57 protein-coding genes, 1 pseudogene and 1 riboswitch (1 of these 59 only partly in view) are annotated in these 57671 nt (G+C 54.8%); of the genes and pseudogenes, 46 read left to right on the plus strand and 12 right to left on the minus strand.

Annotated elements, in window-relative coordinates:
* The 9 genes from D7024_RS06160 to D7024_RS06195 all read left to right on the plus strand — a co-directional run.
* On the plus strand, positions 1-474 hold a 474-nt coding region (locus D7024_RS06160), incomplete at its 5' end, for a transposase (RefSeq protein WP_243113712.1).
* Positions 471-701: a hypothetical protein gene (locus D7024_RS15125; protein ID WP_243113713.1), complete on the plus strand. Its 231-nt coding sequence runs from the start codon at positions 471-473 to the stop codon at positions 699-701. The genes D7024_RS06160 and D7024_RS15125, both read left to right, overlap by 4 nt.
* Positions 702-1171: 470 nt before the next feature.
* Positions 1172-1447, plus strand: coding sequence for a hypothetical protein (locus tag D7024_RS06165; protein ID WP_121451005.1), 276 nt, complete (start codon positions 1172-1174; stop codon positions 1445-1447).
* Between the two features lie 53 nt (positions 1448-1500).
* Entirely contained in the window at positions 1501-2682 is a 1182-nt protein-coding gene (locus D7024_RS06170; protein ID WP_165859400.1) for an ABC transporter substrate-binding protein, read from the plus strand.
* 72 nt (positions 2683-2754) lie between these two features.
* Entirely contained in the window at positions 2755-5130 is a 2376-nt protein-coding gene (locus D7024_RS06175; protein ID WP_121451006.1) for a copper amine oxidase N-terminal domain-containing protein, read from the plus strand.
* Between the two features lie 82 nt (positions 5131-5212).
* A complete protein-coding gene (locus D7024_RS06180; protein WP_121451007.1) occupies positions 5213-6034 on the plus strand; it encodes an ABC transporter ATP-binding protein in 822 nt (273 codons plus the stop codon).
* A gap of 54 nt (positions 6035-6088) precedes the next feature.
* Entirely contained in the window at positions 6089-6988 is a 900-nt protein-coding gene (locus D7024_RS06185) for an ABC transporter ATP-binding protein (RefSeq protein ID WP_353961289.1), read from the plus strand.
* On the plus strand, positions 6960-7796 hold the full coding sequence (locus D7024_RS06190) for an ABC transporter permease (protein ID WP_121451008.1): 837 nt from the start codon (positions 6960-6962) through the stop codon (positions 7794-7796). Before D7024_RS06185 ends, D7024_RS06190 begins: the two co-directional genes overlap by 29 nt.
* A gap of 241 nt (positions 7797-8037) precedes the next feature.
* A complete protein-coding gene (locus D7024_RS06195; protein WP_243113715.1) occupies positions 8038-8751 on the plus strand; it encodes an ABC transporter permease in 714 nt (237 codons plus the stop codon).
* A gap of 2 nt (positions 8752-8753) precedes the next feature.
* Here the strand turns inward: D7024_RS06195 and D7024_RS15345 are convergent, their stop codons facing one another.
* The 4 genes from D7024_RS15345 to D7024_RS06210 are packed head-to-tail and all read right to left on the minus strand — an operon-like array spanning position 8754 to position 10788.
* Positions 8754-8981, minus strand: a complete 228-nt coding sequence (locus tag D7024_RS15345; RefSeq protein WP_207666896.1) for an ABC transporter permease — start codon at positions 8979-8981, stop codon at positions 8754-8756.
* 5 nt (positions 8982-8986) lie between these two features.
* Positions 8987-9586, minus strand: coding sequence for an ABC transporter permease (locus tag D7024_RS15350; protein ID WP_207666897.1), 600 nt, complete (start codon positions 9584-9586; stop codon positions 8987-8989).
* Positions 9543-10343, minus strand: a complete 801-nt coding sequence (locus D7024_RS06205; protein WP_121451010.1) for an ATP-binding cassette domain-containing protein — start codon at positions 10341-10343, stop codon at positions 9543-9545. Before D7024_RS06205 ends, D7024_RS15350 begins: the two co-directional genes overlap by 44 nt.
* Complete coding sequence (locus D7024_RS06210; RefSeq protein WP_121451011.1) at positions 10321-10788, minus strand: MarR family winged helix-turn-helix transcriptional regulator; 468 nt, start codon at positions 10786-10788, stop codon at positions 10321-10323. Before D7024_RS06210 ends, D7024_RS06205 begins: the two co-directional genes overlap by 23 nt.
* A gap of 194 nt (positions 10789-10982) precedes the next feature.
* Between D7024_RS06210 and D7024_RS06215 the strand changes: the two genes are divergently transcribed.
* The 18 genes from D7024_RS06215 to D7024_RS06300 all read left to right on the plus strand — a co-directional run bounded on the left by D7024_RS06215 (position 10983) and on the right by D7024_RS06300 (position 35041).
* A complete protein-coding gene (locus tag D7024_RS06215) occupies positions 10983-11561 on the plus strand; it encodes an FmdE family protein (RefSeq protein ID WP_121451012.1) in 579 nt (192 codons plus the stop codon).
* A 21-nt stretch (positions 11562-11582) separates the two neighbouring features.
* Positions 11583-11864, plus strand: a complete 282-nt coding sequence (locus tag D7024_RS06220) for a hypothetical protein (protein WP_121451013.1) — start codon at positions 11583-11585, stop codon at positions 11862-11864.
* 589 nt (positions 11865-12453) lie between these two features.
* Positions 12454-12731: riboswitch (cobalamin riboswitch) on the plus strand.
* Positions 12732-12930: 199 nt separating this feature from the next.
* Positions 12931-14031 (plus strand): ABC transporter substrate-binding protein, encoded by a 1101-nt coding sequence (locus tag D7024_RS06225; RefSeq protein ID WP_243113716.1) that lies wholly within the window; start codon positions 12931-12933, stop codon positions 14029-14031.
* 58 nt (positions 14032-14089) lie between these two features.
* Complete coding sequence (locus D7024_RS06230) at positions 14090-15112, plus strand: FecCD family ABC transporter permease (RefSeq protein WP_121451015.1); 1023 nt, start codon at positions 14090-14092, stop codon at positions 15110-15112.
* Positions 15109-16317, plus strand: a complete 1209-nt coding sequence (locus D7024_RS06235) for an ABC transporter ATP-binding protein (RefSeq protein ID WP_121451016.1) — start codon at positions 15109-15111, stop codon at positions 16315-16317. Before D7024_RS06230 ends, D7024_RS06235 begins: the two co-directional genes overlap by 4 nt.
* 59 nt (positions 16318-16376) lie before the next feature.
* Positions 16377-17468: an adenosylcobinamide amidohydrolase gene (locus D7024_RS06240; protein ID WP_121451017.1), complete on the plus strand. Its 1092-nt coding sequence runs from the start codon at positions 16377-16379 to the stop codon at positions 17466-17468.
* Between the two features lie 38 nt (positions 17469-17506).
* Positions 17507-17761: a nitrilase-related carbon-nitrogen hydrolase gene (locus D7024_RS06245; RefSeq protein ID WP_121451018.1), complete on the plus strand. Its 255-nt coding sequence runs from the start codon at positions 17507-17509 to the stop codon at positions 17759-17761.
* Positions 17751-21509: a cobaltochelatase subunit CobN gene (gene cobN / locus D7024_RS06250; protein ID WP_121451019.1), complete on the plus strand. Its 3759-nt coding sequence runs from the start codon at positions 17751-17753 to the stop codon at positions 21507-21509. The genes D7024_RS06245 and cobN (D7024_RS06250) overlap by 11 nt, the downstream gene beginning before the upstream one ends.
* Before the next feature lie 34 nt (positions 21510-21543).
* Complete coding sequence (locus D7024_RS06255; protein ID WP_121451020.1) at positions 21544-22623, plus strand: radical SAM/SPASM domain-containing protein; 1080 nt, start codon at positions 21544-21546, stop codon at positions 22621-22623.
* Positions 22624-22915: 292 nt separating this feature from the next.
* Positions 22916-23854 (plus strand): nickel ABC transporter permease, encoded by a 939-nt coding sequence (gene nikB, locus D7024_RS06260; RefSeq protein ID WP_121451021.1) that lies wholly within the window; start codon positions 22916-22918, stop codon positions 23852-23854.
* Between the two features lie 3 nt (positions 23855-23857).
* A complete protein-coding gene (gene nikC, locus D7024_RS06265) occupies positions 23858-24787 on the plus strand; it encodes a nickel ABC transporter permease subunit NikC (protein ID WP_121451022.1) in 930 nt (309 codons plus the stop codon).
* 44 nt (positions 24788-24831) lie between these two features.
* Positions 24832-25806: an ABC transporter ATP-binding protein gene (locus tag D7024_RS06270; RefSeq protein WP_121451023.1), complete on the plus strand. Its 975-nt coding sequence runs from the start codon at positions 24832-24834 to the stop codon at positions 25804-25806.
* Between the two features lie 16 nt (positions 25807-25822).
* Positions 25823-26782: an ABC transporter ATP-binding protein gene (locus tag D7024_RS06275; protein ID WP_435374057.1), complete on the plus strand. Its 960-nt coding sequence runs from the start codon at positions 25823-25825 to the stop codon at positions 26780-26782.
* 156 nt (positions 26783-26938) lie between these two features.
* Entirely contained in the window at positions 26939-27790 is an 852-nt protein-coding gene (locus D7024_RS06280; protein WP_121451025.1) for an ABC transporter substrate-binding protein, read from the plus strand.
* Positions 27791-27803: 13 nt separating this feature from the next.
* Positions 27804-31697 carry a cobaltochelatase subunit CobN gene (cobN, locus tag D7024_RS06285; RefSeq protein WP_121451026.1) on the plus strand — a complete coding sequence of 1298 codons (3894 nt, stop codon included), beginning with the start codon at positions 27804-27806 and terminating at the stop codon, positions 31695-31697.
* Positions 31694-33256: an ABC transporter substrate-binding protein gene (locus tag D7024_RS06290; RefSeq protein ID WP_165859296.1), complete on the plus strand. Its 1563-nt coding sequence runs from the start codon at positions 31694-31696 to the stop codon at positions 33254-33256. Before cobN (D7024_RS06285) ends, D7024_RS06290 begins: the two co-directional genes overlap by 4 nt.
* A gap of 597 nt (positions 33257-33853) precedes the next feature.
* Positions 33854-34600, plus strand: coding sequence for a DUF4198 domain-containing protein (locus tag D7024_RS06295; protein WP_121451028.1), 747 nt, complete (start codon positions 33854-33856; stop codon positions 34598-34600).
* Between the two features lie 99 nt (positions 34601-34699).
* Positions 34700-35041 (plus strand): CGGC domain-containing protein, encoded by a 342-nt coding sequence (locus tag D7024_RS06300; RefSeq protein ID WP_121452487.1) that lies wholly within the window; start codon positions 34700-34702, stop codon positions 35039-35041.
* Between the two features lie 30 nt (positions 35042-35071).
* On the opposite strand, the gene D7024_RS06305 is transcribed toward D7024_RS06300, so the two are convergent.
* On the minus strand, positions 35072-35347 hold the full coding sequence (locus D7024_RS06305; RefSeq protein ID WP_207666898.1) for a hypothetical protein: 276 nt from the start codon (positions 35345-35347) through the stop codon (positions 35072-35074).
* Between the two features lie 188 nt (positions 35348-35535).
* Here D7024_RS06305 and D7024_RS06310 point away from each other — a divergent pair, with 188 nt between their 5' ends.
* The 8 genes from D7024_RS06310 (at position 35536) to D7024_RS06340 (ending at position 40103) form a co-directional block, all read left to right on the plus strand.
* Positions 35536-35820 carry a nucleoside recognition domain-containing protein gene (locus D7024_RS06310; protein WP_121451029.1) on the plus strand — a complete coding sequence of 95 codons (285 nt, stop codon included), beginning with the start codon at positions 35536-35538 and terminating at the stop codon, positions 35818-35820.
* A 121-nt stretch (positions 35821-35941) separates the two neighbouring features.
* The gene (locus tag D7024_RS15575; protein ID WP_121452488.1) at positions 35942-36049 is read left to right on the plus strand and encodes an S-layer homology domain-containing protein; all 108 of its coding nucleotides are present in this window, start codon (positions 35942-35944) and stop codon (positions 36047-36049) included.
* Between the two features lie 26 nt (positions 36050-36075).
* Positions 36076-36237, plus strand: coding sequence for a hypothetical protein (locus tag D7024_RS14765; RefSeq protein ID WP_157833017.1), 162 nt, complete (start codon positions 36076-36078; stop codon positions 36235-36237).
* Between the two features lie 16 nt (positions 36238-36253).
* Positions 36254-36616, plus strand: a complete 363-nt coding sequence (locus tag D7024_RS06320; protein ID WP_121451030.1) for a DUF2325 domain-containing protein — start codon at positions 36254-36256, stop codon at positions 36614-36616.
* Between the two features lie 381 nt (positions 36617-36997).
* On the plus strand, positions 36998-37606 hold the full coding sequence (locus tag D7024_RS06325; RefSeq protein ID WP_121451031.1) for a class I SAM-dependent methyltransferase: 609 nt from the start codon (positions 36998-37000) through the stop codon (positions 37604-37606).
* Between the two features lie 31 nt (positions 37607-37637).
* Positions 37638-38486 carry a metal ABC transporter substrate-binding protein gene (locus D7024_RS06330; RefSeq protein ID WP_121451032.1) on the plus strand — a complete coding sequence of 283 codons (849 nt, stop codon included), beginning with the start codon at positions 37638-37640 and terminating at the stop codon, positions 38484-38486.
* Positions 38487-38556: 70 nt separating this feature from the next.
* Positions 38557-39300, plus strand: a complete 744-nt coding sequence (locus D7024_RS06335; protein WP_279221017.1) for a metal ABC transporter ATP-binding protein — start codon at positions 38557-38559, stop codon at positions 39298-39300.
* Between the two features lie 74 nt (positions 39301-39374).
* Positions 39375-40103, plus strand: a complete 729-nt coding sequence (locus D7024_RS06340; RefSeq protein ID WP_207666899.1) for a metal ABC transporter permease — start codon at positions 39375-39377, stop codon at positions 40101-40103.
* Positions 40104-40294: 191 nt separating this feature from the next.
* On the opposite strand, the gene spoIIP is transcribed toward D7024_RS06340, so the two are convergent.
* The gene (spoIIP, locus tag D7024_RS06345; protein WP_121451034.1) at positions 40295-41515 is read right to left on the minus strand and encodes a stage II sporulation protein P; all 1221 of its coding nucleotides are present in this window, start codon (positions 41513-41515) and stop codon (positions 40295-40297) included.
* A 245-nt stretch (positions 41516-41760) separates the two neighbouring features.
* Here spoIIP and D7024_RS06350 point away from each other — a divergent pair, with 245 nt between their 5' ends.
* Positions 41761-42369, plus strand: a complete 609-nt coding sequence (locus D7024_RS06350; protein ID WP_121451035.1) for an FmdE family protein — start codon at positions 41761-41763, stop codon at positions 42367-42369.
* A gap of 6 nt (positions 42370-42375) precedes the next feature.
* A complete protein-coding gene (locus tag D7024_RS06355; RefSeq protein ID WP_121451036.1) occupies positions 42376-43152 on the plus strand; it encodes an enoyl-CoA hydratase in 777 nt (258 codons plus the stop codon).
* A 30-nt stretch (positions 43153-43182) separates the two neighbouring features.
* Here the strand turns inward: D7024_RS06355 and D7024_RS06360 are convergent, their stop codons facing one another.
* On the minus strand, positions 43183-44088 hold the full coding sequence (locus tag D7024_RS06360; protein ID WP_121451037.1) for a heme o synthase: 906 nt from the start codon (positions 44086-44088) through the stop codon (positions 43183-43185).
* Positions 44089-44205: 117 nt separating this feature from the next.
* On the opposite strand from D7024_RS06360, the pseudogene D7024_RS06365 reads away from it, so the two are divergent.
* Positions 44206-44553 (plus strand): annotated as a pseudogene (locus D7024_RS06365) (DUF1848 family protein); the annotation flags it as partial.
* A 56-nt stretch (positions 44554-44609) separates the two neighbouring features.
* Here the strand turns inward: D7024_RS06365 and D7024_RS06370 are convergent.
* The 3 genes from D7024_RS06370 to D7024_RS06380 are packed head-to-tail and all read right to left on the minus strand — an operon-like array spanning position 44610 to position 45970.
* Positions 44610-44876, minus strand: coding sequence for a hypothetical protein (locus tag D7024_RS06370; RefSeq protein WP_121451038.1), 267 nt, complete (start codon positions 44874-44876; stop codon positions 44610-44612).
* A gap of 3 nt (positions 44877-44879) precedes the next feature.
* Entirely contained in the window at positions 44880-45125 is a 246-nt protein-coding gene (locus tag D7024_RS06375; RefSeq protein WP_121451039.1) for a helix-turn-helix domain-containing protein, read from the minus strand.
* Positions 45122-45970 carry an MBL fold metallo-hydrolase gene (locus D7024_RS06380; protein WP_121451040.1) on the minus strand — a complete coding sequence of 283 codons (849 nt, stop codon included), beginning with the start codon at positions 45968-45970 and terminating at the stop codon, positions 45122-45124. The genes D7024_RS06375 and D7024_RS06380 overlap by 4 nt, the downstream gene beginning before the upstream one ends.
* Positions 45971-46418: 448 nt before the next feature.
* Here D7024_RS06380 and D7024_RS06385 point away from each other — a divergent pair, with 448 nt between their 5' ends.
* The 8 genes from D7024_RS06385 (at position 46419) to acsB (ending at position 56192) form a co-directional block, all read left to right on the plus strand.
* Positions 46419-47663 carry a (Fe-S)-binding protein gene (locus D7024_RS06385; RefSeq protein WP_121451041.1) on the plus strand — a complete coding sequence of 415 codons (1245 nt, stop codon included), beginning with the start codon at positions 46419-46421 and terminating at the stop codon, positions 47661-47663.
* Positions 47664-48015: 352 nt separating this feature from the next.
* On the plus strand, positions 48016-49374 hold the full coding sequence (locus D7024_RS06390) for a sigma-54 interaction domain-containing protein (protein WP_121451042.1): 1359 nt from the start codon (positions 48016-48018) through the stop codon (positions 49372-49374).
* Between the two features lie 550 nt (positions 49375-49924).
* On the plus strand, positions 49925-50299 hold the full coding sequence (locus D7024_RS06395) for a NifB/NifX family molybdenum-iron cluster-binding protein (protein ID WP_121451043.1): 375 nt from the start codon (positions 49925-49927) through the stop codon (positions 50297-50299).
* 6 nt (positions 50300-50305) lie between these two features.
* Positions 50306-50512, plus strand: a complete 207-nt coding sequence (locus tag D7024_RS15580) for a DUF5320 domain-containing protein (RefSeq protein WP_121451044.1) — start codon at positions 50306-50308, stop codon at positions 50510-50512.
* A 14-nt stretch (positions 50513-50526) separates the two neighbouring features.
* Positions 50527-50874, plus strand: coding sequence for a DUF5320 domain-containing protein (locus D7024_RS06405; RefSeq protein WP_121451045.1), 348 nt, complete (start codon positions 50527-50529; stop codon positions 50872-50874).
* A gap of 163 nt (positions 50875-51037) precedes the next feature.
* Positions 51038-51541, plus strand: coding sequence for a Fur family transcriptional regulator (locus tag D7024_RS06410; protein WP_165859297.1), 504 nt, complete (start codon positions 51038-51040; stop codon positions 51539-51541).
* A 406-nt stretch (positions 51542-51947) separates the two neighbouring features.
* Positions 51948-53969 (plus strand): anaerobic carbon-monoxide dehydrogenase catalytic subunit, encoded by a 2022-nt coding sequence (gene cooS / locus D7024_RS06415; protein ID WP_121451047.1) that lies wholly within the window; start codon positions 51948-51950, stop codon positions 53967-53969.
* A gap of 24 nt (positions 53970-53993) precedes the next feature.
* Positions 53994-56192 (plus strand): acetyl-CoA decarbonylase/synthase complex subunit alpha/beta, encoded by a 2199-nt coding sequence (gene acsB / locus D7024_RS06420; protein ID WP_121451048.1) that lies wholly within the window; start codon positions 53994-53996, stop codon positions 56190-56192.
* Positions 56193-56255: 63 nt separating this feature from the next.
* Here the strand turns inward: acsB and D7024_RS14770 are convergent, their stop codons facing one another.
* Positions 56256-56402 (minus strand): hypothetical protein, encoded by a 147-nt coding sequence (locus D7024_RS14770; protein WP_165859298.1) that lies wholly within the window; start codon positions 56400-56402, stop codon positions 56256-56258.
* 110 nt (positions 56403-56512) lie between these two features.
* Positions 56513-57671, minus strand: partial view of an aspartate aminotransferase family protein gene (locus D7024_RS06425; RefSeq protein WP_121451049.1) — the 3' portion only. 260 nt of this gene lie beyond the right edge of the window; the window shows 1159 of its 1419 coding nt (coding positions 261-1419); the start codon falls outside the window, past its right edge; it ends in the stop codon at positions 56513-56515.

A 57671-nucleotide genomic window follows, 5' to 3' on the forward strand; every position in this document is an offset into this window, starting at 1 on the left:
GGGTGGCGGGAAATTGACGAACTGGGTGATTTGGAACGCCTGGTCCTGGTTCTCGAATATCTACCCGACGAGGAACTGATACAAAAGCTGGAGCGAGAACGCGGGCACGGCCGCAACGATTACCCGGTACGAGCGGTCTGGAACTCAATCCTGGCCGGGGTCGTATTTCAGCACACGTCTGTTGAGAGCCTGCGGCGGGAACTGAAGCGGAATGCCCAGTTGCGGGAACTATGTGGGTTTGATCCAGCTCGGGGCGAGGATGCCGTTCCACCATCTTATGTATACAGCCGCATGTTAGTAAAGCTGATGCAGCACGCCGATGAAGTGGAAAAAATATTTACGCGGCTGGTGGATGAAATAAGTACCCTGTTACCGGATTTCGGGCGGGTGCTGGCCCTGGACAGCAAAGCTATTAACAGTCTGGCCCGGGGTAAAAAGCGGGATGAAGAAGAAAAGGGGAGACGCGGCTGGTGACCGGTAAGGAGAACATCGTTTACGACTACTGTGGTACGGTTTATTGCCACTGTCCCGAGACAAACAAGCGTCGCGAGATGGCTTTCGGGGGATTTGAAAAAGACCGGGAAACCTTGAAATATCGCTGTCCTGCCCGGCACTACGGGGTGAAGTGCCGGGGAATGGAGCAGTGTTCCGCAACGGATGGAGTGCGTATAAGCTTGATATACCCGTGCCGTACAGGTTGACCACGGATAGTGACCTGCTGGGCAGACCACTTAGATGCTTTTTACAATGAAGACTGCAATCCAGATGTAGCAAATATTTTTAGAGCCAATTGCGCTGTCCGGAAACAAACATAATAGAAAGAATATACCCGAGCTTAAGCATTTTCATGAATGGGTACAAAAACAAGCTCCAGGTATTGCTTAAGACCCCATTAATCGGAAGGTAAGTTTCCAGTTCGCATCATGACATATGTGGGTTGATACTATACTTATCTTGGTATTCATGATTCAGGGTTAATTTACCACAAATGCCCCTTAGTTGTTATTTGCTACCAGCCGAAAACGTGAATTTCGTAGATGGCTCTACCTACAAATAAAAGTGTGTGACAAAAAATTTTTGTTCCGGAAGAAGGAAATTTCGGCTAACTGGCGAATGTAGTATATTGCTTAAGTTAAGTTAAGACAGTATAGGTGGCCGAAGCCACCCTGAAGTGCTTCACGGTTACGTGCAGGCAACGCTAAACTTCATAAAAGCCCTGGAGGATCAGGTAACCATGGAGGTTGCTTCCTTTCTAGTAAAGAAGGCTCCATGGTTTTTTATTTGGCTTCTCGTAGATAAATTAAGCTTTGAGGAGGCGAGGATAGTGCTGAAAAGGGTTCTGGAGAAAGGTTTGGAAGAGGCAATAACGAAAGAAGAAGCGCTGTATCTCTTTAGGGAGGTGCAAAGGTCTGAAGAGTTTTTAGAGCTCGCAAAAGTTGCTTCGTAAGCGTAAAATAAACCCCACCTTGCAATCAGGTGGGGACATAATCTGGCTTATTTATTAACCCTGCACACAGGGCCGTTGAGCTGGTCATTGGGCGGTATACGGCTCATGTAAACGGTAAACCGGTGGCCCTGGACATGCCGGGGAAGATAATAGACGGCCGCACCCTGGTCCCCCTGCGCTTTATCGGCGAGTCGCTGGGCGCCAAGGTGGACTGGAACGAGACGAATCGCACAGTGATTATTGTTACCGGTAGCGGTAGTGCCGGTAGCGGGAGCGCTCCTGCGCCGCCAAAGCGGATCAGCATTAAAGATTCCCAGGGCCGCACGGTCCGCGTTCCCTGCCCGCCGCAGCGGATCGTCTCGGTGAACTCCGACGTTACCGAACTCATCTGTGCCCTCGGGGAGGAAAAAAGAATTGTTGGCGTCGCGGATACCGCCGGCTTTCCGCCCGTGGTAAAAGGCAAAGCGAAGGTGGGCAAGGCATTCACTCCGAGCGTGGAGAAGATACTGGCGCTGAAACCAGATGTGGTCTTCGGCTACGGGAAGTTCTTGAAGCCGGAGATTATTGCCCAGATTGAGCGGGCGGGTGTACCCGTGGTGCTCCTCGACTGCTACAAGATCGAAACCATGGCGCGGGACATCCGCACCCTGGGGACTATCCTCAACCGCCAGAAAGATGCAGCAGCGTACATTGCTTACTTTGAAAAATACCAGAAACTTTTTAGTGAGAGGACGAAAAACATCCCGCTTAACAAGCGGCCGCGGGTCTACCTCGAGGGCTATACGGATTATTCCGGCACTGGGCCTGGCTCCGGCGGCGCCCAGATGCTGGACTGCGTTGGGGGGAGGAACATCTGCGCGGCGCTGCGGCTGCCCTACCCGAAGGTGAACTCGGAGTGGGTGGTGGCCCAGAACCCGCAGGTAATCATTAAGGCCTGTGCCAGCTCGATCCCCTCCGGTTACGGCGAAAAGCCGGACGCGATGGCCAAAAAACGCACCGAAATGATGCGCCGCCCCGGCTGGGGCAAGATCGACGCCGTGCGTCAGGGGAAAGTTTATATGCTTTCCAGCGAGATTTATACCGGTCCGCGGGCGATCGTCGGCCTGGCCTACTTCGCCAAATGGATTTACCCGGACCTCTTCCGGGACATCGACCCGGAGGCGATTCACAAAGAGATGCTCAAGAAATTTCACGGCATAGAGCTTAAAGGGGCTTATGCTTATCCGGAAAAATAATGCATCGCTGCTTCAGGTGTAATTACAATGCTTAATTAAATCTATTTAGCTGGAGGAGGGTTTTTCTTAACAATGAAGCGGTCTCGTTTGATCCTGCTGATTTTTGCCGTGGCGTGCGTCCTGGTTTTAGCCTCAGCCGGTACCGCTTCTGCAGCCACCACAAACTCAGCACTCTGGTGCCCGAACGTGGTCGCGGACGGCACCGCTCAGCAGCTCGGCGGCCTTTACATCAGCGAGAGCAACGCCATGTCCATCAAGCCAGGCGACTGGGTGAGCATCACCCTGCCTTCCTTCACGGAACTCCAGAAAATTACCTTTAATTTCGTTAGCAGCAGTTCCTACTTCCCACAAAAAAAGGATGCGGTTAGCGTAACGTTTTCTGAAAACACCTACAGTGTAAGCTCGGCTGTTTACTCTTACGGTGAGGAGGCCGCATTAATCGAAGACACATTAGGGAGCAAGATCTTGCTTCAGGCCGTAAGCAGGCAGAGCATTATCTTGAAAGTGAGTTCCGTGCCTTCTGAACGGCCTTCGACGAGAACCTTCAGAACCTACATCTACTTCGACGAGGTGGTTATCAAGCCGGTGGCGCCGGAGGAACTGGAATCCTCCGACATTAAAGTCACCCTCGATGCGCCCTCGACCGCCGGCTTCTCTTCCGGTTCGGTGACCATTGGCAAGATCCTCACGGGGGGCGGGAGCACGATTACCGCGGCCTCCCCGACGAACATCACCGAGGACGGCGGGGAGATCGCCCAGATCACCTTGAAGGAGGACTCGCCCGGGGCGCTGAAAGCGAATGAAGATGGCTTCCCCGGCGAAAATACGGTAAAGCTTGTCTTGAGCCCCGGCTTCACCTGGGACACCGTGACCCTCATCCCGCAGGGGGGCTTTGCACGCGGAAGTGTGGATAAAGATTTCTTTACCGAGAGGGACGGCCGCAGCGCCCTCTACCTCAAGATCAGCAAGGAAAGTAGCGGCAGCCCCGGGCAGATTATCATCAAGGCTTCGGTTAAAGCTGACGAGTCCTTCACCACCGCCCGTGACGTGAAGGTCACCTACGGCGGCACCAACCCCGGTGTGGGCGGCGAGAGGATCGCCGAGGTGACGGTGGCGAAGTACCTGGTTTCCGGTTCGAGCGTGGCCGCCAAAAGCACCCTGGACGTGGTGGCCGGCCGGGCCAACCAGCAGATCGGGAACTTCACCATCGCCGAAGGGATGCCGGGGGACCTGCCCAAAGGGAGACTGATCAGCCTTACTCTCCCCGAGGGGGCGAAGTGGAACCGGCCGCCCACCGTCACCCGCGAGGCGGGGAACGGTACTCTCAATGATACTCCCAGCATCCGCGATGACGGGCGGACGCTTGTTTACACCGTTAAAGATACTTCCACTTCGCGCACGACCTTCTGCTTCAAGAACGCCACCGTCGATCTGGCGCTCGGTGCGCCTGAGGAACTGACCGTGACCGTGAAAGGCCCCGGCACCAGCGGTACCGTAACCGTGGCCCACGTCCAGGCGCCGGTTGCGGTTTCTGCCGCGGGCGGGACGGTCAGCATCGGGGTGCAGGAGCAGGCGGTAGGCGCGCTCACCATCCAGGAGAACGTGGTGGGGGCGCTGCGGGCCCGGGATGCAGCCGGCAACCGGGCGGTTGTGAAGCTCACCCTGCCTTCGGGAGTGCGTTTTGCCCGGACACCCGCCGTAAAGGTGACCGCGGGGGACCTGGAACTCGATGCTGCCGGAATCAAGCTGGAGGATAACGACCGGACGCTCGTTATCCCGGTGAAGCTTTCCAGCGCCACACCCGTCGAAAAACAGCTGCCGGCCGGTGAGCAAGGTGAAGGGAGTTCCGGGGAGAGCGAGAGCACCGGTGAGGCGGTTGCCGAACAGGTGGGAAGTACAGTTACTGTGCAGGACATTTTCCTGACCCTGGACCGCACGGTACCGGCAGGCGATATCACCCTTGAAGTAAGTGGCAGCGCCCTTTCCGAAACCGGGGACCTGTTTTCTTCATCACTCAACAAATTGACCTGTTTGCTGGCGCATTGCCTTACACCGGCACCGGTAGCGACAAAGGCAGAAGCGGTCTTCACCATTGGCAGCAAGAAGTACCGCATCGGCAGTGAGGAAAAGGAAATGGACGTGGAGCCTTACGTTAAGAACGGCCGCACCTATGCCCCGGTGAGATACCTTGCCCTGGCTGCCGGGCTGAATGACGAAAACATCCTGTGGGACGGTTCAAATCAGACCGTAACCCTTCTGGCCGACAAGCGGGTGGTCCAGTTCAAGGTGGGGCAAAAGGCCTATCTCATCCAGGGTGTGCCCATCTCTATTGATGCAGCGCCGGAAATAGTCAACGGGCGGACAATGCTACCCTACCGCTTTGTGGCCCAGGCGCTGGGACTGCAGGCAGAGTGGAATGCAGATGCCCGGCAGGTAATTATTCGTTAGTTCATTAAGTAAAGGTAGTACCGGGGGTGCTCCGTAAACCAGCGTACCCCCGGTACTGTATCCGGGAGAGGAGGAAACCGGGGTGCGGCTTCAAGTTAAGGGCGTGTGTTTTTCCTACGGAAGCGTATCAGTTCTGGAAGATGTGACCTTTAAAGTACAGGCCGGCGAGACATTGGGCATTATAGGGCCCAATGGTTCCGGCAAGAGTACCCTTTTGCGCTGCCTGGCCAGGGTGTTGAAGCCGCGTATGGGGACGGTTTTCCTGGACGGGAAAAACCTGGCCGCTCTTCGCGGCCGGGAGGTGGGCCGCTATTTGGGGTACGTGCCCCCACCGGGTACGGGGCAGGCTTTTCCGTGCACCGTACTGGAAACGGTGCTGCAGGGACGCCGTCCCCACCTCACCTGGGGAGTTAGCCATGGCGACCTTGCTGCGGTAACCAGAGCGCTGGCATATTTGGGTTTAACCGACCTGGGGGAGAGGCAGCTCGGTGAACTTTCCAGCGGCCAGCGGCAGAAAGTGCTTATTGCCCGGGCTCTGGCCCAGGAACCCGAGGTTTTTCTGCTGGACGAACCCACGGCGACCCTGGATATACGTTACCAGCTTGAGGTTCTGGCGCGGATGCGGGAACTTGCCACGGAACAGGGGCGGGTGGTGGTAATGGTACTTCACGACCTCAATCTGGCCAGCCGCTTTAGCGATCGTATGTTGTTGCTGCATAACGGGCGTATTGTTGCCGCCGGTACTCCCAAAACGGTGCTTACGCCGGAGAACATTCGTGTTGTATATGGGGTCGAAGCAGTGGTAACAGAGTCCAGGTGGGGCCTGCAGGTGACGCCGGTGGCGCCGCTGGATATGACCGGAACAAAGGGAACGGCAAAGGTAGTTCTGGCTGCTCAGGGATGACGGTTGGTAAATTACTTTGAGAGGGGCGGAAGGGCGTGGAAGGAGCGGGAGAGGTTGAAAGGTGCCGGAGCCGATACCCGTGTACAGGAACAGCCGGCGGTAATGATCGAACTGAAGGACGTGGTCAAAAACTACGGCCGTATAACGGCCGTAGCCGGCGTGAGTTTTCAGGTTTTGCAGGGGGAAATCTTTGGCCTTTTAGGCCCCAACGGGGCCGGCAAAACCACCACCATCCGCATGCTCACGACCCTGACCAGGCCTACCGCCGGAGAGCTATATGTGGCCGGTTACCCCGTGGCTACCTGCCCGGTGGAGGTTAAGAAGCGCATCGGCGTGGTGCCCCAGCAAAATAACCTGGAGCGGGAATTAACCGGGCGGGAAAACCTTTTGCTCCATGCCCTGCTGCACAGGATGCCCCGGGTTGAGCGGGAGCGGCGCATTGAGGAGTTGCTGGATTATGTAGGCCTCTCTTCCCGGGCTGATGAACGGGTACAGCATTACTCGGGCGGTATGGCCCGCCGCCTGCTCATTGCCCGGGCCCTGCTGCATTGCCCGCCCATTCTCTTTCTGGATGAGCCGACCATTGGCCTGGACCCCCAGACCCGCCGCAAGATTTGGGATTTAATCCAGTTGATGAACCGGGACGGGATGACCGTACTATTGACAACACATTATATCGAAGAGGCGGACAGCCTGTGTCACCGGGTGGGCATCATTGACCACGGCCGGCTTATCGCCCTGGGGACGCCGGCGGAATTAAAGGAGAGGCTGGGGAATTACTGCGTGGAATTCTTGAACGAACAGGGTACCGAGCGGCATTTCTTCGCCACCCGGAGCGAAGCAAAGGCGTATGCCCAGAGCAAAGATTTTGATACGGTAGTCCGGCGTACCAACCTGGAGGATGTTTTTGTGGAGCTGACCGGCCGTGAAGCAAGGGAACTGGCTTCAGTCTAAAAAGTTATCTACCGGTGAGGGTGCCCCCCTGGCCGGGGGCTCTTTCAGAGTCTGGTCGCCTTTAGCCCGTCTGGACTGGCTGCCCATTGTGCTGGCCATGGGGATGGTCTGGCGGCGGCGCTGGTGGCGCTTTCTCATCGGGGGATTGAACAGGCCGCTGATCATTCTGGTTATTTTTGCCTGGAACCTGGGCGATAAGACGGCTACCGCCACCGGCAGTTATCTGGGTTTTCTGGTGCCCGGCCTGGTGGTCATGGCTGCAGTTTCGGCCAGCTATGCCGACCTGGTGAACTGGTTTACCCTGAGGCGTACTTTTTACCGGGTGCTGGACGAGTACCTGCTAGCTCCCATTTCCAGAAGTTCGCTTTTAATCGGGCACGTGCTGGGTGCAGGGATCAAGGGATTTCTTACTTCCCTGGTGGTGTTCCTGACCGCGTCCCTGCTGATCAGGGGTTTCCAGTTTTCCATTCTCTGCTTTATTCAATTATTGATTATCTGCCTCACCTTTGCCTGCCTGGCGGTGGCTGTGGCCATGGTCGCCGGGGGTGATAAAGATACACTGATGTTTACCAACCTGATCGTGTTTCCGATGACCTTTTTCTGCGGCACCTTTTTTCCGGTGGAGCAACTGCCCGGCCCGCTGGAGTGCTTGAGCTGGGGCCTGCCCCTGACGACGGCAACATATAACCTGCGCGCTCTTGTCCTGACCGGTACCGGTAAGCCGGGGTGGTTTTTCCAGAGCCTGGGCTGGCTGGCTGGTCTGTACCTGGTTGCTTACCTCTTAATGAAGTGGCGGCTGGAAGATTAAATAGGGCAGCGGCTTTTACGGCCTGCTCGAATGCTGCTCTTTGAAGCTGCCCCGGCGGGTCCCTAAGGCGCGTGGTCGAGCGTGAGCCGGGGCAGGCTTAAGCTGGGGTAACCAGAACCCGGGGATATTCAAGCGCCGGTTTCTGTAGAGGATGTGATGTTGTTTGCGTGTTCCGGCAACCACGGGCGGGGTAAAGGCTCGCTGCTTTTTAACCCCATGGTACCCAATTATCTGGGAGGAAATGATCTACTGGCGGAGCAAGTTCTGGCTCTACCTGGCCACCTACATGCTCTCCCCCATGCTCTTTTTGCTCTCCTTTGGATTCGGGGTGGGGCGTCGGCTGCAGATGATCATGCCCGGAGGGATGAGCTATTTGGACTTTTTAGTGCCGGGCGTGGTGGCCCTGGCTTTGTTCAATAACGGGGTGACATCGGTAACGGTGCGCATGTTCTATACGCGCCTTTACTTCCAGAGTTTTGAAGCCTACCGTTTGGCCCCGGTGAGCAATTTTTCCATTTGCCTGGGCTACACCCTGGCCGGCGCCATGCGTGGCCTTTTAGCCGGTCTGATTGTTCTGATAATGGTGTTCCTGCTTGTCCCTGGTTTAAAGCTAAACTGGCCTTTTTTCGGGGCGATGCTGCTGGCTTCCCTTTGCTTCGGGACTTTTGGCGTGCTCATCGGCCTGTGCCTGCGCTCCTTTGACGACCAGGCCCTGGTCAGTGAATTTATCCTGGTCCCCGTCACCTTTTTAAGTGGTACCCTGATCCCCGTGGAGCGCCTGCCCGGATTCTTACAGCACGTGGTATGGTTTTTCCCCCTTACCCCGGCGGCAGAACTGTTGCGCACCACCCTGACCGGGAACGGATTCAACTGGTGGCTGGCGGCGGTGCTGGGAGGATGGAGTGTTGTTTTGTTTACCCTGGGCTGGCTCAGGCTGAAAATGCTGGATGGCTAAGATCAAGCAACTATCCTGGGATAAAGGTATGTGCCCACTGCTGTAGCCAGAATGCAGGCTACCAGCAAAACTCCTACGTCAACCTGCCAGCTGGTCAATTGGCCGGTAACAAGGGCGCCACGCAAGAAGTCCACCATATAGCTTAGCGGGTTGACCGATGCCACCACGCGCAGCCAGTCGGGCATGATGGAGATGGGATACAGCGCGTTGGAAGCAAAAAACAAGGGCATGGTGATTAACTGGCCGATACCCATGAACGTTCACGGGTTTTAACAATGGCGGCGATAATCATGGACAGGGTGGCAAAAAATACGGCTCCCAGTATGACCACACCGGCGGCTGCTAACAGGAGGGCCGGGTGCCAGTGCAGGGGTATGCCGGTTATGGCCGCAAGCAGAAAAATAATGGTTACCTGGCTTAAGGCACGTACTCCGGCTGCCAGAGCCTTGCCCAGTACCAGCGCCAACCGGGGTAGGGGCATGGCCAGAAACTTTTGCAATATCCCCATATCTCTTTCCCAGATAGTCGAAAGACCAAAGAAGATGGCTGTAAACATCACCGACTGCGAGAGAATGCCGGGGGTCATATAAGTCTGGTAAGTTACCCCGCCTGTGTCAAATGCGCGTACCTTGCTGAAAGCCTGGCCGAAAATCAGCAGCCAGAGCACAGGCTGCACGGCCCGGGTGAACAGCTCGGTCGGTTCGTGGCGCAGCTTGCGCAGTTCCATTTCAATAATGACCAGCATGTCTGTTAGTGCCTGCAGCACTGTGCCGCCTGATTTTGCCGCCGGTTCAACCGAGGCGGCGACTGATGTGGCGAACCTGTCTGATTCCACGAAAATCTCCCCCCGCATCCAAAAAATTACCGGTAAAATAAGTAAATACATCATCCATGGAAGCATCGGGGTTACCCACCAGTGCCTTTAATTCCCCCGGCGTGCCGGTAACCACCATTTCGCCGCGATTAAGTATGCCCACCCGGGTACAGACTGTATCGGCCTCTTCCATATAGTGAGTGGTGAGCAGGATGGCCATACGGGAAGTCCGGCGTAGCTTCGCGAGTATTTCCCAGACTCCCCTGCGGGCCACCGGGTCCAGCCCCACCGTGGGCTCATCCAGGAAAAGTACCCGGGGATAATGAAGGACGGCCTGGGCAATTTCCAGTCGTCGCACCATACCGCCGGAATAGGTGCGCACCAGCCGGCCGGCGGCATCTTCCAGTTGCATGAAATGCAGCAGGTCGGCAATACGCCTTTCTCTTTCTCTTCCTTTTAAACCAAGCAGTTTGGCAAAAATCATCATGTTTTCATAACCGGTGAGTGCCCCATCCACCGACAGGGCCTGGGGCACATAACCGATACATTGCCGTACCCGGGCCGCCTGCCGGCGCACATCGTAACCGCACACCGTTGCCCGGCCGCCATCAGGTAGTAACAGGGTGGTCAGCATGCGTACAATGGTTGTCTTACCCGCTCCGTTTGGCCCCAGCAGGCCAAAAACCTCCCCGGCTGCAATGTTAAAAGAAACACCTTTTACCGCGGTGTGTTTGCCGAAGGATTTTTTCAGTTGTTCAACTTCGACAATTACCTCCACCGGACACCGCTCCTTCTTTCATCTGCCCCAGTACTTTCTCCAGCAGGCTATAAAGCTGGCGTCTTTCCTCCCCGTCGAGCGGTTCAAAAAGGGCTGATAAAACCCGGTGCCTTTCCTGCCGCCAGGCGTGAAATACTGCCTGCCCGTGTTCGGTGAGATACACAGTTACCACCCGTTCGTCTTCCGTTCCTCGTTTTCTGCATACCAGACCATCCCGCTCCAGTCTCTTGACAGCGATGGTCACCGCGCTTGAGCCGGTACCCATGCGAACGGCGATATCTTTGATCCGCTGTGGTCCAAACCGGTGCAGGATGTGCAAAACCCAGTACTGCTCAAGTGTAATCTTACCCTGTTTTACCGGGTGGGACGTCAAACGCCAGCAACGCCAGATTTGCCAGAGCGCATCGGCAATTTTTTCAGTGAGCAACTGCTCGTTATTATTCATCACATCACCTGTCTTTCCAAGTAAAACATACCATCAAAAAATTTGATAGTCAACATATTTCATGTTTAAAATTGTTTACCCGGTCGCCCGGTCCGGCCGTTCTTAAAGTCCAGGAAGGAGGGAGATTATAATCCCGCCCAGTATCAATTACTTTGTGTACCGAATCCATATATTAAGGGAAGGAGTGTTTTCTGATGACCGATTGGGAAAAAGTAATTGCCTTTCACGGGCACCCCTGTTGTTTGCTGGCCATCGGGTACCGGGCAACAAAGGTTGCCTTGGAGAAACTGGGTGCTGGTGTTCCCGGGCACGATCTGGTGGCCGTGGTGGAAAACCGTACCTGTGCCGCCGACGCGGTGCAGGTGGTCTCGGGTTGCACCTTTGGGAAAAGAAATTTTGTCTACAGGGACAACGGCAAATACGTATTTACCTTTGCCTGCATGGGAGAGAGGCAGGCTTTGCGGGTAAGCTTAAGGGCAGGTGTGCTGAGCAAAGAAGGGGATGATTTTGTAGCCCTCATGGAAAAGGTGGCCAACGGAGTAGCCACAGAAGGGGAGCGGGAGGAGTTTTACCGCCGCCAGGAGCCCCTGATGAAGTACATTCTGGAAGGGCCGGTTGAAGAAATTTTTGAAATGCAGATTGTAAATTTGGAAAAATCTCTTCCTGAACTCTGTTTGCAGATGATTACCTGCAGCCGCTGCGGCGAAGAAATGATGAAAGATCATGCCTTTTTTCAGAATGGACGTCCGGTCTGTAAGGATTGTCTGGTATAAAGAGCTAAAGCCGGCCTGGTCATGGCCCCCGGTGCCTACCGGGTGGGCGACGAGGTGATCCTGGAAGTTCTTTACCGGGACGGCCTTTGCCGGGAGCGGAGTTTAAAAGCCACCTGGAGCCTGCGGGAAGAAGAGGACTGGGGGCTGAGTGCAACAACCGATGACGCGGGGCGGGTGAAATTTTTCCTGGGCAATCCCGGGCACTGGCTTTTTTACACCCGGTATGCCGATGAAACTCTGGGCAGGGAGGGTGAGTACGATAAGCGGGTCTGCAGTGGTCTGTACACTGGAAGCGGCAGATAAAATTGTTGTGGAGGACATCTCGAATTAAAATTTAATTGACTTTATACAGGGAGAAGCAGTATAATAATTTACAGAGGATGGGTGCTGTTTCACGTATCCCGGCGGATAGTGTTAAAAAACACCGGTTGCACCACGGCGAAAGTGTAAGTGTAGTAAAATAAAAGTGGTGACAGAAGTCACCGGTTTAATGTTCGCTTTGACATAAAGCAGGAAAAAGCGTAGTGGCAACCATGAAGGTGCTGTTTCCCTCCAGAGGAAGGAGGCAGGCTTTCATGGTTTTCTTGTTTTTCCCCGGTGCGAGGCCAACCGTAAGGATAGGCAGCGTCTTTCCAACTTTCGAGGGTCTAAGCTAAACCTTGGCATTAGCTTTTAACCCTATACCTGTTTGCCGGACGGGATCCCCGGTAAACGGGTCCGACTCCTTCTCAACGGGTATGCAGGGGTCTGGTCAACCCTGCATGCTGTACCTCCTTTCGTCCTGGCATGTGGGGCCTGGTCACCCCCACATGCCCCGCTCTTTTTTTAGTCCCGTTCTCATGTTACGCGAAGGGCTTGAACTCTGACGCCGGGGTCTTCGTGGTTTTTTCAACTAAATAGTGCGAAACGGGGTGTCCTGCTTCCCTGGTGGGGGCAGGCTGAAAAGGGAAGCCGGTGCAAATCCGGCGCGGTCCCGCCACTGTGAGGGGAAGGGCCCCACATTATGTCACTGTCCAGCACTCAGTAAAATTTTCTGCTTTGATAGAAACTGGTTACTGCTACGAATAAGGATACGGCGAAGGGAACCATAACATGGCTGAGTGCTGGATGGGAAGACGTGGAGTTCCGATGAACCCGAGCCAGGAGACCTGCCCCGTTTTATCTACCATGCTGCCTACGCGGATAGGGAGGTGGTAAGCCAGTACTTTGCCTTACCCCGCTTTTCGGCAGCGGGGTTTTCAATTTTATATAGTTTTAAATCCTGGTGCCACCAGGCAGAAGAGGTTCCTGGAGCAGGTGGATTATAGCCTTTTGCTCAGAAATTTTTAGAGGAGTTGATTTGGCCATGTATCCTAAATATGGGAGAATTTTGTCTATCTTTTTCCTAATTTTTTTAATAATCCTCCTCGCCGGTTGTAGCGCGGAGAAGGTCAGGCCGGGGGAAAAGGTTAGTCTGCAGTATGCCACTGGCTTTAGCATCGAAAATCTACCTGCCGGCTGCAAAAAGGTAACTGACGGCGACGGGAGAGAGTTGCTATTGGTACCCCGGGGCAAAAAGCCGCCCGCGGGTTACGGGAACCTTCCGGTTTTCTATACTCCTGTACAAAAGGTAGTTGTTGGCTCGACCACCCAGGCCGCCCTCCTCAGGCCGCTCGGGGTGCTGGGTACCATTGCCGGGGTAACCACGGAGAAAAAAGACTGGTACATTGACGAAGTAACGAAAGGAATGGAAAAGGGGCGGGTTGCTTTCCTGGGCAAGAACAGTGCCCCGGACTATGAAAAAATCAAGGCCCTTTCCCCGGATGTAGTTTTTACCTACACGCACGTCATGGGCGGAACGGAGTTTGCCCAGAAGTTAAACGAACTGGGCATCCCCTACGCCGTGGATAACGAGTGGCTGGAGTCTCATCCTTTGGGCAGGGTGGAATGGGTGAAGTTCCTGGCCGCCTTTTACAACAAAGAAAAGGAGGCAGATGATTACTTCCGCCAGGTGGTCGCTAACGTCGAGCAGGTGGCCAGGAAGGTACCTGCCGGGACAAGGCCCAAGGTCCTCTGGGGGAGCATCTTTAAGGGCAAAGTATACGTACCTGCCGGCAACTCTTACGTGGCCAGGATGATTGAAATGGCCGGAGGCGATTACGTCTTCAAGGACCTTGGCGGTTCGGCTACGGGCAATGCCAATATCACCCTGGAGGAATTTTATGCCAGAGGCAAGGATGCAGATATTTTCATTATACCTTTCAGCCCCCAGTCAACCGGCATCACCTCCATTGCCAAACTTCTAGAACAAGCACCGGTCCTGGCAGATATCAAGCCGGTAAAAGAAAAAAGAATCTGGTGTGCTCAGCCCTGGTACTATCAATCAATGGATAAAACAGACGAGCAAATTGAGGACCTGGCTGCTATGTTTTACCCTGTTTCCTGGTCTGGTTACCAACCCAGGCATTTTATGAGTTTGCCGGATAAGTAAGTGTTGCACCACCGGGACCCGGCCTGCCGGGTCCCGGTAATCAGGGAGATGAGTGAAGGTGTTTTTCAAGGAAAAGACAGGCCGATATTATATCTTTATCATTATTTTTGCCTTCTTGGTGGGGGCCCTGTTTCTCTTAAATCTCAGTTTAGGCTCAGTACCCGTACCGCTAAAAGAGGTCTACCGGGTCGTCCTGCACCAGCCTGTTGATAATACCACCTTTCAAGCGGTGATCTGGAAGATTCGTCTTCCCCGCTCCCTGGCCACCCTTTTTGGCGGGGCGGCTTTGGCCACTGGGGGATTGCTGTTGCAGATCTTTTTCCGCAACCCCATTGTGGGGCCTTACGTGCTGGGCATTTCTTCCGGGGCCACCCTGCTTGTGGCGCTGGTCATGCTCACCAGCCTTTCCGTGGGCCTGACCATCCATCCCTTTGCCCTGAGCATGGCTGCTTTTCTCGGTGCCCTTTTAGTGATGATACTCGTCCTGGCCGTGGCCAACCGGGTAAGAAATGTGGTTACTCTGCTGGTCGTCGGCTTGATGATGGGTTATTTGTGCAGCGCGGTAAGCAGCATTTTAATTGCTCTGGCGGAAAAGGAAAAGGTGCACGGCTTTGTCCTCTGGACGCTGGGCAGCTTTTCCGGGTTTACCTGGGATGAACTGGTGGTCCTGATGGGGTTGAGCGGGCCGCTGCTCCTGTGTTCTCTCCTGCTCTGCAAGCCCCTTAACGCTTTTTTACTGGGGGAAGATTATGCCCGGAGCATGGGGGTGAACATCCGGTGTTTTCGGGTGGCCATTGTGATGCTGGCCAGCGCCCTGGCCGGTTTGGTTACTGCTTTTGCCGGGCCGGTCGCCTTTATTGGCCTCGCTGTGCCACACATGGCCAGGCTTTCTTTGGGCACTTCAGATAACAGAGCGCTCCTGCCGGCAACCATTTTACTGGGGGCTACTGTTGCCAGTTTATGTGATCTGGTGGCAAGGATGGCCCTGTCACCTGTGGAGCTGCCGATTAGCGCCATTACGTCATTTTTTGGTGCACCTATTGTTATCGGGCTGTTGTTGAAAAGGAGGACCGCTCTATGAAAGTGTTACAGGCCTGCGATCTGGCCGTGGGCTATGGTACCAGGACGGTGGTAAATGACATTAATCTGGATGCTTTAAAGGGTCAGTTTATCTGCCTTCTAGGACCTAACGGTTCCGGGAAGTCTACCATCTTGCGCTGCCTGGCCGGGCTTTTGGCCCCTTTGAGGGGTTCGGTATATCTAAAGGGAAACCAGCTTTATACCCTGGGGCCTGGGGATCTGGCAAGGACCATGGCTGTGGTTCTCACGGAACGCCTTTCTCCGGGGCTGCTCACGGCCTTTGAAGTGGTAGCCATGGGACGTTACCCCTACACGGGCTTCTGGGGGCACCTCACCGAAAAAGATCGGTGCAAAACTCAAGAGGCTCTGCGCCTGGTAAATGGGGAGAATCTTGCCACAAGGTATTTTGCCGAGCTAAGCGACGGCGAAAAGCAGAAGGTTATGCTGGCGCGGGCGCTGGCACAAGAACCGGAACTGATCATATTGGACGAACCAACCACCCATCTGGACGTAAAGCACCGGCTGGAAGTAATGGCCATTCTCCGGCAGCTAACCCGGGAAAAAGGGATTACTGTAATTCTTTCCCTGCATGAAATTGATCTGGCCTTGAAGAGTTGTGCTATCGCTATGCTCGTTAAGGACGGGAAAATCCTGGCCTGCGGCCCACCAGAGGAGGTGTTGGACGAGGATACGGTGACTGAACTATACGATATTGATTCCGCTTATTTCAGCGATTGCCTGGGCGGCATGGAGCTTAGAAACAACGGCGGAGCGCCGGTCTATGTGCTGGGCGGTGCCGGAAGTGGGGCACGTGTTTACCGCATGTTGAGCAAACATGGTTTTGGCGTCGTGACCGGTGTTATTCACGAAAACGACGTGGATTACCATGTTGGTAAGGCCGTCGGGGCCACGTTGATTGAGGAACAGCCGTTTGAAGAGATTGGTGATTCGTCCTTTGAGCGTGCAGTCGAATTAATACGCCGGGCTGCACGGGTGATTGACGCCGGCTTTCCTGTGGGATCGCTGAACCTGCGCAACCTCGACCTGATCCGGCTGGTGCTGGCGCAGGGCCGGACGGTCTATACCTTGCGCGGCAAGAGGGAAACGGAAGAGCTGTACGGGGAGGTCGGCAGCCAGTTCATTCACTGTCACAGCCTGGGGGATCTGCTGGAGAAGCTGACCTCTAATGCGCATGCCACCGGTTGATAAAGACGGACATTTAATGATGGCGTTATTAATTATATTGAATGAGAGTGGGTGGTATATTGCTCATTTATGAAACGAGCAGCGGGGAAAAAATTTACCGGCGTGACGATAGCATCATCGTTTATTTTCCCGGACCACGCCGGGTGGTCAGTACGGCCAGGCTCAACGGCGGCTATCGAGAAGACTTACAGGCGGTATTTAACCACCACATGCCTCCCGGTGATCACAAGCCTGCCGATTTGCCGGGAGGCAGCGTGGAGGGATACCTGGAGTACCTGACCGGCCGTTTGAATTTGCCCTACCGTCACACTGCCGGGCTATTGACTGCTGCCAGAATGGAAAATGCTTCTATAAAAACGGCTGATTATCGTGAGCTGGCGTTGACAGCTGTGGTTACCGGCGGAGTAGAGGTAAACGGGGGACGGGCCGGAGATCCCGCCCGGCACTACGAACTGGACGGCCAGTGGACTTTCGTCGGCGGCACCATAAATATCATCCTGCTTATCGATGGCAACCTGCCTCCCCACACGCTTGTGCGCGCCATTGTTACAGCCACTGAGGCCAAGGCGGCTGCCCTGCAGGAACTGGTTGCTCCCAGCCGTTATTCTCACGGGATCGCCACCGGGTCAGGCACCGATCAAATTATTGCCGTTTCCAACGTGCAGTGCCGGCATAGCTTCACAGATGCCGGGAAGCATTCCAAACTGGGTGAGCTGATCGGGAGGGCGGTTAAGGAAGCAGTTAAAGAGGCACTGGATAAACAGACCGGCCTTAATCCCCTGCGCCAGTGCAATTTTCTGGTCCGCCTGGAGAGGTACGTGATTGGTCTTGACGACTTCTGGCGCCTGGCACAATCTGATGGGATCGGGCTTTCCCGGGAGTTATATCTGGAACGGTTGCGTCGCCTGGCTACAGACGAAAGACTGGTCGCCCTGGCGGCCACGTTACTGCATTTGCTTGACGAATATGAATGGGGCCTGCTGTCCGGCGGGGCGACGTTAGAGGCAGGAAGAAACTTTATCCGGGCATATGTACCTTCTGCAGCTGTTGATGAGGGAAAGGGAAGCGAGCCGGTTAATTACCTGATTAAGATGTTTATCAGAGCGGTTAATGAAATAATTGCGAAACAAGAAAAAGCTTTTCTACCCTGAAGCGGAAAATCTATTTTGCCATCTATCCTGCAGATTGGATGTCGAAAAACTTCCCGGCCCGGATCATTGTAAATCCCGAGCTGGCCACCACGGGTTATGCCTTTGAAAGCAGAAGGGACATTTCCCCCTTTGTGGAGACCGTTCCCGGGCCGACCACGGAATTGTTCGGTGCCCTGGCCCGCCGGTACGGGGTCTATATTTGCCTGGGGCTACCGGAAGTGGATTTAAAATCGGGTATTTATTATAACACCGCAGTCCATTTAGAAGAGGGGAGAGAATGGGATGAAGCTTAGAATATTGTTTTACACGGCCATTGAGGGTGAATTGGGCAGCCTCAGTAATGCCGTCAGGAGCGTGCACAGGGAATACGGACCCCTGGTGGAAGTTCTGGCATACGCGAAGCGGGATTTAACCGGCCCGGAAAAGCAAGCAGAGTTACTGGATACGGTTCCCTGCTGCCACCTGGTGATCCTGCACCTGATGGGTGGGCCGGACTCCTTACCCTCTTTCGACCGGGTAACGGCCCTGGCCAGAGAACAGGCCATACCTCTGGCCGTTCTGCCTTCGGCGGGGGATGATACCCGGGCGCTCCTGGGCTTGAGCAACCTTTCTGAAGAAGATTACCGGCTTGTCCGGTTATATGTTTGTTACGGCGGGGAGGAGAACCTCAAAAATTTACTCATCTGGTCAATTAACCGTTATTTAAAAAAGTTTTACCCTGTACCGGAGCCCAAACCCCTCCCCTGGGAAGGGTTATACTACCCGGGGTGTCAGAGTGAGGCCCAGGCAGCGGCCCTTCTTGAAGAAAAACTAAAGGAAGGTAAACCCGTGGTGGGTATTCTTTTCTACCAGAGTTACCGGGTAACCGGCAACACCGGCTTTGTGGACGAGCTGATCAATCAAATAGAAAACCAGGGTGGTGTAGCCCTGCCGGTATTCCTGTATGCGACCAGAAACGATGAGCTGGGTAGCCGGGGGATAGCCTGGGTGGTGGAAAATTACTTTAGTCGCCAGGGCCGGCCGCTGGTGGATGTGGTGGTAAACACTCTCATGTTTGCCCAAACCATGGCCACGCCAACCTTCAGCCGGGTTGAAGAAAAGGATCTCTACCTGCGCCTGGGCGTGCCCTTAATCAAAGCCATCCTTTCCGTAGCGTCCCGTAGCGAATGGGAAAACAGCCAGCAGGGTCTCGGCCCGCTGGACGTTGTTATGAGCGTGGCCCTGCCGGAGTTTGACGGCGATCTGATTACTGTGCCGGTGGCTACCAGGGAGGAGATGGAAAGAGATCCCCTTACCGGGGCAGCTCCAATTAAATATGTGCCCGTTGCCGAACGAATGCAAAAAGTGGCCTCCCTCGCCTTACGCTGGGCAAGGTTGAGGCGCAAGCCCAACCGCGAGAAAAAAGTGGCCATTATCCTGCACAATTACCCGCCCCGCAACGACCGCATCGGCAACGCCTTCGGCCTGGATACGCCGGCCAGCGTACACCGTTTGCTGGTGGCCATGCACAAGGCCGGTTATCTGGTTGAAGATCTGCCGCCCGATGGAGCGGCTTTGATGGAAAAAGTCCTGTCCGGCTTGACCAACGAGCGGGGCTGGCTGGACCCCCGGGAACTGGAGCGCCGGGCAGCCGCCAGGGTGGAGAAAAGTACTTACAGGGAGTGGTTTTTCGCTTTCCCCGGGATCTCACAGGAGCACCTTAAACGGGACTGGGGGCCCCCTCCCGGAGAGGTTTTCTATTACGGAGATCATTTGCTGGTACCCGGGATATTTCTGGGCAACGTGTTTTTGGGCGTGCAACCGCCGCGAGGCTTTTTGGAAGACCCGTCGAAAATCTACCACAGCCCGGATCTTTCCCCGCCACATCACTACCTGGCCTATTACCGGTGGTTGCGGGATGTTTTTCAAGCAGATATTGTCTTTCATATTGGTAAGCATGGCTCACTGGAGTGGCTTCCCGGCAAGGGGGTGGGACTTTCCGCGGCCTGCTTCCCGGACCTGGCTATTAACGACCTGCCTCACGTTTACCCGTATATTGTAAACAATCCAGGGGAAGGCACCCAGGCCAAGCGCCGTTCCCATGCCTGCATTATTGACCACCTGGTGCCGGTTATGACCAGGGCCGGGTCATATGATGAACTGGCCGAAATTGAGGTTCTCTTGAAGGAATATAACGAAGCAAAAATGATGGACGCTTCCAGGCTGCCCTCCCTGCACAACCTGATCTGGGAAAAAGTGGCACTTACTCATCTGGATCAAGATTTAAAAATAACCCGGGAGGCAGCAGAAAAAGACTGGGAGGATTTTTTGGAGCGCCTGCATTCGTACCTGCACGAGATAAAAGATACGTTGATCCGGGACGGCCTGCACATTTTGGGCCAGCCGCCGGCAGGCGAAGCCCTGGTGGAAATGCTCCTGGCCCTAACCCGCCTGCCCAACGGTCCGGTCCCTTCCTTGCGGGAGCAGGTAGCCGGTATAAAAGGGTTCAGCTATGAAGCACTCCTGTCAAATCCCGGCTATTTCGATCCAGATCGGGGACGTACATATGGAGAAATGCTGGATGAAATTGATAACCTGGCCCGCCGGTTGCTGGAAGCCTTCGTAAATGGCGGTTATACGGTAAATGAAGCGCCCTTTATAGTGCAAAAGCTCCTGGGAAAACAAAATGAGGAGATTTGCCGGGTGCTTGAATACGCAGTCAATACGCTGGTGCCGGCTCTGGCCGCAACAAAGCAGGAACTGGACAACTGCCTCAACGCTTTAGCTGGGGGTTTTGTGCCCCCTGGACCTTCGGGAGCTCCTACCCGTGGCATGGCTGACATTCTCCCTACCGGGCGCAATTTTTACTCCGTCGATCCCCAGGCTGTTCCCAGCCGTGCGGCCTGGCAGGTGGGCTGCTCCCTGGCTGATGCCCTGCTGGAACGGTACAGGCAAGAGAAGGGAACCTATCCCAGGAGTGTTGGCATTGTGGTATGGGCTACCAGCAACATGCGTACGGGCGGTGATGATATAGCCCAGGCGTTGTACTTAATGGGAGTCCGGCCGGTATGGGATGAAAAAAGCGGGAGAATTAAGGGACTGGCTGTAATCCCACTTGAGGAGCTGGGACGGCCCCGGATAGACGTGACCATAAGGGCCAGCGGGATGTTCCGCGATGCCTTTTTAAATGTCATCCACTTGATTGACCAGGCAGTGGAAATGGTGGCCAATCTGGACGAGCCGGAAGATTTGAATTTTGTAGCTGCCCACGTGCGTCAGGAGGTGGCAGAAAAAGTAGCTCAGGGGATAAATCCGGAACAGGCCCGGGAAGAAGCCCTGTGGCGTATTTTCAGCGATCCCCCGGGGTGTTACGGGGCGGGAGTGAGCAACCTCATAACCGCCAGGAACTGGCGGGACGAGAAAGACCTGGGGGAAGTCTACGTCACCTGGGGTGGTTATGCTTACAGCCGGCGCTCTTTTGGTAAAGATGCCCGGCCTGCTTTCCGGCAGCGCCTGGCCCTGGTGGAAGCTACCGTGAAAAATGAGGATACCCGCGAGATCGATATGTACGACAGCGATGACTTTTACTCCTACCACGGCGGGATGGTGGCGGCGGTAAAGGCAATAAAGGGGGAGCCGCCCATGTCTTTCAGCGGCGACAGTTCGGATCCGGCAAGGGTGCGGGTGCGTACTCTCGACGAGGAAACAAAGCATATTTTCCGCGCTCGTGTACTTAATCCCAGGTGGATTGAGAGTATGAAGCGCCATGGTTATAAAGGGGCGGGAGATCTCTCTCACCTGGTGGAGGTGGCTTTCGGCTGGGACGCCACCGCCGGGGTGCTGGAGGACTGGCTTTACGAGGCTCTGGCACATAAGTATGCCCTGGATCCATCCATGCAGGATTGGTTTAAAGAAGTCAATCCCTGGGCTTTGCAGAACATTGTCGAACACTTGCTGGAAGCCATTGAAAGGGGAATGTGGCAGGCAGCACCGGAAATGAACGAGGCATTAAGAGAACTTTACCTGGAAATAGAAGGGGAACTGGAGGCCCGGACGGAATAGTACTTTAAAGTAAAAAACTGGACGGGTGGGGCAAATGACGAAAGAAATCAAGCTCCTGGTATTGCTGGTAACCGGTGATTGCAACCTGCGCTGCGTTTATTGCTATGCCCGGGGAGGCGAAAGCAAAAGGCATATGTCCTGGGAGGTGGCCCGGCATGCGGTGGATTACGCTGCCGCCCGGAGCAAATCCTTCAAGATCCAGTTTTCCGGCGGCGAGCCTCTGTTAAACCTGCCCCTGGTAAAAGAGGTGGCGGCCTACGTTCGGTCGCGCCGGCTTTCCGTTAAATTACAGCTGCAGACCAACGGAACACTGATCACCCCCGCAGTGGCCCAGGAATTAAAGTCTCTGGGCGTGGCGCTGGGGGTGAGCCTGGACGGTCGTCCGGAGATTAACGACCGGCTGCGCTCTTTTGCCGGGGGTGGGGGTTCTACCCTGGCTGTAATCCGGGGACTGCAAAACCTGGCTGCAGAAGGAATAAAGGTGGGTCTGACGGTGGTTTTAACGGCTGAAAGCACGGCGGGGTTGACTCAACTGGTGGAACTGGCTGCTTACCTGGGGAATGTCTACGGGATTTCTCTGGACTTGCTGCGCCCCCTGGGCAGGGGTCGGGAGGGGCGCGTAGCACCGCCGGAGCCGGAGCTTCTGAACCAGCAGGTCAAAGCAGCCATAAAGCGGGCAGAGGAAATAGCCCGGCTGGGCGGCCCGTTAATCCGGTTTCGCGAAGTGGAGAGGTTGAAATACCAGCTGCACCGGGGAATAACCAGGCGGCATTATTGTTATGCCACCACCGGGCAGTCCATGGCCGTAATGCCCGACGGCTCGGTTTATCCCTGTGCTTCCCTGTCCGGCCTGACAGAATTTTACCTGGGCCGGATCACGGACGGGAGGTTTTCCCTGGCCGAAGCGCTGGCCGGAACGTCGCTCCTGGGGCGTACTGTAGAAGTGATGGCCGGCTGCCGGGATTGCTGGCATAGATACCTGTGCGGCGGCGGTTGCCCGGCCCGTGCTTATGCCCTCACCGGCCGGGTGGACCGTGCCTGTAAGGCAGATTGCCTGTTAAGGAAAGTCTATTTGGATTTTGTTAAAAAGGAGAATACTTATGCTCATATATGAATTGCCTGCAGGTCACCAACATTTGAGAAATATTTTATATTAAAACTTTTTAGTTAAAATTTTTGTTTCGCCTTTTTTTGCAGGAATTTTTTACTCAATGCAGTATTATGATAAATGAAAGAATATTTTGCCAGTAAGATGACCGAAGTCGTCGGGTTTTTAAGAAAGGCAATCTAACAAAGGCTATCTAACCAGTTAAAAACTCGAACGGTAAAAGCCACGAAGGCAATGTCTTCCTCATCGAAAGGGGGCTGCTTTTTCGTGGCTTTTAATTTTCAGGAGCGTGCATTAAATGAGCCAGTACCTGATAAAGCGTTTTTTCTACCTCATCCCTGTAATGCTGGGGGTATCCATCATTACCTTTGCGTTAATCAACCTGGCCCCCGGCGATCCTGCTGAACTAATCCTGCGGGCCGGCGGGGTGGAGCCTACCAGAGAAGCCGTAGAGGCCTTGCGGGAAGAGCTGGGCCTGAACGACCCGGTATACATTCAGTACGGCCGGTGGCTGTGGAATGCCGCGCACCTGGATCTGGGCAAATCGTTTCGCACCGGGCGTCCCGTGGCGGAAGAAATTCTCTCCCGCTTTCCGGCCACCCTGGAGCTTGCTTTCGCGGCCATGGCCTTCATGATATGTCTTGCCCTGCCGGCGGGGATCCTCTCTGCCCTTTACCGGCACGCCTTCCTTGACCACTTAAGCCGCCTCGGGGCTCTTCTGGGTGCTTCGCTTCCCGGTTTCTGGCTGGGGTTAATGCTCATCTACCTTTTTGCCGTGAAGCTGGGTGTTTTGCCGGTAATGGGCCGGGGCGGGCCAGAGCATCTGGTGTTGCCGGCGGCAACCTTAGGATTTGGCCTGGCTGCCGTCTACGCCCGGATTTTGCGGGCCAGCATGCTGGACGTGCTGGGGCAGGACTACATCAGGGTGGCCCGGGCCAAGGGGTTGAAGGAAAAGTGGGTGATTGGGCGCCACGCCCTGAAGAACGCCCTTTTGCCCGCGGTGACGTTGCTGGGCATGAGCTTCGGGCACCTTTTGGGGGGAGCGGTAATTGTGGAAACCATCTTTGCCTGGCCGGGCGTGGGGAAGTTTGCCGTGGATTCCATCTTCAACCGGGACTACCCGGTGATCCAGGGGTACGCCCTTTTCATGGCCGTGGTGTTTGTCCTGGTGAACCTCCTGGTGGACATATCCTATGTTTTTCTCGACCCGCGCATCCGCCTGGAAAGGGGGAAATAGCCGGTGAGTATCTCGAAAAATTCCGGTGTGGGGGTTGCCGGTTATCCTGCTACTGTGGAGTCAGCGGGCCAGGCGGGAACGGTCTCGCGCGGGCTGCTGGCCGCCGCGCTGGAAAGGCTCTGGCAGGATAAACTGGCTCTTTTGGGGCTGGTGATCATCCTGGCCGTGGTGGCCGTGGCGGTTTTTGCGCCCTATATTGCGCCCAACGACCCCGTAAAGGTGGATCTGGCGCAGCGTCTTGCACCGCCCGGCGCGCAGTACCCCCTGGGCACCGACCACCTGGGGCGTTGCCTCTTGTCGCGGTTGATCTATGGCACGAGGGTTTCCCTGGCCACGGCGGCTTTAGCTCTGTCTGCCATCATGCTCATCAGCATTCCCCTGGGCACCCTGGCGGGCTACTGCGGGGGGCGGGTGGACAACGCCATCATGCGGGTAGTTGACGTGCTGCTGGCCTTTCCGGGCCTGATCCTGGCGCTGGTCATCGCCGGGACGCTGGGGCCGGGGCTTTTAAACGTGATGCTGGCGTTATCTTTAGTCTGGTGGGTGGGGTACGCCCGGGTCATCCGGGGGATGGTCCTTTCAGTGAAAGAGAAAGAATTCGTCCTGGCGGCCCGGGCCTGCGGCACGTGTGAGATGGGCATCATCACGCGGCACATCCTGCCCAACGTGCTCTCCCCGGTGATCGTCCTGGCCACGCTGGACATGGGCAAGCTGATCCTGGCCATCTCCGGGCTTTCCTTCCTGGGCCTCGGCGCCCAGCCGCCAACGCCGGAATGGGGGGCCATGCTGAACGACGGCCGGCCTTACATGCAGGTGGCGCCGCAACTCATGGTCTACCCGGGTCTTTGCATCATGACGGTGGTGCTGGCCTTCAACCTGCTGGGCGACGGCTTAAGGGACGCCCTGGACCCGCGGGGGATTACCAGGCTTTAAGCGCTCAAAGACGCATTTTTAAGGAAGACAAAGGGGGCTGGCCGATGTCTTCTGCTCCTGTTCTAAGGGTGAAAAATCTTTCCACCCATTTTTACACCAGGCACAGCGTCATCAAGGCCGTAGACGGGGTGAGTTTTGTGGTGGCGGCCGGGAAAACCCTGGGGTTGGTGGGGGAAAGCGGTTGCGGCAAGAGTGTTACAGCCCTGTCCATCCTGCGCCTGATTGAGCCGCCAGGAAGAATTCTTTCCGGGGAAGTCTGGTTAAACGGTTACGACCTGCTCAGGCTTCCCCTACGGCAGTTGCGGCGGGTGCGGGGCAGGGAAATAGCGCTTGTTTTCCAGGACCCGCTGACCTCCCTGAACCCGGTTTTAACTATCGGTACGCAGCTTGCGGAAACCATTGTCTCTCATGAAGAGGTATCCCGGGTTGAAGCGCGGCGACGGGCGGTAGACCTTCTTTCCCGCGTGGGCCTGCCCGACCCGGAAAGGCTGTTGCGCCTGTACCCTTTTCAGCTTTCCGGAGGCATGCGCCAGCGGGTGATGATGGCCATGGCGCTCTCGATGCGCCCGAAGGTGTTAATTGCCGATGAGCCCACCACCGCCCTGGACGTTACCGTCCAGGCCCAGATCCTGGCGGAGCTAAAGCGGCTGCAGGAGGAGCTGGGTATGGCCGTCATCCTCATCACCCACGACCTGGGGGTGATCGCGGCCATGGCCGATGAAGTGGCGGTGATGTACGCCGGATCGATTGTGGAGTGTGGCCCGGTGGCAGAAGTCTTTGACCGTCCCGCCCACCCCTACACCCGGGCTTTGCTCCGTTCCATGCCGCGCCTGGGCAGGGAAGAACTGGTGCCCGTTGAGGGGCAGCCGCCGTCGCTTCTAAATCTCCCGGCCCATTGCCCCTTCCTCCCCCGCTGCCCGCAGGCGGGCGCGGCGTGCTGGGGGGAGAAGCCGGAATTGCGGGAGATCGGGCCGGGCCACGCGGCAGCCTGCCACCGTTTATTTCCCTGGGCCGGCTAGGGGAGGAGGGATGCGGGTGAGCCTCCTGGAGGTAAGGGATCTGGTTAAGCACTACCCGGGGAAAGGAGGGATTCTGGCCGGCTGCCGGGAAAAGGTGCGGGCTGTTGATGGGGTTTCTCTCTCCATAGCCCGGGGAGAGACCCTGGGCCTGGTGGGGGAGAGCGGCTGCGGCAAGAGCACCCTGGGGCGGCTGGTGGTGCGGCTGGAAGAACCTACGGCTGGAAAGATTTTTTTCGCCGGCGAGGAGATCACCGTCTGGACGGGGAGAAAGCTGCGGGAGCTGCGCCGCCGCTTCCAGATCATCTTTCAGGACTCTTCTTCCTCTCTCAACCCGCGCCGGACGGTGGAGGCAATCATTGAAGAACCCCTGGCCAATTTCGGCGTGGCGAAAGAGGAGCGCCGGGAGCGGGTGCGTGACCTTTTAACGCTTGTCGGTCTGGAACCGGAGCACGCCTCGCATTACCCCCACGAGTTCAGCGGGGGCCAGCGCCAGCGCATCAACATTGCCCGGGCCCTGGCCCTGCAGCCGGAGATGGTGGTCTGCGACGAGCCCGTTTCCAGCCTGGACGTATCCATCCGGGCGCAGATCTTGAATCTGTTGCGGGAGCTGAAAAGACGGCTCAATCTTTCGTACCTCTTCATCTCCCATGACCTGGCGGCGGTGAATTATCTTGCCGACCGGGTGGCGGTGATGTACCTGGGCAAAATCGTGGAGTTGCTGCCGGCAGAAGGCCTCGTATTACAGGCCCGCCACCCCTACACCCGGGCGCTTTTGAGCGCGGTGCCAGAACCCAACCCGCGGCAAAGGACCAGCCTAAAGCCGGTGGTACGGGGTGAGCCGCCTGACCCGGCAAATCCTCCACCGGGCTGCCGCTTTCACCCCCGGTGCCCCGAAGCCCGCGACGTTTGTCGGCAAGAGGAGCCCGTTTTGAAGGAGGTGGGAGAGGGGCATTTGGTGAGTTGTCACCTGGTATAAGTTTTGCGGCGACCAGAAACTTGTAAAAAGCGGGAAACTGGCTTTCGCCATTATTACTTACCGCCAATTCACGCGGGCCACGAAGGTCCTTTTTGCCCTGCCGAAACAGAGGTGGACTTTCGTGGCCTTTTTGCGCTCATAAGGAGGGCTTTTAAAATGGACATTGCTGGTTTAACTGATTTTAAACCACCCGTCTCAGGAGAAGCACTGGCAGAGATGGCCAGATGCTACCAGAAATCTCTGCTCCTGGAACAGACGTTTAAGTTAGGGATTTTTGAAAACCTTGCGGCCGGTCGAAGTGTTACGCAATTGGCCGAGCAAACGGGGGCCCGTCCAGAGCGGTTAGCTCTCGTACTGGATGCGTTAGTGTCTGTTGGGCTTTTGGAGAAAAACGGCGACACTTACACTAACACCGTTATGACCAATACCTTTTTGTGTTTACACAGCAAGTTTTACCAGGGCGATCTCCTTAGACTGCAGCTTGCGCCGGAGCGGCGCCGGCAATGGGAACGAATTGGGGATAAATTCCAGGTGACGCTTATTGCTTCCACCCTTTACGAAGAAGGCAGGGCAATTGCCGAGGCCGTGCAGGCGGACTTGAAGAAAGTCGGTATTGCCGTTGAGGTACGGGTGCTGGAGTCTGCCGCCAGATTCGAGGCTTTAAAGCAGCGCAATTACGACCTCGTTGAATTGGGCGGCATCTGTGCCACCAACGACCCGACACCTTGGTTCAGCTATTATTTCGGCACCCAGCATCCGGAGTACTGCGTGCTAAAAGACCAAACCTTACAGGAACTGGTGGGCGGGCTCTATGCCGCAGTTACGGCTGAGGCGCGCCGGGAAATCTTCTTTAAGCTCCAGGAGTTGCTAAAAGAGCGGGCACCGGGCATTTTCCTTTACAGTCAGGATGCCATTACGGTGACCAGGGAAGCAGTTAAAGATTTTACCATGGAGGGCGGCATGCCTGGAAGCTATTCCTACCTGCGGGTTATTTCGTTAAGCAACTGAGGAGGTGCTTTTTATGATCAAAATTGCCGGTTTCCGGGTAATTTACGGGCCCAGCACGGTGGGGCGGGTTTATGAGGAGGCGGTGGCGGAGCTGGCAGCTGCCGGGTGGCCTGTTGACCTACGCTACAGCCAGCCGCCACCGGCGGGAATGCTCCTTCCTTCCCCGGAGTGGCTCCGCTTTGCTAAAGAGGAGGCAGACGCGGTCTTTTTCAGCTTCCCGCCGGAGTTTAAGGCGCTGGGAGAGCTTTTCGGCCGGCTGAAGGAAGAGCTTTCTAAACCGGTTGTACCGGTGACCGTTGAGGTGGCGGGAATAAGCAGTATCGCGCCGGAAGTGGTCCAGCGCGCCATCCAGTACCACCTTTTCGGCGGCAAAGAGAACCTGAAAGCCTTCCTCCTGTGGCTGGGCGAGCTGGCCGGGAAGTTGCCGGCCGGGACGGCGCCCGCACCGCAGGAACTTCCCTGGGCGGGGATTTACCACCCGCGGGCTAAGGGATGCTTTACGCATCTTGCTGATTACCTGGCCTGGTACGGGGAGCGGCGGCCGCTTGTGGGCCTGCTTTTCCCCCGCGTTTTCTGGGTGGAGGAAAACCTGGCGGGGTATGATGCTATTATCGAAGAAATTGAGCAGCGCGGCGCCGGGGTAATCCCCGTCTTTAGCGACGGCTGGTTTGGCCAGGTAAAGAACGACGATGTCATCCGGCTGTTTTTCTTCCGGGATGGAAAGCCGGTCATTGAAGCCCTGGTGGCCTACAGCGCCTTTTTCTTAAAGACGCGCCGGGAGGTAGTCGCCTTAAACCGGGAGCCGGCTGATGATGTGCTCTTAGAACTCAACGTGCCCATTTTAAAGATGATCTACGCTGCGCGGCAAACGGAAGCCCAGTGGCGGGAAGACCCGCAGGGCTTGAATTTACCGCAGGTGATCATCAGCATCACCTTGCCGGAGTTCGACGGGCTCATCGAACCCCTTCTGGTTAGCGCGGCGGAGGACGAGGGGGACTTTGCTCTCGGTCGGCCCCTCCTTTCGGAAGTGCGATACTTGGGTGACCGGCTCTTCCGTTGGATAGAGCTCCGGCATAAGCCCAATGCCGCAAAGAAAGTGGCCTTTGTCCTTTTAAATTCTCCCTGCAAGAGCGCGGAGGCTACGGTGGGGACGGCTTTCGGGCTTGACTCCCTGGAGAGCGTGGCCCGTATTTTAAGGCGGATGAGGGAGAAAGGTTATCGCCTTGAGTGGGTGCCCCAAGACGGTCGCGAACTGGCGGAAGCAATTTTGGGGCGCAAAGCGCTTCCCGACTTCCGCTGGACCACGCTAGAGGAGATAGTGACAAAGGGCGGGGCGGCGGCCATGGTGCCCCTGGAGAAGTACCTCCGGTGGTTTGAGGAACTCCCGCCTCAGGCCAGGGAAAAGATGGCGGTGGCCTGGGGGGACCCGAAGGAAGCCAGGGAACTTTCCGGCGTGCAAAAGCTCTCCCTTGGGCTTTACAACGGTCACGTGATTATCCCCGGAATCGTTACCGGCAATGTGTTTATTGGCGTACAGCCCAAGCGGGGCTGCGCTGGTTCCCGCTGTGATGGGGAGGTCTGCAAGATCCTCCACGACCCGGACGTACCGCCGCCGCACCAGTGGATAGCCTGGCACAGGTGGCTCGAGGAGGAGTTTGGTGCCGACGTGGTGGTGCACGTGGGCACCCACGGGGTGCTGGAGCTTCTGCCCGGCAAGACTACAGCTCTATCTGAATCCTGTTTCCCCCGCATTTCTCTAGGTAAGGTACCGCACCTTTACATTTACAACCTGGTCAATCCCATGGAGGCGGTAGTGGCCAAGCGGCGCTCGGCAGCGGTCATTGTGGATCATCTGCCGCCGGTTCTGGCCAGCATGCGTCTTTCCGGCGATCTCGCCGACCTGGAGGAGTTGCTGGAGGACTACCAGAAGGCGGTAAGCCTCAATGAAAAAGGACGTGCCGGGGTAATCCGGGGACAGATTGCCGAAAAAGCGCGCTCAACCGGCCTTTGGGGCGAGGGCCAGGAGCCCGACCCGGCGGTTTTGCACGAGAAACTCACCGTCCTGCGGGAGAGTCAGTTCCGCGACGGCCTGCATATATTTGGCGAGGCGCCGGCGGGTGAGGCGCTGGCCGAGCTTTTAAACACTGTCCTGCGGCTGGATCAGCCCGACTGTCCCTCTTTGCGGCGTGCTCTGGCAGAGTGCTTAAAGCTTGATTACGATGTCCTGTTTAAGGAACCGCAAGCATTTCACCCTGCGGCCGGGGTGAGCAAAGGCAAGCTTCTTGAGGAGCTGGATGTGCTGGGGAAGGAGATCCTGGCTGACCTCCTGGACTTGCCGGTGGATGCGGTGGGCGAGCCTCTGGCCAGGGCGCAGGAGCACATTTCCCGCTTTGCCCGGCGCCGGGGTCTTACACCTGACGGCGGTAAAAACTCGCTGGCCAAAGTGCTGGCCAAAGCCCTGCGAATCATACCCCTGGTGAGGCGCACGACTGATGAAATGGAAAACCTGCTGCGGGGTTTTGCTGGCGAGTTCATTCCTCCCGGCGCCTCCGGGGCACTGGCCCGGGGCAAGGTGGAGGTTCTGCCCACCGGACGCAACATGTACTCCATCGACCCCTGGCGTATCCCCACCGCTGCTGCCTGGGAGGTGGGGATGCGGCTGGCAGAGGAACTCATTGCCCGCTCGAAAAACGAGGACGGTTCTTACCCGGAAGCCATCGGCTTCACCTTGCGGGCGATGGATCCCTTCCGGGCCGATGGCGAGCTCATTGCCCAGATCCTCTATACCCTCGGTGTGGAGCCGGTCTGGGTGGCCGGGCGGGTGGTAAACCTCAGGCCCATACCTTTAAATAAACTGGGGCGTCCCCGCATTGACTGTCTGGTAAACCTCTCCTCCATCCTGCGGGATGGGATGTCGCGTGCCTTCGAGCTCATTGACCAGGCGGTGAAGATGGTGGCGGAGCTGGAGGAGCCGCCGGAACAGAATTTTGTGCGCAAGCACATGCTGGAAAGGGAGGCCGAGCTCCTGGCAGAGCACGGGAAGGAAGGAGCTCGAAGGCTGGCCACCTTACGCGTGTTTTCTTCCGCTCCGGGCACCTACGGCACGGGCGTGGAGCTGGCGGTGGCGTCGTCTGCCTGGAAAGAAGAGCAGGACCTGGCGGAGGTTTACTTCCACTGGACTGGCTACGCCTACGGCGAGGGGGTTTACGCGCGAAAAGCGCCGGCTGAGCTAGTGGACAGGTGCCGCCGGGTAACCGTGACCTTTGAAAAGTTCGATTCGGACGAAATCGACCTTTTGGACTGCTGCCACATATACGGGGTACACGGCGGCTTTACCGTGGCGGCCAAAGTCGCCTCCGGCAAAGAGCCTCGAACCTATTTCGGCGACACGCACGACCCCGAACGCCCGGTGATCCGCACCCTGCGCGAGGAGCTTTCCCGCATTGCCCACACCCGGCTTTTAAACCCGGCCTGGATCGAGGGCAAGAAGCGTCACGGTTACAAGGGGGCCGGGGACATCTCCAGCCGGGTCAACCACATGTACGGCTGGCAGGCCACCACCCGCCAGGTGGAAAACTGGGTCTTCGACGGCATTGCCGAAAAGTTCGTCCTGGATGAGGAGAACCGGAAGTTCTTCCAGGAGGACAATCCCTGGGCATTGGAAGAGATCGTGCGGCGGCTTCTGGAGGCGGAGAGTCGGGGACTCTGGCAGGCCGATCCCGAACTCCTGGCCCGGGTTAGGGAAGCTTATCTGGAGATCGAAGGCTGGCTTGAGGAGCAGATGGGGGAGGTGAAGGGCGAATTCCAGGGCGGGGCGGTGGATGTTCGCGCACTTGGGGAGATGGAGGGATGGCAGGAGAAGTTAGCCGTTGTGCGAAAGGAATTGGAAAGGAGGAAAGCGCAGTGAGGAAAAAACGCATGTTGAGCAAAGGGTTTTCTTATGTGCTCTTGGTACTCTTCCTGCTTGGAGCGATAATGTCGGCTGGTTGCACCCAAAAGAATGTGCCGGCACGGGAACAGGCGCAGGAGCTTGCCATAGCGCTGGGCGAAAAAGAAGTGACCTCCCTTGACCCTTTCGACCCGCATGGTTCCTCCTCTTCCTGGTACATTCAGCCGATGCTCTTTGAAACCCTGGTGTTCGACACGTTGAAGGGCACGGAACCAATGTTGGCGGAAAGGTGGGAAATGTCACCGGACGGGAAAAAATGGACGTTTTACTTGCGGCAGGGGATCAAGTTTCATGACGGCAGTTTTCTTACGGCAGAGGCAGTAAAATTCAGCATCGAAAAGTCTCTGGCCAATAAAGTTTCCGGCTTGGGAGCCAGAAAACCTCCGGTGCCCGTGATCAGAGTGGAAGCAGCGGATGAAAGGACGGTGGTCGTTCATCTCGATAAGCCATACGGGCCTTTCCTTTCCGAAATCGGCAGCGTGAGGATTGTCAGTCCTGCCTCCTACCAAGGAGATAAGTTTGTAGGACCCGTGGGGACCGGTCCCTGGGTGGTTGCTTCCTTTACACCTCAGGAAATGGCCTTTACGCCCTTTAACGACTACTGGCAGGGGAAACCCAAGCTCAACAAGGTTACGATAAAGTGCATTCCCGATCCGCAGGCGCGGGTAATGGCTCTAGAGTCCGGCGAAGTGGATGTGATTGGGGTGGACATGCAGGGAGTGGAGCCGGCGGCAGCCAAGAGCCTTACGGCGTCCGGGAAGTACCAGGTGATATCTCTCCACCAGGCTTATTTAGTAGCGCTGTACTTCAACCCGCGCGCCGAACTGTTAAAAGACATCCGGGTGAGGCAGGCCATAAACTATGCGTTGAACCGGGAGGAAATGGTGGCCAAACTGTTGGAGGGCTACGGCGTTCCCGCCAAAGGGCCCGTGGGATTTGACACCTCCATCCCCTGGACCAACCCGCATATAGAAGGATATCCTTACGACCCGGAAAAGGCCAAAGCACTTCTTAAAGATGCCGGGTTTAAAGGGGGTGCTCCACTCAAGCTTGCCTACGAAGGTTACCGTGCCTACCACAAGGCTCTGGCCGAACTGATTCAGGCCCAGCTTGGCGCCGTGGGGATTAAGGTCGAGCTGAATTCCTGCGAGTCAGGGGCCTTCACTCAAATCCTCCAGGCCGGCCAGTACGATCTAGCGCTCATTCCGCCTTACGGCAAGCGGGAAGAGGATTCTTACCCCTATCTCGGGATGTTCTTCTTCTCCCGGGGACGATACAAAGTGATGGAAGACCCTCAATTTGACAGGCTTTTTATGGCCCAGCTCTTCACTGCCGACCCCAAAGAACGCGAAAAGCTGTACTGGGCGCTTCAGGAGGAAATCATGAAAAACTGCCCGGCAGCCTTTTTGTTCCACCCCGACCGGATAACGGTGCTGAAGAAGGACATCCAGGGTTGGGAGTCGGATTACGGTTTTAACAGCCTGACCACGCTGTGGAAGGTGAGCCGGGGAGAGTAAACCCCCTGGCCGGTTTTAAAGTTCAGGAAGGAGGGAGAGATTATAAGCCTGCATAGCATCAACGCAAGGGTCCAGTAAATTAAAATTAAATTTAAGAAAGTTAAATTTAAGAAAGAGGAATTTAAAGAAGCATAATGAATCTTTATTACAAAGTGGCCGGAGCCGCTGGTTATTATGTTATAGCTTACCGGCGCCGTGAAGGCGTATAGCTGTTGCTAACGAGCTGTACGGAAATTTTGATCCATTTTAAGGCCATGAAGGCCCTGAGTGCCTCGTCGAAGCGAGGTGTGGGTTTTCATGGCTTTTTGAGTTTCATTGCTTTAGGGTTGAACACCCTTGCGTTCGGTCCTTCCGGTTTATGGTACTGCCATGTAACTTGCGAACGTTACTTTCATATGTGTTGACTAGTCGATGGATTGCGCGGACTTGTTGATCCGGGTTTTAAAGATAAGGAGAGGCTGCCTGAGGACCGGTTGGGAAAAGGTAATTGCCTTCACGGGCACCCCTGTTGTTTGCTGGCTATTGAGTACCTTGCAACAAGGGTGGACGCCCAGTCTGTAAGGATTGCTTAGTATATAACCAAGGGAGGAGTTCTTCATGTTGAAGGTAGTGCAGGGTCACGAGATTTGGGTTCTGCCCGAGGGAAGTCATGGTCACGAAGGACATGAAACCCGGTGCCGGATTTTTTACGGGCACGCCATGCGTCCCGATGGCTTGGCGGACCCGGCACGGCTGGCGGCCTGGGTGCTGCTCCCCGGCGGAGCAAAGCTTTCCTTAAAGGTAGAAGCGGGAGATGACAGGTTTCACCTGGTGGCGTTTACGCCCGACCGGGATGGATTCTGGCCCGTGACGGTGGAAAACGACGTCGGGCCGGTGGCGGTTACCGCGGACGGTTTTTACCGCCGGGGGACGCGTAAAGACTACCCCGGTGCCCGGGAAGTGGGCTACTACTATCAGTACGCCAAGACATACGTGCAGGTGGGGCATTTCTGTGCCGCCTGCGGCCCGGTGGTGCAGCCACCGGAAATCACCAGCCTGGCCCACGACCTCGAACTGATTCTTACCCCCGGTGCTTACCGGGTGGGGGACGAAGTAATTCTGGAAGTTCTTTACCGCGGCCGGCCTTTACCGGGGACAGAAGTGAAGGCGACCTGGAGCCTGCGGGAAGAAGATGACTGGGGGCTAAGCGCAAAAACTGATGATGCAGGACGGGTGAAGTTTATCTTGAGCAATCCCGGGCACTGGCTTTTTTACACCCGGGTTGCCGACGAAACCCTGGGCCGGGAAGGCGAGTACGACAAAAAGGTGTACAGCGCTACGCTAAGCCTTTTTGGTGTACGATAAACCCATTTGGAAGGATTTATTGACAAGTGATGAAGCAATTAATTGACATATGATAAGTGGTATGTTATAACAAAACCAAAAAAAGGAGTGATATTGAAGGTGAATGTACTCATTGTAAGTTGTGGTTCCTACGTATCCCAGGGTTATGGCTGTCCCGGCGAGTGGAAATGTTTTAAAGCCGCCCGCGACCGGGAAGGAAACTTTAAGGATTATGATTCTGTGAATGTGGTGGGTTTCCTGACCTGTGAATGTCCCGGGAGATCACTTATCCCAAACATCGGTTGTGTTAAAAAGAATGTAGATTTTGATGTTATCCACCTCTCCACCTGTATGGCTAACGCCTGGCCGGCCTGTCCCTACAGGGATGTGGACGAGCTTGCCAAAAAGATTACGGAAAAGTTTGGGGTTAAGGTAGTCAAGGGAACTCATGATTACGCATAGCTGACGTCCTGTTTTTCCATGCCCCCGCAATTACATCCGTAGCGGGGGGTTTTTGTTATCCTCTTTAGTTTCATTTTTCCAGATCACTGTTTTGATTATCCGCGCTAATATATCTTCTACTCCGGTGTAAAAATGGTGCAGGTAGCCAGCCAGGGCCATAAGCTTTTCCTCGGGAATCTTGCCGGAAATACGGTTTATTTCCTGGCCCAGGGAATGAATTTTGCCTGCGATATTCTCTATGGAGGGCATTTTATCTTCCAGATCGCCTATTAAACCCAGGTAGGCATTAATCTTTTCCTCGCTCATAAATAATCACACCCTGGTTGTATATTTTTTTCTTCATTATACCCGCACATCCTGGACACCTGCCCTTTTACATTCCGTATCGTTTCTATCTTCAAGTTTATACCAGGCGGCGGTAGCTGGCAAGGATTTGCAGATGCAAGGATTGGCTCTGCTCCGAAAAGGGGTTGACAGGAGGGAGGAATTATCCTATGATTAGCATGAGAATGAAAACCATTATCTTTATCCAATGGGGTACATGGGAGGCTGCTGCTGCCCTGATCTTTGGCCTTTTAGCTAAAGAAGTGGTGGTCGGTACTCTCGGTGTCATTTACGGTGTTGGCGAGGAAGCAGAAAGTTTAATCCCCATCATCCAGCCGCACTGGACCCCTCTTTCGGCCTATGCCTTTATGGCCATGTGCCTGATTTACATTCCCTGCGTTGCGACCATAGGCGCCATTAAACGGGAAACAAACTCATGGAAGTGGACGGTATGAAAAAAGGAGGTGCTGGAAGGATGAGGTAGGTACCGTAGCGCTGGCGGAGCTTAAGTTCGCCGACGCCGGTACCATCCCGGGCTGGGCGAAGGCGAGCGTAGGCGCTGCCGTAGCGTAGGGGATTGTTGCCGGCTATCCCGACAACACTTTCCGTGCGGAGAAGCCCGTGACGCGGGCGGAAGCTGCGGCGATGGTCCTCCGGCTGCTCGATGCGGTAGGAAACAGGTAAACTGAGAGACGGCAAGGAGGGGAAAAGTGAAGAAGGCGCGTGTACCTCACAATCCGGGAAGGGTTGTTGTTAAATCCTTGCGCAAAGGTCCGTGGCTGATCAACTATCGACTGCAAGGGGGTAAAATTGTCTACCTGTTATGGGCGACCAAAGGATTGGGTTTTCTCAAGAACTGGGGCCAGGAATGATGAAAGGGAATCGACTATGAGCGTATTTATTGTCGGTGGCGACCGCCTGGGGAAAATCCCACACAACCTCCGTCAACTGGGGTTTGATAGGGTTTACCATTTCAAGGGGCGGAAAAAGATTGCTGTGGGTAAGTTAAACATACCGGAGGAGACCGGCCTGGTCATTGTCCTGACAGACTACGTAAGTCATAACATTGCCGCGATGATCAAAGAACAGACCAGCATGAAAAATACTCCGGTGGTATATGCGAAGCGTTCCTGGACCCATATTTACCAGAAACTTAAACTGAGCCAGGCGATGGAAAATGGGCAGCATTCCGATGACATGAGAAACCTTCGGGACGAAGCCCCCGGGCTTGTCCCAGGGGAGGTTCACTGACATTTTCTCTTAATTGCCTTACAATGGTTGGTTTAAACAATAGTTGACATTTTCTCTTAATTGCCTTACAATGGTTTAAACAATAGTTTAGCAATAGTTAAACAAACTACTATTAGTTTATAACCATAAAAACTGAGGAATATCGATTTTGCTAAAACTTTAACCCCGTAACGAAGACGGGATCAGAGCGGACAAGCTGACCTGGACCGGACAGGTAAAGAAAGGCCACGGAGGCCCCCAGTTTCCTTCCCTGAAAGTTTAAGGAGGGTGCCCGTGGCTTTTGTTTTTTGGGGCTGGTACCCGGGATAAAAAGTGGATCCCCTTCATCCGCAGGTTATTAAAGCCAATTATCGTGGCCGTTAATATGGGAGGTAGATGTTGATGGGTAGTGCACACCGGGATTATTTTAACCAAAAGGCGCCCATTTGGGACAATTTATTGACTGGTGAGACATTGGAGCGGTTGAAAAAAATCATAGATGAGCTTGCCATCAGAACCGGGAGCTTTATTCTGGACGTAGGTACCGGTACGGGGGTTCTTTTACCTTTTCTTGTTGAAGCGGCCGGTCCAGAAGGTAAAGTGGTGGCGCTGGACATTGCTGAAGAGATGCTGGCCAGAGCCAGGGCGAAAAATCCGGGGAATGTGGAATTTGTACTGGCGGACATAAGCTGTACGCCATTTCAGGAAGATACTTTCGATGAGATCATCTGCAACTCCTGTTTTCCTCATTTTACCGATAAACCCCGTGCGCTGGCCGAAATGGCCCGCATTTTAAAGCCTGGCGGGAGGCTGGTCATCTGCCATTCCATGAGCAGGGAGGCAGTAAACGATTTACACCGGTCGTTAGGGGGGGTGGTCGCCAACGATCTGATTCCCGACGATGATAAAATGCAGGAATTGTGCAGGCACTGTGGACTAGTGGAGATTGAAATTATCAATACAAGGGAGAAATATGTTTTGAAAGCACGTAAACCCATATTGACAAGTTGAGCCGGGATGAAAATGGAGGAGGGTAATCTCATTGAGAAGGGTTTATTCATTATCTATCACGGTAATTATTCTGGTAATTCTTTTACTTGTTATCTCTGGATGTGCGGCGAAAGATAGTCCGAAGCTAGAAGTTGCTACGGGTACGTCATTGATTGCTGATATTGTCAAAAATGTCGGCGGTGATAAAGTAGAGACCGTGAATATTGTCCCCCCTGCTGCCTGCCCGGGGCATTTTGACCTGAAGCCAGGCGATGTGCAAAAGCTGGCCGAGGCCAGGCTATTTTTGCGCCACGACTGGCAGGGGAAAATGTTTACCAAAGAACTGATAGAATCGGTGCATAATAAGGACCTGCAGGTGGTTGAAGTTGCCGTGGCCGGTAACTGGATGGCACCCCCGGTGCAAAAGGAGGCGGTTACAAAAATTGCCGGAATATTGATGGAAAAAGATCCATCTAACAGGGCTTATTATGAGCAAAATGCCGACCGCCTGGTTTCGCAGATTGAGTCAAAGGGCAAAGAAACCCTGTCCAGGCTTCAGGCTGCCGGCGCAGGTGGCGTGAAGGTACTCTGTTCCGATATGCAGCAGGGGTTTTTAAAATGGGCCGGTTTTGACGTGGTGGCTACTTATGGCCGGCCGGAGGAGCTTAACCCGCAAAAAATGCAGGAGCTTATTAACAAAGGGAAACAGGCTGGTGTAAAGCTGGTGGTGGATAACCTGCAGAGCGGCCCGGACGCAGGTAAAGGTATAGCGAAAGAATTGGGGGCGGCACAGGTGACCATCTCCAATTTCCCGGGAGGGTTACCGCAAACGGATACCTGGAGCGCCGCTCTGGACAAAAATGTGGAGTTGCTTTTGGATGCTCTTAAGGAGGTAAAATAAAATTAATCTCGCCGGACGGTGGAACAGTATTCCGGAAAATGGGCTGTTCAACGGAGCTACTCTAATAAAGATAGAAGATGCCGTTGTTTCCTACCGTGAAGATGTAGCTTTACGGGGCGTTTCGCTGTCAGTTAGAAAGGGCGAGCTGGTCGGCATCATCGGGCCGAACGGGGCCGGTAAAACTACCCTCCTCACCCTGGTGAACGGGTTGGGTAGACTCCTTCAGGGGCGGGTGGAAGTGCTGGGCTACTCGCTTCAAAAGGGCTGCCCGGCCTTTTTGCGCCGGCGGATTGGCTACGTGCCGCAAATTCAGAACATTGATCCCCGTATGCCGGTGAGTGTGCGGGAAGTGGTCATGATGGGGCGCTACGGCCGCCTGGGCCTGCTGCGCCGGCCCGGGCCGGCCGACAGGCGGGTGGTGGACAGCATGTTGCAGCTGGTGGGCATGAGCCACCTTGCCTCTCGCCCCATCGGCCATCTTTCAGGAGGTGAGCAGCAGCGGGTGGCCATTGCCCGTGCCCTGGCCCAGGAGCCGGAGATCCTTCTTCTGGACGAGCCGACCGCGGCCCTGGACCGCCGGGCGCGGGTGGAGATCATGACCCTGATCAGTGAAATCCACCGCTCCCGCCACCTGACCACCCTGATGGTGACCCACGAGCTGAAAACGGCGGCAGCAGTTTGTGACCGGCTGATTTTAATGAAGGAGGGTCGCATCTGGGCACAGGGCACGCCGGCGGAAGTACTGCGGGAAGAGGTTCTGGACCTCCTGTTCGGCGGCGAAAATATGATGGAAAATGCAGTTGCTCTTCAGTGACGCATTGGATTCCAAAATAATCATTGCCAAAAAGGGGTAAAGCCGGGTGGCTGCAACCGGGGGGCGTTATATTTTTGGATCTTTCTATTCTGAGTTACCAGTTCATGCAAAATGCCATTCTGGCCGGCCTGCTTGGGGGCGTGGCCTGTTCTCTTATCGGGGTTTTTGTTGTCACGATGAACCTTTCTTTTATCGGGGTGGCCATCTCCCACGCCGCTTTTGCCGGGGCGCTCTGCGGGGCCTGGCTGGGTTTTAATCCCCTGGCCGGGGCTTTTCTATTCAGTCTGGTGGCAGCAGCGGTAATCGGGCCGCTGGCCGACCGGGGAGAGTTTAACCCCGATACGCCCATTGGTATTATTTTTTCCATTACGATGGGGATGGCTTTTCTGTTTATGGGCCTTTTGCCTGGCCCGAAAACCCAGGCCCTGGAGCTTTTGTGGGGAAGCATCCTTACGGTGAACGACCGCGACCTGCTTTTGCTGGCTATTGTAGCAGCGGTCGTAGTGAGCCTGGTGGTGCTCTTTTTTAAAGAAATTCAGGCTGTGATTTTTCACCGGGAAGCTGCCCTGGCCGTGGGCATTCCGGCCAGCCTGATTTTTTACGGCCTGCTCTTTTTAACCGGTTCGGTAATTACTGCTTCTTTACGCAGCATCGGCGGCCTGCTTATTTTTAACCTGATCTTAAACCCTGCGGCTGCAGCCTACCAGCTGACTTATAACCTGCGGCTAATGTTTGTTTTATCTTCCTTCTTCGGTGTTCTTTCCACCTGGGTGGGGCTTTTTTTTTTTTTCCTGTTTGTTTGACGTGCCCAGTGGGGCCACCATTGTAATTGTCTCTGCGGTTATCTTTGTCATTGCGGCTTCCTTTTCTCCCAAGCGCAAAGTAAAAAAGTGGCAGGAAGAAGTATCAACAGGTCCTGGAAAAGCTCTTTTCAAATAGCCCGTAAAAGAGTACCGGACAGCAATCCGGTGCTGCCCGGCAATCGGTTTTGATGTTAGCCCCGCTTCCCCCCGTTTTCCTCCTGCCTTTCCAAATCCCTTTTCTTTGCCTTCGTTTCCCAGATATCGGCCAGTTCCCGGCCAAAGAAGTGTGACAGCTGCTCCTTTGCTTTTTCATAACTGCCGGCACTGATGAGTACAAAGATGCCTCCACCAATAAGGGTGATGATGATCACCCATACCAGGCTGGACCATACGCCTGGTCGACGGGCTGTCGGGTCGGTCACGGGTTTTTCGTATTCGGGAGCTCCCGGGGTACTGGTGGGTCCGGTAATGCCCAGGATTACCGGGACTGCATCCGCCAGCAGGGCAATCCCGCGCATGGCTTCTTCTTTGCGATTGGTGTAGGTGCCGGCCTCAATTAAAATGGCGGTGGGTAGGAGATCCTGATTATAGTTTCCCTGACCCACAAAAATATCTTTGGCAATGGGCCAGTGCATTTTATTGGCGTAGGCCATCAAGCGTTTGGCAAAATCCAGGTTGGCCGCCATATGGGGATTTTCCCGCCCCACGACAAAACGCATTTGCGCAACATTTTCATTGGAAACGATGCGCCGGTAAAATTCGGGATCATCTACACCGTCCCGATGTACATCAAATATGGCTATGGGGTTTTTTTTCAGCAATTGAACAGCCGTCCGGCGCGAGCGGTAGTAAGCATTGTCGTCGTGGGGGTCATGGGGAGTTTTATCATGCAGGACTCTGGCCCCCTCGCGCGACAATTTACTGCTGTAAGAATCACCAACCTGAAAGATTCCTCCGCGAAAGGGAATGGATGCGCTGCCGTCGGAAGGGACGTACGATTCATCGCTGTGCGTATGATAAATGGCCACCGGTTGATTGTTGCGGGCAGCTGCAGCCACCGGTATTTCCATTCTGGAGAAGAGTTCGTTATAAGCCAGTAACTGCCTATCCATTCCCAGAAAGCGGGCAGTGGCCAGGTTGCCGTCCACTTTTTCTATGCGGTAGTGCTTCCCTTCGGCAGTAATCACCTCATCGCCGACCCGTACACGGCGGGAAATCATGGTGACCGGATTTCCCTCTTCATCCCGAACTACAAATGCTCGCCCCGCTCCCAGTTCATCATCAACAATTTGCCGGACCTGAGGAAAACTTAGAACGGGCAGGGTTACCTCCGGGGCAGTCCACAGGACCAGCATACATAAACCGGCGGCAATCAAACCTGTTCCCAGCAAAACTTTTCCTTTACCTGCCATTTCCAGAACTCCCCTTGGAGGTATTTAACGAACGTACTTCTTGTTTTTTAGTTATCTCCTGTTCCCGACCGGGAAATACGGCATATGTTAAAAACGAATAACTGCAAAAATATTGGACCGGCAAGGCGCATGTAAGTCCGGCTTCCGTTGACGAATATTTCAGTCAAGGCAGGATATTTTGTCTATGGGGTGGAATAAACTTGAGGTGGATTAAGTTACGAGTAAACGCCAGGGAGTGAGTTGTTATGTGTATGGAAAAAAGTGATTGGGAAAAATGCGTGGAGTTTCACGGGCATTCCTGCCCCGGCTTGGCCGTGGGCTACCGGGCGGCAAAAATCGGCCTGCAAGAGCTGACCGGGCACCGCGCGGAGGACGAAGAACTGGTGGCCGTTGTGGAGAACGATGCCTGCGGTGTGGATGCAGTGATGGTACTTACCGGTTGCACCCTGGGTAAGGGCAATTTGCTGTACCGGGATTATGGCAAGCACGTGTTTACCTTTATCTGCCGGGAAAGCGGCAAAGCGGTACGCGTTTCGGTCAAGGGGGCGGCGTGGCGGCAAAACGATGAGTTCCGGGCCTTAAGGGACAAAGTATTCGGCGGCACCGCCGATGAGAGGGAGCGGCAGCTCTTCCGGGAGCTTCAAGAACAGCGCATTCGGTATATTCTCGAAGCCCCTCCGGAAGAGTTCTGTGAGGTACAACATGTGAAGGTAGAACTGCCGCCGAAGGCGCGCATTTTTAATTCGGTAACCTGTGCTTTCTGTGGTGAACCGGTTTCCGAGGCCCGGGCCAGGGTGCGGGACGGAAAATTTGCTTGCATCCCCTGTGCCGGCGAATATACCAGGGGATGGTGAGCCCATATGAGTTATCAGTATCTTCTCTATGATGAAGAAGAAAAAGTCGGCTTTATTTCCCTCAACCGCCCTGAAAAACGCAATGCCCTTTCCCAGGGTCTGTTGGAAGAATTAACCACTCTTTTGCTTAAAATCGGACAGGAGAAAAAAGTTAAGGTAGTGGTGCTGAAAGGCATTGGCAAAACCTTTTCCGCCGGCCACGACCTGAAGGAAATTGCCGACGGCACGCCACAGGATGTACTGAAGCTCTTTCAAACCTGCTATTTGACCATGCGGGCCATCCGGGAAATACCCCAGCCGGTAATTGCCCAGGTGCACGGCGTGGCCACGGCTGCCGGTTGCCAGCTGGTGGCGGCGGCCGACCTGGCCGTGGCGGCGGAGGATGCCCTGTTTGCCACACCGGGAGTGAAAATAGGGCTGTTCTGTACCACGCCTGCGGTTTTCTTGAGCCGCAACGTCGGGAGAAAAAAGGCCATGGAAATGCTGTTGACCGGCGAGTTTATGCCGGCCCGGGAAGCTTTGATCTACGGCCTGGTAAATAAGGTAGTGCCGCCGGGTGAGCTGGAGACGGCCACCAGGGAACTGGCCGGCAAGATTGCCCGGTACAGTTTATCGGCCATTGGTGCCGGTAAAAGGGCTTTTTACCAGCAAATAAACATGGAGGATTTCCAGGCCCTGAACTACGCCACCGAGGTTATTTCCCTGAATACCACCACGGCCGATGCGCAGGAAGGAATCAGGGCCTTTTTGGAAAAACGTGAACCTAAGTGGTCAGATGATTAATTAGGCCGGGAAAATCCCGGCCCTTTCCTTTTATAACCAGGCATCAAGCATCATACTCAAAAAAAGCAGGAACAAGTAGGGGCTGGAAAACTTAAAGAGGAACCAGGCGTTTTGGGGTGTGGGGTGAAGGTATACATAGGTGCTTAAACCCAGGGCCGCCAGGCCGGTAATGATTGCGGTAAGGAGGTAAACCATGCCCCAGGACCCAGCAAAATAGATCAGTATGGATAATAAAACCATCAAAATGACCGTGCTTAAAAGACAGTGCAGGGCCTTTCTGGCTTCACAGACCACGGGGAGCATGGGAACTTTTACTTTAGCGTAGTCCTCCTTGTAAAAGATGGCCAGGCTCCATATGTGGTTGGGAATCCATAATACCACCAGGGCGGCAATGAGAAGAGGCAGCAAATCCACCTTACCCGTTACGGCAGTCCAGCCGAAGAGTGCGGGGAGGCCGCCGGAAAACCCACCCAGGATGATGTTCCAGGAGCTCCTGCGCTTCAACCAGAGGCTGTAAATGCCTACATAACCAATCATTCCGCCCCAAAGGCAGGCAAATGCAATGGGGTTGACCATCCAGCCAAGGATGAGAGAGGCAACGAAGAGGAACAACCCCCAGTACAGGGCCCGCACCGGAGGATTAATTCTCCCATCGGGAATGGGCCGTTTGCGGGTCCGGATCATACTTGCGTCCAGATCCCGGTCGATATAACAGCTGACGGCGTTGGCGCCGGCACAGGCTAAAGTTACCGCCACTGTCGCAGCCACAAATTGAAACATGGGAATAGGTCCGTTTAGGGCAATCGCCACCATCATGGTAGCCAGTGCCGTAAAGACGAGCAGGACCACGGAACGGGGTTTGGTTACTTCCAGGTAAGCCAGGGTCGTAGTCCAAAAATCCGCCCGCACTTTGTTTATACTGGTCTCTATGTTCACTTTTACGTTTCCTCCAATCCAAGTCTACTTATTGCCTATTTTTTTAATAGTTCGTTATATTGTGCATAAATCCTTCTTTAATTGTTTTGATCGCTTACCCGTTATCCGCCCGAACGGGTACATACCGTTGTTGTCTGGACCAGGTTTCCCGAAACGGTACTTGTCAGGTTGCGTGCGGTGCTAAGCATGTACGCCCAGGTATATGTACACCTCACGGTGACAGGACTGGGCGGTACATTGGTGGAACCCCGGGTTGCCAGACCGGAGGTGGTTCTGGCACAAATTCCGTCCCTCATTGAGTTTCTCGGCGATCCGAGGCGCCTCCGTGTACGGCCCGACCCGTTGCTGATGTTCAGGCGCAATCAGGAAGTTTTTTCGAACCTGGAAACAGCGGCGCAGGTTATTCGAGCGGCCGCGGCCATGGGGGTGACCACCTTGAGGTGGAAGCGGGAGTGCTCCATATAAGAATTAACGGCCGGGAAGCCCCGACCACCATTTTAATTGTAGGCGCCTGGAGAAGATTACTGAGCAAGGTTGGCCTCTTTCAAACGACGGTAAATGTACTGGCGGGCCTCATCGCTATCCGGCTCGTCCAGCGGTTTTAAGCGCATCAAATCGGGGGACAGGCGGGCCAGAAATATCCCCGGAGCGTTTTTTTCCACCACCAGGTATACATCGCGCTTTGGTTTAACCGGGACGGCATAGTCTCCTTTGATGGTGGTAAGTACAGGGATTAAATCCCAATTCTCCACGAAAAATTCCACCGCTTCTTCAATGGTAATGTTCACTTTTTAACCCTCCTGTTCACTTTCCAGGTCGCATTGAAGCAGCTGGGCCGGGTCCGCTTTTTCGTAAAAGTGGCGGGAGAATTCCTCGAAACTCAGCCCCAGGGCATTGGCCCATTTCTGGGCCACGCATAAACGGGGGTATTGTTGACCTCTCTCGATGGCCAGCAACTCCCGTACGGTAATCCCTACCCGGGTGGCCATGGCTGACGCCGTGAGCCTCTGGCTTTTTCTTACCTCTTCAAGGCTCATTCCTCACCACCCTCTCTCAGGGGCAGGGTGAAACTGGCGCCGGCCGGCGCAAAATGGAAGACGGGACCGAAAATAGCGGCAAGACGGGCTGCGACAGGCAGGCCGGTGCAGTGGTTGGCCGCCAGGAACTTCAGGTCGAGGTTCTGCAGGTAGGCTATGGTAGCCTCCTGTTGTTCTTTAGGTGCCGGTCCCAGGTGGGTGCCGCCGATGATGCCGTATATGCGGTCGACGCCGGTTACCTGCCGCGCGTGTTCCACGATATTCACCACTCCCGCGTGGGCACATCCCAGGATTATCACTACCCCCTCTTCCGTAACGCAGTACAGGCTCATGTCATCACGAAAGGGATCGGGCACCCTGTGGCCGTTTTCCAGGCAAAAGAGGCGGCTGTCTCCCTTTTCGAAAGTGGTCTTGCGCGGGACTTCACCGCTGACCCACAGTCCGGGCGCGATTTGCTGCGGTTCCTGCTCAAAGATGAAATCTGCGCCCAGGCTTTCCAGTTCCTTCCGTCGGAATGGCACTCCGATGTACTGTTCCTGGGGCTGGGAAACGTAGTGCAATGCAAAAAAGTCGGGATGGACGTAGACGGGCAAACGGCCCCGCAGGCGAAGGAAATCCCGCATGCCTCCGCTATGATCGTAGTGGCCGTGGCTCATTACCAGGGCGTCGACCTCCTGCAGGTTGATCCCCAGGGCGGCGGCGTTTGCCAGGATATTTCCTCGTTCACCGGTGTCTAAAAGAACCTTTGTTCCGGCCGTTTCCACCAGCAGGGCCAAACCCCATTCTCCCGTCAAACCCAGGGGCAGGCCTACGGTATTTTCGCTTAGAACGGTTATTTTAACCATCACCCTATGCACCCCTGCAATTAGGATTTACAAATGACTTTTCTAGGCTAACTGTAACACTCATTGCTTCTGCAGTCAACTGTTGGAGAACGGTAGTCTGCTCGGCTCAAGGTCGCTCGCTTCGTGCAAAACGGCGGCCATTTTGTCCGCTGTTAGTGGCGCTGAATGCGTCATGGGCGCCTACTTAAATTTTACACGGCCAGAACGGTATCGGTGACCGCCCGGGCGGGCAAAAATCCCCAGAATTTGGGAGATGCTCTTGCACAGGGCTCACCCGATGATCACCCTGTTTACAGAAATATCCCATTCCTTTTAAAATTTGAGCATAAATCCGCAATATTGTTCGAAAAAGGAAGGTAATGGCCATAATTAACGTTTGCTCGTAAGTACAGGCCTTTGATAAAGTTATAATAATCTACCATAAGCTTTTGCGGGGGGAGGAAGCCGCGTGGAAGCAATAGCGGCCAGCAAGCTGGATCCAACCTTCATGAGCGAGGTTGTCTCAAAGTTCAGGACGGACAAGGAGCCGACGGATCTTTACAACTGCCTTACCTGCGGCATGTGCAGTGCCGGTTGCCCCTATAACGGTGTGCACGACCATGCCGACCCGCGCAAGTTTATCCGCCAGGTAGCCCTGGGGATGCGGGACGAGGTGCTTGCGTCTACTTTTATCTGGGCCTGTACCATGTGCGGGCGCTGTACCTTCCACTGCCCGATGAATGTGGATATTGCCGGTCTGGTGAGAACCATTCGTGGTAATTTTGGCCTGCGGGCACCTGGCTTCTTGCAGGACGTGGTGGATGCGCAGATCCGTACCGGTAACCAGATGGAGGTAACAACGGAAGAGTACCTGGAAACCCTGGAGTGGATGGAGGAAGAGCTGCAACAGGAAGTGGGGGATCCCAATGCCAGAATACCCGTGGACCAGGAAGGGGCAGAGTTCCTCTTCATGTGGGACCCCCGGGAAATCAAGTACTACCCCCAGGATGTGCAGAGCATTGCCAAAATTATGTGGGCCGCAGGGGCCAGCTGGACGGTCAGCAGCCGCTGGTGGGACGCCACCCACTATGCCCTGTTCAATGGTGATGACGAGGCATCGACCGTTATGGTACGGCGTACGATGGAAGAGTTTGAACGCCTGAAAGTGAAAGAAGTGGTCATTACCGAGTGTGGACATGCTTTCCGGGCGCAGCGGTGGGGGCGTAAAGTGTGGCTTAACGCCGACTACCCCGTGCGCAGCTTTGTCCAGCTGCAGGCCGAGTGGATCAGGGAAGGACGTATCAAACTTGATCGCACCAGGAACACCGAACGGGTGACCTTCCACGATCCCTGCAACCTGGTGCGCAAAGAGGGAGTTGTGGAAGAACCTCGCTATTGTCTGCAGCAGGCGGTCATGGACTTTGTCGAAATGTGGCCCAACCGGCAGTACAACTATTGCTGCGGCGGCGGTGGCGGCCTGCTGGCCATGGGTAAAGATATTTACCCCTACCGGATGGCCAAGGGTAAGCTGAAAGCCGAGCAAATCAAAGCCACCGGTGCCAAAATCGTGGTGACACCCTGCCACAACTGTTACGACCAGCTGAACGACATCATTAAGTACTACAAGCTGGACTGCAAGGTAAATCATATTCACCACCTGGTGAGCAACGCCCTGATCTTGCCCAGCAAAGCGGAAAGGGAGCAATTGAAATAATATCCTGTTTCATGGTGAAAGGCGGGTGATGGGAGTTATCCAAAACTTTTTAATTTGGATTTCGTAAAATGGCCGGGGGAAAATTCTCCTGGTCGTTCCGGCAAGGGAGACCTGCCCTTACCCCTGCCGGAAACCTCCCTTCAAAGGGCACATTACCATCCCACAATGATTTAGTCTGGCCCCGGTACGTACGTTTTTGCCGGGCTTTTTTTTGCACTTCGGGGTGTGATCCGGGCAGCGGCAAGGATACCGCATTGATCAGAAAAACAACTTCTGCGGTTGGAGCTATTGCTTCTTTGCTTACGGGATGTTAATATGGACATATGTAAAGTTAGATCGAGGGCTGGAATGTATGAATGTCACAGCTGAGCAAAATATTATCCCGGTTATTTTAAACAGCATTAGTGATGGTGTTTTTACAATTAATTCCGATTGGCGCATCACTTTTTTCAACCGTGCTGCGGAGGAAATTACCGGGGTGTCCCGGGGAGAAGCCGTCGGGCGTTTTTGCTGGGAAGTTTTTCGGGCCAGTATTTGCGAGAGGGAATGTGCGTTAAAACACACCCTTGAAACCGGTTGTCCGGTAGTGAACAGGGCTGTTTATATTGTCAATGCTTACGGTAAAAAGGTTCCCATCAGCATCAGTACCGGTATATTGAGGGATGAGTACCAGCAGGTGATTGGCGGTGTGGAAACCTTCCGGGATCTCTCCCTGGTGGAGGAATTACGCAGAGAATTGCGGGGGCGGTATACTTTTGCCGATATCATTAGCAAAAACCACCGGATGCAACAAATTTTCTCCCTTCTTCCGGACATAGCGGAAAGTGATAGCACGGTGTTAATTGAAGGGCCGACCGGTTCGGGAAAGGAACTTTTAGCACGAGCCATACACAATTTAAGCCCTCGCAGGGACAAACCCCTGGTGGCCGTAAATTGCGCCGCCCTTCCTGATACCTTGCTGGAATCTGAGCTTTTCGGTTATGAGGCAGGGGCCTTTACTGATGCCAGAAAAAGTAAACCAGGCCGTTTTGCCCGTGCCCAGGGGGGCACCCTTTTTCTTGATGAAATTGGCGATATTTCTCCGGCTCTGCAGGTTAAACTCCTGCGGGTTTTACAGGAAAAAGAGTTTGAGCCCCTGGGTGCGGTGCGCCCGGTGAAGGCCGATGTGCGGATACTGGCAGCTACCAATAAAGATCTGGCCGAGCTGGTGGAAAAGGGGTTGTTTCGTCAGGATTTGTACTACCGGATCAATGTAATTAAAATTACGTTACCCCCCTTATCCGAACGTAAGGAAGATATTCCCTTACTCGTAGAGCATTTTATCGACAGGTTAAACATTCTGCGGGGTAAAGCCATTGACGGGATTTCTGAAGAAGCCCTGGCCCTGTTATGGCAGCACGACTTTCCAGGAAATATCAGGGAACTGGAAAACATCATCGAACATGCCTTTATCCTGTGCAAAGGCGGGCTCATTAAGCCGGAGCACTTGCCCGCTTATCTACAGGCCGTTTCTGACCGCTCCTGTTCCGGGAAAGGCAAAACCTTAGCCGAAATGGAAGCCCGGATGATTTATGAGGCGCTTGTTCGGAACCAGGGAAAACGCAGTCTGGCGGCCAGGGAACTGGGTATTGATAAGACCACGCTGTGGCGGAAAATTAAGCGATATGGCATAAAGATTCCAGCCAGTGACCATTTAAACAGGGTAGAATAACGTTGCATTCTGCAATGGTTCAGGTGGTTAATCCGGGTGCATTTTGCACCTTTTTTGTTTTGCCCCAATATTATCAGCCGGAAGGAACGTTCGGCTAAAGCCAGGGGCAGCTATTTTATCCCGATTTTTTAGAGGCAGGTTGTTTTGTTGGCATAAGTTTTGCAATCAAAAGTTACGAAAGGGTAAACAGTTTTAGTAAAAGTTCAGTAAAACCGCCGTTAACTGCAAAGGAACGGCGTTGTCTAGAGCGAACGATTTTGCGGAGCGCCGGTAACAGCACCCGGTGAAGCGAGGCTGCCGGCTCGGCTCTCGAGGACGCATGATGAACTGTTCGGAAGAAGACTCCGAAAACATATTAAGTCAGGATGTAATAACGAAGAATGATTAGTGGCGGGCAATCCGCAGAGAGCCAGAGCCGGCCCGAAGCGAGCCGCGGTGCGCATCTTACGCGGAGCATATGAGTAAGCGGGACAACGCCGTTCCTTAAGCGGGTTGACTGAACACTCACCTGTTTTAAAACAGGCTCTAATCTAACGGGGTGTAACGGTCAATGAGAGTTGCTCTCGCCAGGTGGGGCAATCGCATATCTCCCCTCTTCGATGTGGCTCAAGAAACGCTGATGGTGGAAATCAGCCGGGGACGGCTCATTTCTCGAAGGCAAGTAAGGCTGGATGATTTGGGCTGGCCTTCCCGGGCTGAGCAATTGGTTTGTCTGGGTGTAAGAGTACTTATTTGCGGCGGCATAAGCAACTTTCTTTATCATCAGGTAGTCGCCCGGGGAATACAGGTAATTCCCTGGGTGACGGGTGATGTGGAGGAAGTTTTACAGGCCTATCTTCAAGGCCAGTTAAACCAGGAAAGATTTGCCATGCCCGGTTGCCGCAGGTGGCGGCATCGCCACCGCGGGGGGCGGTGGGGGAGGTGAAAACAAGTGCCCGGGTTTGATGGAAGTGGCCCCCGGGGAGCCGGTCCCATGACCGGTCGAGGTCAGGGCTATTGCATCGTTCCCTTAACGGGAGGCTTGTCTCAGATTCCTGCCATAAGGCCGTCTAAAGCTAAAGGTGGCAGGGGTAGGAGGAAGTTTCTTTTTGAACTCTGCACTTACGGGAGAAAAAACAAAAACAGGTTTATGGGTTAGGAGGTTGATGTGAAATGCCACGTGGAGACAGAACGGGTCCCTGGGGTATGGGTGCGATGACCGGCAGGGCGATGGGGTACTGTGCCGGGTACAGCGTGCCCGGGTTTGCCAGTGCGCCGGGGTGGTGGTGCCGTCCCCGCCGGGGTTCCGGTTGGGGTGCGGGGCGCCGTAGCCGTTTCTGGTGGGGTGGTTTTCCCCCGGCGACTGGTACGCCGTATGTGCCCTATTTCCCGGCTCCTCCTGAAAATGAGCCCGGTGTGTTAAAAGCGCATATTTCCCATCTCGAAAATATCTTACAGGCATTTAAACAGCGCCTGGAGCAAATTCAAGAGAGGAGCAAAGGACAAACGGAACAGGAATAATCAAGCAAAGCCGGTAGTGTTAAAGCTGCCGGCATATTTTTACCGGACTAACTACAGGCATTTTATGCCAATCTGTTATTGACAATAGTTCATATATCCCTTTAAAATAACATATGACCAAAAGCCACGGACAGCTGTCTTAAAAAGAAAAGAGGTGGGTTCCTTGGAGAAAGGAACGGCCGCAAAAATCGAACGGTTGAAAAAGAATGGATTGCGTTTAACTGTTCAGCGGGAAGTGATTTTAAACGCTTTAATAGCAAAAAGTAATGAACATCCCAGTGCGGAAGATTTATTCGAGGAAGCCAGGCAAAAATGCCCCGGCATCGGGCGGGCTACCGTTTACCGTACGTTAAGGCTTTTCCACCGGTTGGGTTTGGTACGTCGCCTGCAGCTTATGGACGGTTCCTTCCGTTACGAAATAAACGGTGATCCCCATGCCCATTTCATTTGCCTGGGCTGTGGCCTGGTTTTTGAACTGGAAGCCTCACCGGTGGTGGAATTGTCTCCTTCCCAAAGACAGGATTTTCAAATTATCGGTGCCTCCTTAAAGCTCTTTGGTTTTTGTTCGCAATGCCACGCGCAGGGGCAAAAAGTGCCGTCCTTTGATCCCCCCGGGGCACAGGTAGTGGCGGAACAGGGGATGAACAAGGGAATATCTGGTGGTTAGCGGCCCTCCTCAATTCAGATACTTATGGACAGACAGCAGGTTTCGCTGACCGGGCAAAGGTTATAACCTTAAGGGAATATGATAATTGCCCCGGTACTTTGGTAAATGGCGGCCTGTCTTAGTGAAATTATGTTAAAGAAAATACACCCTTATAAATCGAACATAAATTCATTACATGCCTTAATGGGGAAGAATATGGTCATAATTAACATTTGTCCGTTAGACGAGCCTCTGGTAAAGTAGAACTAATAATCACAATGTTTTACTAAATCTTAAATTATCGAGGAGGGGGACGCATTTTCGTACAGCCCGGTAGAAAAGGTTCAAAGGGGCGGGAAAAGCTTTATCAGAGGTTTTTAACGTCTTCCTGCAATTAACCTGTTTAATGTTTAAGGAGGTCAGATAAATGCCAAGGTTTAGGGATCCCCAGCTGACCAGCCGGCCTTCGGATAAGACCCCGCGGGTCATTGATCCCAAGAGTGTCAGGCGTTCCGTTGATCCGGCTGTCCTGGAAATGATTGATGTAGCCAAAGAGCAGGGTGTGATTACCGCCTTTGACCGGGTGGTGGCCCAGCAGCCCCAGTGCCAGTTTGGATATAAGGGCATCTGTTGTCGTATTTGTATGATGGGTCCCTGCCGGATTAAAGCGGAAGAAGGGCCGGCGAGCAGGGGTATATGCGGTGCCAATTCCTGGACCATTGTGGCCCGCAGTGTGGGTGTAATGATCCTCACTGGTTGTGCCTCCCATGCTCAACATGGTAACCATATAGCTCACACGTTGGAAATGATTGCTGAGGGGAAAGCTCCCGACTACTCCATTAAGGACCCCGAGAAACTGGTGCGCATTTGTAAGAAGGTGGGGATTGAAACCGAAGGCAAAGAAACTTTGGCTCTGGCGAAGGAGCTGGCTGAAACAGCCCTGGAGGACTTCCGTCGCCTGAAGGGAGAAGGGGAAGCTACCTGGATAGTGAAGCAGCAAATCCCTGCCCGGGTAGAAAGGTACAGAAGCCATATGGTCATGCCCCACGGGATTCATGCCACCATTTCCGACCTGGTTACCCAGGCCCACGTGGGGATGGATAACGACCCGGTAAACCTGGTATTCAGCGCCGTACGGGTAGGCCTGGCCGACCTGGCCGGCAAGTGGATTGCGACCGACCTTTCCGATATTATTTTCGGTACTCCCCAACCTGTTGTCAGTGAAGCCAATATGGGGGTTTTAGACCCCAAAAAAGTCAATATTGTTGTGCACGGCCATAATCCCCTCTTAAGCGAAATGATTGTGGCTGCGGCCCGGGAATTGGAAGACGAAGCCAGAGCCGCCGGTGCTGCCGGTATTAACCTGGCCGGTATTTGTTGTACGGGAAACGAAGTGCTCATGCGCCAGGGTATTCCCATAGTGACCTCCTTTGCCTCCCAGGAACTGGCCATCTGTACCGGTGCTGTTGATGCCATGGTGGTGGACGTGCAGTGCATCATGCCCGGTTTAAACACGGTGGCCCAGTGCTTTGGAACCAGGTTGATTACCACTTCGGATATTGTGAAGATTCCCGGTAGCATGCACATTGACTATCAGGAGGCAACGGCCATGGCCAACGCTAAAGAAGTCATCCGCCAGGCCATTGAAGCCTTTAAAGAACGGGGAACCCGTCCGGTACACATTCCCAATGTAAAGAACAAAGTGGTGGCAGGCTGGAGTTTGGAGGCTATCTTTGAGCTATTCAAGACTGTTAACCCCGATAACCCGGTACGGGTGCTCAACGAAGCCATTCTTTCCGGGGAACTGAAGGGTGTCATTCTCATGGCCGGGTGCAACAACCTGAAAACCTTCCAGGATCAGGCCCACCTGGATATCACCAAAGCCATGCTGAAAAATGATGTTTTTGTTATTTCCACCGGTTGTAATGCCCAGGCGTGCGCGAAGGCGGGCTTGATGGATCCGGCTAAAGTGGATGAGTTTTGCGGTCCCGGGTTAAAGAAATTTTATCAGCGGATCAGCGAGAAGGCCGATCTTAAGTATGGTTTGCCACCTGTGTTCCACATTGGTTCCTGTGTCGACAACTCCCGGGCGGCCGAACTCTTAATGCTGATGGCCGAAGATCTCGGTGTAGATACTCCCAAAGTGCCCTTTGTCGCCTCAGCCCCGGAGGCTATGAGCGGTAAGGCTACCAGTATTGGTACATGGGCTGTAACCATCGGCTTGCCCACTCATGTGGGAACTATGCCGCCGGTAGAGGGTTCCGACCTGATCTATAGTATTTTGACGCAAATTGCCGGAGATGTATTTGGCGGTTACTTTATCCTGGAACCCGATATTGAGGTGGCCATACAAAAACTGCTCAATGCACTGGAGTACCGTACCTGGAAGCTGGGTGTGCATCGTAAAGTAGCAGAAGACTTTGAAACCGCTCTCTGTCAAAACTGGTAAACCTGGGGCGGAGGAGGGAAAATAATGGCCGAAGCCATTAATTTTGACCAGATATTTGAAGGGGCTGTTGAACAGGGTAAGGAGCCAAAGAGACTTTTTAAAGAAGCCTACGAAGGGGCTATTACCGCTGTAAGTTATGCTGAGATTTTGCTGAACCAGGCTATTCGCCGGTATGGCAAGGATCATCCCGTAGGATACCCCGATACTGCTTACTTTTTGCCGGTAATCCGGTGTTTAAGCGGTGAAGAAATTAGGACCCTTGGGGATTGCGTGCCCGTATTGAACCGGGTCCGGGCGGCGATGAAAGAGGAAAAAACCTTTGCCAATGCCCGCCAGTGGGGAGAAGCCACCTGGTACGCTGCAGACATTATCGAGGCTATTCGCTACCTCCAATATAGCCCGGAGAATCCCCTGCATGTTCCACCCTGGACCGGTTTTATCGGCGACCCGGTGGTGCGCCAGTACGGCACCAAGATGGTGGACTGGACCATCCCCGGCGAAGTCCTGATCCTTGGCCGGGCCAGAGATCCCAGGGAGCTGGCCAGGGTTGTCAACAAGTTAATGGGCATGGGCTTCATGCTTTTCCTCTGCGACGAGGTTATCGAACAGTTGTTGGAGGAAGGAGTAAAGCTAGGCGTCGACCTGATTGCCTACCCCCTGGGCAACTTCACCCAGGTGGTCCACTGCGCCAACTACGCCCTGCGGGCCGGCATGATGTTCGGCGGCATCAAGCCGGGCTTAAGGGATGCCCAGCGGGACTACCAGCGCCGGCGGATCCGTGCTTTCGTGCTCTATCTGGGCGAGCACGATATGGTCAAGACGGCCGCCTGCATGGGGGCAATCAACATCGGCATTCCCATTATCACCGACCAGCCCTTGCCTGAAGACAAGCAAATAAAAGACTGGTTTATCTACGAGCCGGATCTGGAAAAAGCCATCCAGCTGGGTATGGAGTTGCGTGAAATCAAAATTACCAGCATAGAAATTGATGCACCCATTACCGTGGGCCCGGCTTTTGAGGGTGAGTCCATCCGCAAGAAGGACATGTATGTGGAATTCGGCGGGACCAGGACTCCTAGCTTCGAGCTCGTGCGCATGGTCGGTCCGGACGAAGTGGAAGACGGCAAGGTGGAAGTGATTGGTCCCGACATCGACACCGTACAACCGGGAAGCGCCATGCCCCTGGGTATCATCGTGGATGTTTACGGGCGTAAGATGCAGGAAGACTTCGAGCCCGTGCTGGAGCGGCGCATACATTACTTCACCAACTACGGGGAAGGTCTGTGGCACGTGGCCCAGCGGGACATCATGTGGGTGCGCATAAGCAAGGGTGCTTTTGAAAAAGGCTTCCGCTTAAAACACCTGGGCAATATCCTCTACGCCAAGTTCAAGTCGGAATTTGCCGCGGTGGTAGACCGGGTGCAGGTAACCATTTACACCGACGAGCAAAAGGTCCTGGAGATGCGGGAACTGGCCCGGCAGTACTACAAGAAACGGGACGACCGGCTCAAGGAGCTGCGGGATGAAACCGTGGACACCTTCTATTCCTGCACTCTCTGCCAGTCCTTTGCCCCCACCCACGTGTGCATCGTTCCTCCCGAACGGACGGGCCTGTGCGGTGCGGTGAGCTGGCTGGACGCCAAGGCTTCCTACGAAATCAACTCCCACGGGCCAAACCAGCCCATCAAGCTGGAGGGGTTGATAGATCCGGTCAAAGGACAGTGGAAGTCGGTCAACGATTTCGTATACCAGAACTCCCAGCGGAGCATTCAAGTGGTAAACTTCTATACCATTATGGAATATCCAATGACTTCCTGTGGCTGCTTTGAGTGCATACTGGCCATGGTGCCGGAGTGCAACGGCTTTATGGTGGTCAACCGGGAGCACGGTGGCATGACCCCCTCGGGGATGACCTTCTCCACCATGGCCGGCACCATTGGCGGCGGTGCCCAGATGCCCGGGTTCATGGGCATCAGTAAGTCCTACCTGGCGTCCCGCAAGTTTGTCCCGGCCGACGGCGGCCTGGCCCGGGTGGTGTGGATGCCCAAGGCCCTGAAAGACCAGCTGCGGCCGCAACTGGAAGAAGCCGCCGAAGCAGCCGGCCTGGGTAAGGACTTTGTGGATAAGATTGCCGATGAAACTGTGGGCACCAGCGGCGAAGAAATCCTGCCCTTCCTGGAGGAGAAGGGGCATCCGGCCCTGAGCCTCCCGCCGCTGCTTTGAGAAGTGAGATGCGAGAAGTTGGAAATGAGATTAAGAGGGGATTGGCCTTCGGGGCCAATCCCGTTAAGAATACCAGTTCTGTGCTTTCGGGTTTCTAACGGGGTTAAGCTCCCTTGGCAGAGCTTTAACCTTCCCGGCCGTTGCGAGTACGCCAATGGCCGGGAAATAAATCTCCTTGGCTGTTCCGGCATGGAGCTCGCCCTTCTCCATGCCGGATACCTCCCTTCGGGGCTTTTCCATCCCACTACAAATGTTGTGTGGCCCGGCGCATTAACAAAGCCGGGCTATTTTTTATGAGGCCCGGCTGTGTATTGGCCAATCTACTCCTTTTGGGTCAGGGATTTAAAGATGGTCTTTACACCGGAAGTGGCCATGCTCATAAACCCCCGGTGTCGTTTGAAGATCTCCTCCAGAGCGGTTACCACCCGGTCGATTTGTTCCCGGGTAACGCAAAGGGGGGGCTCCAGGCGGATAACATTGGGGTTGTTGAGGGTATAGGCAGTAATAATACCGTAGTTATTTAAAAGTTCCCCGGCAACCAGACTGCCCGTATATTCTTCAGCCAGCCTGGTGGCCAGCCCGAAAGTAACTTTGGAGGCCAGCCCGCCGGGTTGGTTGAATTCCAGGCCGATCATCAGGCCCCGTCCCCGTACTTCTTTCAGCAGGGGGAAGCGTTCCTGCAGTTCTTTAAGCCGGGCCAGGAAGTAGGCGCCCTTTTCCCGGGCCTGTTCCACTAAATTTTCCTCGTAAATGACCTGGATGGTGGCCAGGGCTGCGGCGCAGGCCATAGCATTGCCCCCGAAGGTAGAAGTATGTAAGAGGGCCTTTTCCATCCCGCCGTAGGCTTTTTTCCAGATTTCGTCGGTGGTGATGTAGGCCCCTACGGGCATCATTCCGCCGCCCAGGGATTTGGCCAGGCACATAATGTCCGGTTCTACATTTTCCGCCTCGCAGGCAAACATATACCCCGTACGGCCGAAGCCGGTCTGCACTTCATCGGCAATGAAGAGGGTGCCGTAACGGCTGCAAAGTTCCCGGGCCTTTCTCAGGTAGCCCGGTGGGGGCACGTTGATTCCTCCTTCGCCTTGAATTGGTTCCACTATAAAGGCCGCGGCCTGCCGGGACTGCAGGGCCTTTTCCAGGGCCTGTAAATCCCCAAAGGGTATGGCCTGGCACTGGGGTAACAGGGGAGCAAAGGGTTTTTGATATTTTTCCCGCCCGGTGACTGAAAGAGCCCCCATGGTTTTCCCGTGGAAGGAACCCTGGCAGTAGATGACGCCGCTGCGGCCCGTAGCTGCCCGGGCCAGTTTGATTGCTCCTTCCACAGCTTCCGCTCCGCTGTTGCAAAGAAAGGAACGTTGCAGCTTGCCGGGGGTTATCAGGGCAAGATTGTGGGCAAGCGCGGCGGCAAGAATCCCCAGGGAAGCCTGGAGAATGTTGGGCAATGCCTGGACCCGCTGCAGGGCGGCCAGTACTTTG

Source organism: Desulfofundulus salinus (genome assembly GCF_003627965.1).
GTDB classification, from domain to species: Bacteria; Bacillota; Desulfotomaculia; order Desulfotomaculales; family Desulfovirgulaceae; genus Desulfofundulus; species Desulfofundulus salinus.

Bases quoted from the DNA above. Each gene is read 5' to 3' on its own strand.
- D7024_RS06175 (WP_121451006.1), top strand. From the start codon at position 2,755: ATGAAGCGGTCTCGTTTGATCCTGCTGATTTTTGCCGTGGCGTGCGTC.
- D7024_RS06195 (WP_243113715.1), top strand. From the start codon at position 8,038: ATGATCTACTGGCGGAGCAAGTTCTGGCTCTACCTGGCCACCTACATG.
- D7024_RS15345 (WP_207666896.1), bottom strand. From the start codon at position 8,981: ATGCCCTTGTTTTTTGCTTCCAACGCGCTGTATCCCATCTCCATCATG.
- D7024_RS06210 (WP_121451011.1), bottom strand. From the start codon at position 10,788: ATGAATAATAACGAGCAGTTGCTCACTGAAAAAATTGCCGATGCGCTC.
- D7024_RS06215 (WP_121451012.1), top strand. From the start codon at position 10,983: ATGACCGATTGGGAAAAAGTAATTGCCTTTCACGGGCACCCCTGTTGT.
- D7024_RS06220 (WP_121451013.1), top strand. From the start codon at position 11,583: ATGGCCCCCGGTGCCTACCGGGTGGGCGACGAGGTGATCCTGGAAGTT.
- D7024_RS06235 (WP_121451016.1), top strand. From the start codon at position 15,109: ATGAAAGTGTTACAGGCCTGCGATCTGGCCGTGGGCTATGGTACCAGG.
- D7024_RS06245 (WP_121451018.1), top strand. From the start codon at position 17,507: ATGTCGAAAAACTTCCCGGCCCGGATCATTGTAAATCCCGAGCTGGCC.
- cobN (WP_121451019.1), top strand. From the start codon at position 17,751: ATGAAGCTTAGAATATTGTTTTACACGGCCATTGAGGGTGAATTGGGC.
- D7024_RS06255 (WP_121451020.1), top strand. From the start codon at position 21,544: ATGACGAAAGAAATCAAGCTCCTGGTATTGCTGGTAACCGGTGATTGC.
- nikB (WP_121451021.1), top strand. From the start codon at position 22,916: ATGAGCCAGTACCTGATAAAGCGTTTTTTCTACCTCATCCCTGTAATG.
- D7024_RS06270 (WP_121451023.1), top strand. From the start codon at position 24,832: ATGTCTTCTGCTCCTGTTCTAAGGGTGAAAAATCTTTCCACCCATTTT.
- D7024_RS06280 (WP_121451025.1), top strand. From the start codon at position 26,939: ATGGACATTGCTGGTTTAACTGATTTTAAACCACCCGTCTCAGGAGAA.
- cobN (WP_121451026.1), top strand. From the start codon at position 27,804: ATGATCAAAATTGCCGGTTTCCGGGTAATTTACGGGCCCAGCACGGTG.
- D7024_RS06295 (WP_121451028.1), top strand. From the start codon at position 33,854: ATGTTGAAGGTAGTGCAGGGTCACGAGATTTGGGTTCTGCCCGAGGGA.
- D7024_RS06305 (WP_207666898.1), bottom strand. From the start codon at position 35,347: ATGAGCGAGGAAAAGATTAATGCCTACCTGGGTTTAATAGGCGATCTG.
- D7024_RS06310 (WP_121451029.1), top strand. From the start codon at position 35,536: ATGATTAGCATGAGAATGAAAACCATTATCTTTATCCAATGGGGTACA.
- D7024_RS06320 (WP_121451030.1), top strand. From the start codon at position 36,254: ATGAGCGTATTTATTGTCGGTGGCGACCGCCTGGGGAAAATCCCACAC.
- D7024_RS06325 (WP_121451031.1), top strand. From the start codon at position 36,998: ATGGGTAGTGCACACCGGGATTATTTTAACCAAAAGGCGCCCATTTGG.
- spoIIP (WP_121451034.1), bottom strand. From the start codon at position 41,515: ATGGCAGGTAAAGGAAAAGTTTTGCTGGGAACAGGTTTGATTGCCGCC.
- D7024_RS06350 (WP_121451035.1), top strand. From the start codon at position 41,761: ATGTGTATGGAAAAAAGTGATTGGGAAAAATGCGTGGAGTTTCACGGG.
- D7024_RS06355 (WP_121451036.1), top strand. From the start codon at position 42,376: ATGAGTTATCAGTATCTTCTCTATGATGAAGAAGAAAAAGTCGGCTTT.
- D7024_RS06375 (WP_121451039.1), bottom strand. From the start codon at position 45,125: ATGAGCCTTGAAGAGGTAAGAAAAAGCCAGAGGCTCACGGCGTCAGCC.
- D7024_RS06380 (WP_121451040.1), bottom strand. From the start codon at position 45,970: ATGGTTAAAATAACCGTTCTAAGCGAAAATACCGTAGGCCTGCCCCTG.
- D7024_RS06390 (WP_121451042.1), top strand. From the start codon at position 48,016: ATGAATGTCACAGCTGAGCAAAATATTATCCCGGTTATTTTAAACAGC.
- D7024_RS06395 (WP_121451043.1), top strand. From the start codon at position 49,925: ATGAGAGTTGCTCTCGCCAGGTGGGGCAATCGCATATCTCCCCTCTTC.
- D7024_RS06405 (WP_121451045.1), top strand. From the start codon at position 50,527: ATGCCACGTGGAGACAGAACGGGTCCCTGGGGTATGGGTGCGATGACC.
- cooS (WP_121451047.1), top strand. From the start codon at position 51,948: ATGCCAAGGTTTAGGGATCCCCAGCTGACCAGCCGGCCTTCGGATAAG.
- acsB (WP_121451048.1), top strand. From the start codon at position 53,994: ATGGCCGAAGCCATTAATTTTGACCAGATATTTGAAGGGGCTGTTGAA.
- D7024_RS14770 (WP_165859298.1), bottom strand. From the start codon at position 56,402: ATGGAGAAGGGCGAGCTCCATGCCGGAACAGCCAAGGAGATTTATTTC.